This window comes from Nostoc sp. DedQUE05, assembly GCF_034530955.1.
In the GTDB taxonomy this organism is placed as follows: Bacteria; Cyanobacteriota; Cyanobacteriia; order Cyanobacteriales; family Nostocaceae; genus Nostoc.
This window is the reverse complement of sequence record NZ_JAVRCB010000043.1, coordinates 1-57,671: the sequence shown is the minus strand read 5'-3', so window position 1 is coordinate 57,671 and position 57,671 is coordinate 1. Positions and strand designations below refer to the sequence as shown.

Annotated in this window: 45 protein-coding genes (1 of these 45 running past the window's edge); 22 read left to right on the top strand and 23 right to left on the bottom strand. The window is 41.7% G+C overall.

All coding sequences use genetic code 11. The annotated features are described in order from the left end of the window. The 7 genes from RMZ42_RS26680 to RMZ42_RS26650 form a co-directional block, all read right to left on the bottom strand. A protein-coding gene (locus RMZ42_RS26680) for a hypothetical protein (protein ID WP_322674249.1) crosses the window boundary here: on the bottom strand, positions 1-174 show its 5' portion. Its footprint begins 36 nt before the window's first position; the window shows 174 of its 210 coding nt (coding positions 1-174); its start codon is at positions 172-174; the stop codon falls past the left edge of the window. 179 nt (positions 175-353) lie between these two features. Beyond that, positions 354-629 (bottom strand): TM2 domain-containing protein, encoded by a 276-nt coding sequence (locus RMZ42_RS26675; protein WP_289798872.1) that lies wholly within the window; start codon positions 627-629, stop codon positions 354-356. A 144-nt stretch (positions 630-773) separates the two neighbouring features. Then, positions 774-899, bottom strand: coding sequence for a hypothetical protein (locus RMZ42_RS26670; protein ID WP_322674248.1), 126 nt, complete (start codon positions 897-899; stop codon positions 774-776). A gap of 507 nt (positions 900-1,406) precedes the next feature. Continuing rightward, positions 1,407-2,981: a type II CAAX endopeptidase family protein gene (locus tag RMZ42_RS26665; RefSeq protein ID WP_322674247.1), complete on the bottom strand. Its 1,575-nt coding sequence runs from the start codon at positions 2,979-2,981 to the stop codon at positions 1,407-1,409. A gap of 281 nt (positions 2,982-3,262) precedes the next feature. After that, on the bottom strand, positions 3,263-3,700 hold the full coding sequence (locus RMZ42_RS26660; protein WP_322674246.1) for a DUF29 domain-containing protein: 438 nt from the start codon (positions 3,698-3,700) through the stop codon (positions 3,263-3,265). A 150-nt stretch (positions 3,701-3,850) separates the two neighbouring features. Further along, positions 3,851-4,525 carry a hypothetical protein gene (locus tag RMZ42_RS26655; protein ID WP_322674245.1) on the bottom strand — a complete coding sequence of 225 codons (675 nt, stop codon included), beginning with the start codon at positions 4,523-4,525 and terminating at the stop codon, positions 3,851-3,853. A gap of 158 nt (positions 4,526-4,683) precedes the next feature. Beyond that, complete coding sequence (locus RMZ42_RS26650) at positions 4,684-6,612, bottom strand: alpha-amylase family glycosyl hydrolase (protein ID WP_322674244.1); 1,929 nt, start codon at positions 6,610-6,612, stop codon at positions 4,684-4,686. 481 nt (positions 6,613-7,093) lie between these two features. On the opposite strand from RMZ42_RS26650, the gene RMZ42_RS26645 reads away from it, so the two are divergent. The 3 genes from RMZ42_RS26645 (at position 7,094) to RMZ42_RS26635 (ending at position 10,814) form a co-directional block, all read left to right on the top strand. Then, on the top strand, positions 7,094-8,143 hold the full coding sequence (locus tag RMZ42_RS26645) for a hypothetical protein (protein ID WP_322674243.1): 1,050 nt from the start codon (positions 7,094-7,096) through the stop codon (positions 8,141-8,143). A gap of 270 nt (positions 8,144-8,413) precedes the next feature. After that, positions 8,414-10,228 carry a protein kinase domain-containing protein gene (locus tag RMZ42_RS26640; protein ID WP_322674242.1) on the top strand — a complete coding sequence of 605 codons (1,815 nt, stop codon included), beginning with the start codon at positions 8,414-8,416 and terminating at the stop codon, positions 10,226-10,228. 367 nt (positions 10,229-10,595) lie between these two features. Further along, positions 10,596-10,814 (top strand): hypothetical protein, encoded by a 219-nt coding sequence (locus RMZ42_RS26635; protein WP_322674241.1) that lies wholly within the window; start codon positions 10,596-10,598, stop codon positions 10,812-10,814. Between the two features lie 130 nt (positions 10,815-10,944). Here the strand turns inward: RMZ42_RS26635 and ribD are convergent, their stop codons facing one another. From ribD to RMZ42_RS26615, 4 genes are all read right to left on the bottom strand, one after another. Continuing rightward, positions 10,945-12,186 (bottom strand): bifunctional diaminohydroxyphosphoribosylaminopyrimidine deaminase/5-amino-6-(5-phosphoribosylamino)uracil reductase RibD, encoded by a 1,242-nt coding sequence (gene ribD, locus RMZ42_RS26630; RefSeq protein WP_322674272.1) that lies wholly within the window; start codon positions 12,184-12,186, stop codon positions 10,945-10,947. Positions 12,187-12,536: 350 nt separating this feature from the next. Next, positions 12,537-13,154, bottom strand: coding sequence for a rod shape-determining protein MreD (gene mreD, locus RMZ42_RS26625; protein WP_322674240.1), 618 nt, complete (start codon positions 13,152-13,154; stop codon positions 12,537-12,539). A 25-nt stretch (positions 13,155-13,179) separates the two neighbouring features. Next, on the bottom strand, positions 13,180-13,974 hold the full coding sequence (gene mreC / locus RMZ42_RS26620) for a rod shape-determining protein MreC (RefSeq protein WP_322674239.1): 795 nt from the start codon (positions 13,972-13,974) through the stop codon (positions 13,180-13,182). Positions 13,975-14,075: 101 nt separating this feature from the next. Further along, complete coding sequence (locus RMZ42_RS26615) at positions 14,076-15,083, bottom strand: rod shape-determining protein (RefSeq protein ID WP_322674271.1); 1,008 nt, start codon at positions 15,081-15,083, stop codon at positions 14,076-14,078. A gap of 374 nt (positions 15,084-15,457) precedes the next feature. On the opposite strand from RMZ42_RS26615, the gene RMZ42_RS26610 reads away from it, so the two are divergent. After that, entirely contained in the window at positions 15,458-15,820 is a 363-nt protein-coding gene (locus RMZ42_RS26610; protein WP_069071395.1) for a single-stranded DNA-binding protein, read from the top strand. 137 nt (positions 15,821-15,957) lie between these two features. On the opposite strand, the gene RMZ42_RS26605 is transcribed toward RMZ42_RS26610, so the two are convergent. Then, positions 15,958-16,701 carry an SIMPL domain-containing protein gene (locus tag RMZ42_RS26605; protein WP_322674270.1) on the bottom strand — a complete coding sequence of 248 codons (744 nt, stop codon included), beginning with the start codon at positions 16,699-16,701 and terminating at the stop codon, positions 15,958-15,960. Positions 16,702-17,026: 325 nt separating this feature from the next. Here RMZ42_RS26605 and RMZ42_RS26600 point away from each other — a divergent pair, with 325 nt between their 5' ends. From RMZ42_RS26600 to sds, 5 genes are all read left to right on the top strand, one after another. Further along, positions 17,027-18,505, top strand: coding sequence for a cation:proton antiporter (locus tag RMZ42_RS26600; RefSeq protein ID WP_322674238.1), 1,479 nt, complete (start codon positions 17,027-17,029; stop codon positions 18,503-18,505). 628 nt (positions 18,506-19,133) lie between these two features. After that, a complete protein-coding gene (locus RMZ42_RS26595) occupies positions 19,134-21,008 on the top strand; it encodes an N-acetylmuramoyl-L-alanine amidase (protein ID WP_322674237.1) in 1,875 nt (624 codons plus the stop codon). Between the two features lie 501 nt (positions 21,009-21,509). Then, entirely contained in the window at positions 21,510-23,423 is a 1,914-nt protein-coding gene (locus RMZ42_RS26590; protein WP_322674236.1) for an N-acetylmuramoyl-L-alanine amidase, read from the top strand. A 129-nt stretch (positions 23,424-23,552) separates the two neighbouring features. Next, a complete protein-coding gene (murI, locus tag RMZ42_RS26585; protein ID WP_322674235.1) occupies positions 23,553-24,419 on the top strand; it encodes a glutamate racemase in 867 nt (288 codons plus the stop codon). 1,192 nt (positions 24,420-25,611) lie between these two features. Beyond that, positions 25,612-26,583 carry a solanesyl diphosphate synthase gene (sds, locus tag RMZ42_RS26580; protein ID WP_322674234.1) on the top strand — a complete coding sequence of 324 codons (972 nt, stop codon included), beginning with the start codon at positions 25,612-25,614 and terminating at the stop codon, positions 26,581-26,583. Between the two features lie 553 nt (positions 26,584-27,136). Here the strand turns inward: sds and RMZ42_RS26575 are convergent. Further along, positions 27,137-27,610 carry a hypothetical protein gene (locus RMZ42_RS26575; protein WP_322674233.1) on the bottom strand — a complete coding sequence of 158 codons (474 nt, stop codon included), beginning with the start codon at positions 27,608-27,610 and terminating at the stop codon, positions 27,137-27,139. A 205-nt stretch (positions 27,611-27,815) separates the two neighbouring features. On the opposite strand from RMZ42_RS26575, the gene hetZ reads away from it, so the two are divergent. From hetZ to RMZ42_RS26560, 3 genes are all read left to right on the top strand, one after another. After that, entirely contained in the window at positions 27,816-29,021 is a 1,206-nt protein-coding gene (hetZ, locus tag RMZ42_RS26570; RefSeq protein ID WP_322674232.1) for a heterocyst differentiation protein HetZ, read from the top strand. Then, positions 29,014-29,991: a PatU gene (locus RMZ42_RS26565; RefSeq protein ID WP_322674231.1), complete on the top strand. Its 978-nt coding sequence runs from the start codon at positions 29,014-29,016 to the stop codon at positions 29,989-29,991. Before hetZ ends, RMZ42_RS26565 begins: the two co-directional genes overlap by 8 nt. A 337-nt stretch (positions 29,992-30,328) precedes the next feature. After that, on the top strand, positions 30,329-32,650 hold the full coding sequence (locus RMZ42_RS26560) for a transglutaminase TgpA family protein (RefSeq protein ID WP_416211837.1): 2,322 nt from the start codon (positions 30,329-30,331) through the stop codon (positions 32,648-32,650). A gap of 211 nt (positions 32,651-32,861) precedes the next feature. Here RMZ42_RS26560 and RMZ42_RS26555 read toward each other — a convergent pair whose 3' ends face one another. Further along, positions 32,862-33,590 carry a hypothetical protein gene (locus RMZ42_RS26555; RefSeq protein ID WP_322674230.1) on the bottom strand — a complete coding sequence of 243 codons (729 nt, stop codon included), beginning with the start codon at positions 33,588-33,590 and terminating at the stop codon, positions 32,862-32,864. A gap of 484 nt (positions 33,591-34,074) precedes the next feature. Here RMZ42_RS26555 and RMZ42_RS26550 point away from each other — a divergent pair, with 484 nt between their 5' ends. Next, positions 34,075-35,406 (top strand): hypothetical protein, encoded by a 1,332-nt coding sequence (locus tag RMZ42_RS26550; RefSeq protein WP_322674229.1) that lies wholly within the window; start codon positions 34,075-34,077, stop codon positions 35,404-35,406. Positions 35,407-35,557: 151 nt separating this feature from the next. Here RMZ42_RS26550 and RMZ42_RS26545 read toward each other — a convergent pair whose 3' ends face one another. From RMZ42_RS26545 to RMZ42_RS26535, 3 genes are all read right to left on the bottom strand, one after another. Next, on the bottom strand, positions 35,558-35,995 hold the full coding sequence (locus tag RMZ42_RS26545) for a response regulator (RefSeq protein ID WP_322674228.1): 438 nt from the start codon (positions 35,993-35,995) through the stop codon (positions 35,558-35,560). Between the two features lie 168 nt (positions 35,996-36,163). Further along, positions 36,164-37,534 (bottom strand): DUF3370 domain-containing protein, encoded by a 1,371-nt coding sequence (locus RMZ42_RS26540; protein ID WP_322674227.1) that lies wholly within the window; start codon positions 37,532-37,534, stop codon positions 36,164-36,166. A gap of 31 nt (positions 37,535-37,565) precedes the next feature. Further along, positions 37,566-38,087 carry a peptidase C15 gene (locus RMZ42_RS26535; protein ID WP_322674226.1) on the bottom strand — a complete coding sequence of 174 codons (522 nt, stop codon included), beginning with the start codon at positions 38,085-38,087 and terminating at the stop codon, positions 37,566-37,568. Positions 38,088-38,145: 58 nt separating this feature from the next. Here RMZ42_RS26535 and hisH point away from each other — a divergent pair, with 58 nt between their 5' ends. Both hisH and rsmD read left to right on the top strand, forming a co-directional pair. Further along, positions 38,146-38,781, top strand: coding sequence for an imidazole glycerol phosphate synthase subunit HisH (gene hisH / locus RMZ42_RS26530; RefSeq protein WP_322674225.1), 636 nt, complete (start codon positions 38,146-38,148; stop codon positions 38,779-38,781). 105 nt (positions 38,782-38,886) lie between these two features. Continuing rightward, on the top strand, positions 38,887-39,477 hold the full coding sequence (rsmD, locus tag RMZ42_RS26525) for a 16S rRNA (guanine(966)-N(2))-methyltransferase RsmD (RefSeq protein WP_322674224.1): 591 nt from the start codon (positions 38,887-38,889) through the stop codon (positions 39,475-39,477). Between the two features lie 47 nt (positions 39,478-39,524). Here rsmD and petG read toward each other — a convergent pair whose 3' ends face one another. Further along, complete coding sequence (gene petG / locus RMZ42_RS26520; RefSeq protein ID WP_063721252.1) at positions 39,525-39,638, bottom strand: cytochrome b6-f complex subunit V; 114 nt, start codon at positions 39,636-39,638, stop codon at positions 39,525-39,527. A gap of 209 nt (positions 39,639-39,847) precedes the next feature. Here petG and RMZ42_RS26515 point away from each other — a divergent pair, with 209 nt between their 5' ends. Next, the gene (locus RMZ42_RS26515) at positions 39,848-40,222 is read left to right on the top strand and encodes a cytochrome c (RefSeq protein ID WP_322674223.1); all 375 of its coding nucleotides are present in this window, start codon (positions 39,848-39,850) and stop codon (positions 40,220-40,222) included. A 346-nt stretch (positions 40,223-40,568) separates the two neighbouring features. Here RMZ42_RS26515 and RMZ42_RS26510 read toward each other — a convergent pair whose 3' ends face one another. Further along, positions 40,569-45,047, bottom strand: coding sequence for a translation initiation factor IF-2 N-terminal domain-containing protein (locus RMZ42_RS26510; RefSeq protein ID WP_322674222.1), 4,479 nt, complete (start codon positions 45,045-45,047; stop codon positions 40,569-40,571). Between the two features lie 202 nt (positions 45,048-45,249). After that, positions 45,250-46,167, bottom strand: coding sequence for a histone deacetylase (locus RMZ42_RS26505; protein WP_322674221.1), 918 nt, complete (start codon positions 46,165-46,167; stop codon positions 45,250-45,252). A gap of 113 nt (positions 46,168-46,280) precedes the next feature. Between RMZ42_RS26505 and RMZ42_RS26500 the strand changes: the two genes are divergently transcribed. Further along, the gene (locus RMZ42_RS26500) at positions 46,281-47,306 is read left to right on the top strand and encodes a mechanosensitive ion channel family protein (protein ID WP_322674220.1); all 1,026 of its coding nucleotides are present in this window, start codon (positions 46,281-46,283) and stop codon (positions 47,304-47,306) included. A gap of 50 nt (positions 47,307-47,356) precedes the next feature. Here the strand turns inward: RMZ42_RS26500 and RMZ42_RS26495 are convergent, their stop codons facing one another. Together RMZ42_RS26495 and RMZ42_RS26490 are read right to left on the bottom strand one after the other, a co-directional pair. Further along, the gene (locus RMZ42_RS26495; RefSeq protein WP_322674219.1) at positions 47,357-48,136 is read right to left on the bottom strand and encodes an MBL fold metallo-hydrolase; all 780 of its coding nucleotides are present in this window, start codon (positions 48,134-48,136) and stop codon (positions 47,357-47,359) included. Positions 48,137-48,273: 137 nt separating this feature from the next. Continuing rightward, a complete protein-coding gene (locus RMZ42_RS26490; protein WP_322674218.1) occupies positions 48,274-49,020 on the bottom strand; it encodes a Uma2 family endonuclease in 747 nt (248 codons plus the stop codon). Positions 49,021-49,206: 186 nt separating this feature from the next. Between RMZ42_RS26490 and RMZ42_RS26485 the strand changes: the two genes are divergently transcribed. Beyond that, positions 49,207-50,100: an alpha/beta fold hydrolase gene (locus tag RMZ42_RS26485; protein ID WP_322674217.1), complete on the top strand. Its 894-nt coding sequence runs from the start codon at positions 49,207-49,209 to the stop codon at positions 50,098-50,100. Positions 50,101-50,228: 128 nt separating this feature from the next. After that, the gene (locus RMZ42_RS26480; protein WP_322674268.1) at positions 50,229-51,272 is read left to right on the top strand and encodes a serine/threonine-protein kinase; all 1,044 of its coding nucleotides are present in this window, start codon (positions 50,229-50,231) and stop codon (positions 51,270-51,272) included. A 106-nt stretch (positions 51,273-51,378) separates the two neighbouring features. Here the strand turns inward: RMZ42_RS26480 and RMZ42_RS26475 are convergent, their stop codons facing one another. After that, on the bottom strand, positions 51,379-51,597 hold the full coding sequence (locus RMZ42_RS26475) for a hypothetical protein (RefSeq protein ID WP_322674216.1): 219 nt from the start codon (positions 51,595-51,597) through the stop codon (positions 51,379-51,381). Positions 51,598-51,696: 99 nt separating this feature from the next. Here RMZ42_RS26475 and RMZ42_RS26470 point away from each other — a divergent pair, with 99 nt between their 5' ends. From RMZ42_RS26470 to RMZ42_RS26460, 3 genes are all read left to right on the top strand, one after another. Then, positions 51,697-53,337 (top strand): AAA-like domain-containing protein, encoded by a 1,641-nt coding sequence (locus tag RMZ42_RS26470; protein WP_322674215.1) that lies wholly within the window; start codon positions 51,697-51,699, stop codon positions 53,335-53,337. Positions 53,338-53,617: 280 nt separating this feature from the next. Then, positions 53,618-54,250, top strand: coding sequence for a type I restriction enzyme HsdR N-terminal domain-containing protein (locus tag RMZ42_RS26465; RefSeq protein WP_322674214.1), 633 nt, complete (start codon positions 53,618-53,620; stop codon positions 54,248-54,250). Between the two features lie 124 nt (positions 54,251-54,374). Then, the coding region (locus RMZ42_RS26460) for an AAA-like domain-containing protein (protein WP_322674213.1) at positions 54,375-57,671 on the top strand (3,297 nt) is incomplete at its 3' end.

Sequence of the window (57,671 nt, the reverse complement as noted above, 5' to 3'; positions counted from 1 at the left end):
ACATTTCCAACGTCGATAAGTGACATAAATAATTGCTGCCACCTGTATTGGTGCGATCGCAATCAGGTTTTTGAAGAAATAGTTGATTTCTAAATGAGATATAACGCTGAAATATCCTAAGCCTAACAAGAAGAACATTGTCCAGTTAAGCTGTTTAGGTTTGAAAATAAGCATATTATTAAAAATAAATATAGAAAGTAAAAGTGCTGTATAACTTTTGTTAAAGGTAAAAGGTGAAGCGGAAGGGAAAAAGGATGTTTCTTTGGTTGCTCTTTATCCCTGCGCTTTTGCTGCAATCCTAAACTTGGCAGGGAGGATCATTCTCTGCTTCCAGTAAGAAAGTTATTCTTGCACTAGAACCAGCCCTGCTTATTCACAAAATAGGTATTTACAAATCCTTCAGGGGATTTATTTAAGTAAATCATGCCTTCAATTAGACCTACAAGTTGCATAACTAACAAAGCAACGCCGTAGGTAAAAGAACCCCCAACTACAGAAATCACTAACATGATAAAGCCTTCCGAAGCGTATCCTAGAATAAACTTATGAACCCCGAATGCTCCCAGGATAATGCCACAGTAACCAGCTAGAAGTTGTTTGGTAGGGTGACTGGGGTTAAGATTTGCCATATAAGTGCTGCTCCTTGATAAGTGAGTATAAAAATAAAGTCTTTATTGTAATGGAAGCAAATACATTTACTTACTTAATAAATAGATTTTTAATTTTTTCAGTCTGAGTAAATCTCAAGATGAATAATTAAAATCAGCGTGCTTCTATTCCAAAGGAGACGCCAAGATGTCTTGCGGTATAGCCCGAACTGGCGCTCCTTGATGACTTTTGCTGGATTTGACGATCGCAAACCTTGGTGCAGCAGTTTTGCAGATTTTTAGCTCAGACATTTATCTTGAGCAGAATCAATCTTAAATAATCAGCAAAAGCTGCTACATACACCACTTTTTACAAGTCCATCAGTATTATTTCCGGATGTTTTTGCGTAGGCGTAGCCCGTCGTAGACATCGCACCAATGGCAAGACAACTGCGTGGCTAGTGGGAATCTAGAAGTGCAAAAGGCAGCTTCCATATCTTTATAACCGTTTTTTAGTTACCGATCCCCACTTCCATGAGCGCAAACCGGAATTGAATTCCAATTTATGACAGCTAAAAATGGTTCAAGAAGGCAATTAACATCTCGAAAAATGGCTAAAATCTACCTGAATGAGAATAAATGCTTAACTAGATAGTTTGTTGTCTATGTTAATAGCATTCTTTAATTTGCTTTTGCCATTATCGTAATTGGGTTTTCAGCTAGTATTTATGCTTGTAACCAATTATTACTAGTAAATTGTCTCTATCTAAGGAGATAAAATCAGATATTTTTGTTTTTGGCAACAGTACTGTACTTGTATTAACTACTACCTAAAACAAATAAACTTAATAGTGTACCACTATTCCAAAGGCTGTGGAGGAGCATAGGAGCGAGGAGATTGCGCGATCGCGTGTAAACTACTCCCAACACAATGCCCAATGCGGTCAGGGGGAGAATTTCCGATAAGCTGAGGTGAGCGATCGCAAACAACAAACTACTGATCAGAATTGCTCCCCACACGGGTAAGTAACGAGTAAGAGAGGGTAACAAAAAACCGCGAAAGAGGATTTCTTCAAAAAATGGAGCTGCGATCGCTGCTGTGGAGAAAAATATACCAAGTGCAATACCATCTTGGCTTTCCAGGGCTAATTGCAACAGGGGATTACTCCCACCCTGTCCTTGCCATAGCTGCTGATTAATCAAAGATACCACCACAACTACAGGTAAAGCCGTGCAATAACCTCCCAGTCCCCACAAAAACCAGTTATCTTGAAAACGGAAGCGAAACCAGAATTCCGGTAGTGGAAAAAAGCGCTTGAGAGAGAAATACAGCACTAACAGCGCACCTAATGCTACTAAAAAGTAACTAACTAACACAGAAAATGCCTGAAGTCGCACATCCACAATGGGACGCGGAATGGGTAGCAACGATATTACTAAGGGCACAAAAATTTGCCCCATAAAGAAAAAGCCAATGATAAAAACCTGCAAAACCGTTTCACCACCCCAAGGAGTTGACCAGGGGATATCAGCATTTTGAGCTAATAACGAGGCTTTTCCTTTCAACAAGCGTTGAGCAAATAATAAAATCAGCAGTATTAGACCAATTAAAGCTGCCAAGGTGGGAATAGTGCCAATAACTGCCAATTTAATTACTGCTTGAGCAGAAGATTCTTGTTGTGCGGCTTTTACTGCTGATAACGCATCTTGTCGTTGCTGGAGTTGGTATAACTTAACCAAAGCAGTAGAGCGAAACCAACCTTCTAAATTCTTTTGAATTGGTTCTTGAGCATTTGGGAGGATACGAGGAGGATTGCTCCACAGTCCAGTCAATACAGCGGCGGTTTCCCAAAACCCTGAATTAATATCTGAGCGTTGTTGTAATTCGCTCCAAGTCTTGAAGGCTGTATCCGTCTGTCCTTGCTGTGCTTGTAAGATTCCCAAGCGCAGGTCTAATTCAGCCAGTAATTTTTGTAATTGCTTAAAAGACTGCTGTAACTGTTGCTGTTCCTGTTTAGAAGTTTTAATAGTGGGAGGAGCGTCCGGTAGAGGCTTTGGAGGTGCGGGAGTTATTTCCGCTTGAGAGCGTAATTGTGCAAGTTTGTTGTTAACTTTGTCTAAATTAGCTTGAACTGATTGACGCGCCTCCTGATACTGCTTTGTAGCGCTTTCTAGAGGTTGCTCACCAAGTATTGCTTCCCGAATCGCTTGGAGTTTGTCATCACTGCTATCTTCTGATTGCCAAGCTTGAGCTTGTAAAGCAATATTTGTTTGGTATAGTTCCAAACGACTTTGAAATTGAGGTTCTTGCCAACTACCGAATAAAGCCGAAACTGCCAACAGAACTGCTATCGGCGTCATCACAAAAAATAAAACCAACCGCTTGAGTGTCATCTATCCCCCTTTAACTGACCAGTGGAGAGCGCGTCCCCCTTGGGAATTATCGCAATAAAAAGTCAGAGGTGGATAAATATCATCAATATTATAAGTTTGCAATGAATGTGCGATGCCTGCGGTAAATACTCGCCTATGCACCCACGATGTTAAATTACAGTGGTGTTCTCTTACCTTGAGGAAGCCAATAATCTTTGTTTTGAGCGATCAATCACTCACTACGAACTAGGATTTTATTTTATGTTTAATTATGCCTACTTACTGAGTCTCAGCAGTTTAACTTACAGGAATTCAGAATTAAGAACTTGTTCCATAGTAAAAGGACACTCAAGCGGAAAAGTTTCTATTGGCTTTTCAGTTTCATTTGCGGCATCTCGACGAGCGCGGCGATAATATTTCTGTATCCACTCCCTGTCTTCTAGAAGGCACTGCAAACTAGGAGTGTCTTCCAAGCAATCTTGAATTTGGTTTCGGCAGTTTGAGATTGTGTTAACCCAACTTTTAGTTTTTCGCTCTGGTTGATATTGGCATTTGAGTAAGTGCATTAAAAGCACCTGTAAATAACTTCCAAGTTCCTTTTGTTCACTCCGACCCAAAGCCTCTAGTTCCTCTACCAAATGTTCAACATCTAATTCAGCCCAGCGTCCTTTCTTCAGGCACTCAGCTTGTTGCTGCGTCCACACCAGAAAGTCCTGATTGTAGAGTGTCGTTTTACTCATCAACAGTTACCTCTTTGTTTTCAGCAACATTTTGCCTATTTTTGCTCAATGCAGTGCTTTACTAGACATTTTACAAACAAACTAGGGCGAAAGCGCTGACTACAAACTTTTAATTATTTATGCTGTCCTACTTAATCTTTCAAAAGGAATCTAGCAATTACTCCTTTTATTACTTTTTTTATCTTGTCGGTTGCATTGAGGACGGCAACTGCTGATATCTCGTTCTAAGGTAAATTTCTTTTTGCCTTGGGGTTCACCATGTAATTGGTTAGGCGTGTAACCTAAATTATTGATCCAAGTTACAAATACATCTTTGTATGGATCATTTGCTTTTGATTTGTGTCCTGGCCCTTTATGAACAATTGAAGTGAGCTGATCAGGCAAATGAACAGGCTTGTTACCGAAGTAGTAGAAGTGCTGCGACATCAAAACACTTATACCGCGTAAATCTCTTTCTTGATGACTCTTGTTATGAACACTTGGTCGCAGTAGTGGTTGTTCTCCTTTGCTGTAATCGTAGATGCAATCGCCAACATGATACTTGAATATTTTGCTGTCCCGCTTTGGAATTTTATCAGGACTATGAACTCGGCAAAACTCGTCGTATTCTTGGAATGTCATCTTTTTCGTTACCCGCATCGCATACACAACGCAATTCCTGATATCGCCAATTGGTGAGTTTTTGGAACCAAGTCCTACAACCCAATCTCCAATGCTTGCTACTCGTCGGATATCAGGCTTGCAAATTGCGAGAGTGCAAAGTTCCCAGAATGGGTTAGGAGCGGAGCCATTATCACAAGGTAGGCAGTAGGAGAAGAGTCTCATGAGTACAAAATTACTAAAGTGTATAACTACTACACTATGGCCTACACTGCGATTAAATACGCATCTTTGTGTATTTTTTGTTACTTAAAGTTCATAAATAATGAAGAGTGAAGAATCAAGATTTGAATCCTTCACTCTTCATAACTCCTTCTATATTTCTAAGATTCTCTTCCCGATGCCCAGGTATCACGCCATTTGACAGTACCTTCTTTCGCAATCACCCAGCGACGATTTACGAGATTTTCGCGCAGAGGCGATCGCCCTTCCCGCCACATGGCATATTTATAAGCAATTAGCTTACCAGCACTTTCATCAAAGGGAATTTCGGCAAACCAAGTATTGGTGTTGATGTACTCTAAAGGATAGGCTTTGCCAATATCCCAGTTACCTAACTCTGGGCAATCTCCTGTCACCACAATAATTTCACCAGGTTGGGTCTCTACGCCATTGAGTTGGACGCGGACAATTGTTTGTGCTTTTAACCGTTCGCCAACGTGGCTGAAAACAATTACTCCCCTTTCTTCTAGTACTAGGTCATAAATCTTGCCATCTTTCACCTCATACTTGTTGCGAGTCACTACGCAGGTATGTTCGCCATCGGGCAATTCTGTTTCTACTTCTGGTAAAGTAACTTCTCCTCCCCGATTTAAAGCGACAAAACACACAGAGTCACGATAACGGCGTACATAGCAGTAAACATCCGCTGTTAAGTATTTTTGCCAGTGGCTACCCATTGATACGGCTGGATTCAGTCGCCGTAAGCCAGACAGCAGTCTGATGCAACGATAAATCTCACTCTCAGTATCCCAATTTTCCATCATTGGGCGGTTGTACGGGTCGTTGCCGCCATCAGTGTCGTTATGCAGATACTGTTCTGTGCCGTAATATATGCAGGGAATGCCGCGACAGGTCATAATTAAGGCGATCGCAACCTTCAGCATCGCTGGATCGGGATTCAGCGATTGGAAACGGCACATATCATGGTTATCAATGAAGGTAACTAGCTCTGTTGCCCCGTTGTAGCGATGATCTTGGTCAAAAATATATTGAATTGTTTGGAATCCGTTTTCTGAACCTTGTCCTAGTGCGGCTCGAATTGCCACGCACAAGCCAAAGTCTAGAAGTGTCATGCCTGAGTGGTTAACAAATTCCACTGAGCGATCGTCACTGGGATTACTATAAATCCATTCACCAAAAATGAATACATCTGGTTTGTGATTGGTCATCTCGCCAGTGAATTCTTGCCAAAACCAAATCGGCATGTGCTTGACAGTATCCACCCGCAGTGCATCTACACCCCGGTCTAGCCATTGTTTAATTGCTGACTTAATATACTCCCGATATTCCGCATTATTTTCATTGAAGGTTGCTAGACCAGATAATTCACAGTTTTGTACTTGCCAATCGTCTTCCCAATTTTGGACTTCGCCATAGTGGTGATACCAATTATTGACATCATTATTGAAATCAGCAATTTTGACACCATCATCATATAATTCACCTTTACTACCGCTAGTATCAGGTGTGCTATGGTTGCAGACAATATCCAGCACTAGCTTCATATTGCGCTTGTGCATTTCTGTAATTAACCGATCGAAGGTCGTATTTTTTTCTTCTTGAGTTGCGTTTAAAGAAGGGTTATCTCCCTGCGCAATGTATCGAGGATTAAGCCGTTTAAAGTCTTTTGTCCAATAGCCATGTATTGCTGCATTACCAACAAATAACTCCTCAACCTGCTCGAACAGGGGAGTTAGCCAAAGAGCGGTAACTCCCATATTTTTGAGATAATCTAATTTATCGATGACACCTTGCAAGTCGCCACCCCAGTACTTACCCCAATCCTGTCTAGTTGGATCGTACAGTTCTGAGTTTGCACCTTCGCTGTTATCTGGATCGCCATCATAAAAGCGATCGACTACGAGAAAATAAATTGTTTCCTGACGAAATTCAATATCTCTGGTGTAAAGGAACTCTAGAGCAATCTCAATATCTAACTGCGGTTCTTGTATAAGAGCTTCTACATTTTCCTTTGCAGGATCTACTTTATATTGATCCGGTGAAAACTGGGATGGTGGGGTTTGTACCATAAAAAACTCAAAATTTCATCTAATTCACACTTGCAGAACCAACAGTACAACGTTTCGAGTATTGTGTGTCACTACAAACTTCGGTATTGTGACATCCTGCTTACGGTGTAGGTATCTATCGCTAGCTAGTTTATAATTCTATCGGTAGATATAATTCATTTGCTAGAGGATAAAAATCAAGCAACATAGCAGTTATTAACGATAATTGCTGAGTTACAAAAATTTACAATATTTAATTAAATTAACCTGTAGTAAATACTGAGTTTGTCTGGCACTTAGGTGTATATTCGAGAAAAGATTTTAGAACACCTCAACTCCTTAGATATTAGTTGTCAATAAGGTTTAGTTGTTACACCTGAGTAATACTGAGTAAACCACGTATCAGCCAACTTTTTCTCTAGAAGATTCGCTCCATTGGTAAACTGACCATTGTCACTTTCAATCTGTTATTACTATCAAGGAATTAATTTAGGTAGCAATTATGACTAAATATGACAAGGTTTTTAACTCACCAAAGACATCAGAGGAATCACTAAGTCCAGAGGAAGCGGTGGCGGCGATCGCAACTGTGACTGCGATCGCTGATTCATTTATTGAAGAAGTAGATGCAGAAAGTTTAGCGGGTATCCTCTGGGAATTCGAGGTTTTCGAGGAATACTCAGAAGATGACATTGCAGAAATAGTTGATAGACTCATCTCCATTGCCGAAGAAGAGGGAATTGGGCCTTTGTTTAATGCCGCCAAAGTATCTCTCTCAGATGAATTAGTGCTAGATGGTTTTGCCGCTGGGGTAATAGTGCTTTTAGACGATGACCTCGCCATCCCCAAATCGAAACAAATCTACCTGAAAAAGCTACAAGCAGCTTTAGAACTTGAAGATGAAGAAGCAGAGGAAATCATCAAGGAGGTAATTGCAGCCTTTAAAGAAGCAGAAGATGAAGAATATGCAGACGATGAAGATGAGACAGTAGTCATCGAAGATTTTAGCGAACAGACCTATCAATCCCCTTTAGGTAATTTTACCGTGCCGATTCCGGTCGCTCCGCAGCAAGGCGGTAGAATTCAAAGCCAGGAAGGAGTAGTTGGCTTTTCTGATGACATCGGTACTTTACTGAGAATCGATTATTATCCTTTCCCCTTAGAACAGTTAGAGGAATTGGAGTCTGTTGGACAAGAAGAATATTTACAAACAATTTTAGTAGACAAGTATGTACCCCAAGCGATTTTCGTTAATGTACCAGAAGCTTCTGTGGAATATACCGAATATCTGGAAAATACTTTGCGAGGCGCTTACTACGTGTTAATTGATATGCCCAAAGGTTCGACAATTTCTAAGCAAGAAAATAATGGAACTGCGATCAGATTAGATGCGTACCGGGGGTTGCTCACCTTTATCAGTGGTGAATTTTTGTATATAGTTAGTAGTCAGCACAGCTTTATTAACGGCGAAACTCCTGATTCTGTTGAGGAAGAGGCTGAAGACATCAAAGAAAGTATTTTAGAGTTTGTTGAGACTATAGAGTTCACTTAGTACAGTATTTCATTCATTCGTGGCGAATTAAATTTGGCAGGATTCTGCAATACCAATGCATTGGCTGGCATTAGACATAAGAATGAAGAGACGTAGCACTGCTACGTCTCTACAAGAATTCTGGATAATGCATATTTAATTTCACCAGAGTATATTCGCCTTGCCTTCGCTTATGTGATGTACATTTGGAAAGGGCGATGTCTGACGACAAGTTTGGAGAAGACAAGAAGTCTCAGGCTCCGCACTGGGTGTCTACGCTTATAATTTTTCATGACAATAACCCTGCTGAACAATCGCTATCAAGTTATCCAGGTAATCGGCGCTGGTGGGTTTGGCGAAACCTTTCTAGCAGAAGATGTCCACATGCCTTCTCGCCGCCGCTGTGTAATCAAGCAACTAAAACCGATAACCAATAATGACCCGCAAACCTACCAACTTATCCAACAACGGTTTGAACGGGAAGCCGCAACCTTGGAGTATTTGGGTGAAAGTAGTCACCAAATTCCCAAACTCTATGCCTACTTTTCTGAGAATGGACAGTTTTACCTCGTCCAAGAATGGATTCACGGTCAAACTCTGACAAAAATTGTCGAAGCCAAAGGATTTGAGAGTGAAACTGCTGTTCGGCGAATTCTCTTGAGTCTGCTTTCAGTTTTAGATTATGTTCACAGTAAAGGCATTATTCACCGGGATATCAAGCCAGATAACATTATTCTGCGTTCTGTTGATAACGAGCCAGTTTTGATTGATTTTGGTGCAGTCAAAGAAACAATCCGTTCAGTGGTGAATTCTCCAGGATACCCCACGCGATCGCTTGTCATTGGTACGCCAGGATATATGCCTAGCGAACAAGCCGTTGGTCGCCCAGTTTACGCCACTGATATCTACAGTTTAGGTTTAACGGCAATTTATCTACTGACTGGCAAACACCCGCAAGAACTAGTAACCGATCTAAAAACTGGGGAAATACTTTGGCAGCAGCACGTCCCTAACGTCTCTTCCCAATTGGCGGCGGTACTCAATCAGGCAATTAAGCCTCATGCTGGCGATCGCTACAGCACTGCTAGTAAAATGCTATACGCCCTGCAATCTGCTAGTAATATACCTACTGAGTTAACTGCAAATCCTTCTAGAGTTAGTTTTTCTCCCACCGCATCGACTCGGCAAACTCAGCCATTATATTCTCCACAAAACAATTCTGCGATTCCAGAGTCTTCCAATCCTGGAAACTGGCAAAAACCTGCTGTGATTGTTGGTAGTTTGTTGATAGGCGGCTTGATTGGTGCAGTAGCAATTCCTAGCATCATTCGTCAGCAACAACCAGAAACAACCATTGGCACAAATCCCACGCCATCGCCAGAATCTTTTCCTACTTCTGCATCTACCGAACCGCCCGTTTCCTCCCAAACGTCTCCAGTTCCAGTTATCCCTAGCTCACCACCACAACGGCGACCAACCTCTAATTCCCCAGTTGTACCCATACCACAGCTAGAAAAAGAGCCTGTCACTTTAGATACTCCAGCACCGATAGCAGTATCCACACCACAGCCAAAACCAAAGGATGAGGTAAGCGCAGTTCCCAAACCAGAAGTTCGTTCCACACCACAAAACAAGCCGCGCAGTAAATTAGCTGCCACTGCCAGCAGAGAAAGCGTTCCCGCATTCCCTACAGGTACAACAAGAAACATCGTAGAAGCTACCCTCGGCAAACCAAATCAAGATTTAAGAGGCGCATGGGGCAAAACTCGTGCTGTCGTTTACAAACTAGTGCCAAACAAAATTGACCTTGGCTACTTATTCGATCGCAATTCTAAAACGCTGCGTCAAACTGAGGTATCTTTTGCTCAATCGGTAGATCCAGAAGTAATGGAGACTACCTTGAATGGAATGTTAGCAGGGCAAGCCACTGAAGAAATTAAGCAGGGACTCAAACAGGTACAACAGCGTCAATCTGATAATTTTAGTTTTAAAAATGGCTCAGTCAAGGGTCAAATTATCCGCCAACAATGTGATTTTATTTACATCAGCATTTGGGATGCAGATTTACATGATTTTGTAAATCCATCTACAGCCAAACAGTGTTAACTTTCTGGCAAACACTGTTCTCGAAAGTTAGATTTTTGTATCCTACAAGACAGACTCAGTATTCAACATAGTGATTCAAGAACTGACTTTATTCGGCTACAATCAAGATAATTTCAGTCTTCCCAAACACAAAAACCCAATTTTTAGAATTAGTGCATTTGTTTTCTAAATTTTGCAACTAAATCCATAAAAATCTGTGTTTCCCATTCCCCATTCTTTATTTTCAATTCTTAATCTTCATAAAGTTATAAATACCATTATTAAGTTTTTAATAATACTTGTCTCAGCTTCTACATTCATGTCGTAAAGTTCGATTGGAATTGTGTAATCTGAAGACAGCAAAGCTAAATTATTCAATTGAGGTCTGATGACTCCTACAATCATACGTCAGCTTTGGTCAGTGGTTGAAACCGCTCAAGCCAAGCTCCTTTTACAACTGGATGATGCTAGCTTGGTGCAGTGGTTAGTGAAACAAACCGAAACGCAAGTGTTGTTAGATTCTAACGAAACTGATTTTCTTAGCCACTACATTCAATCTCGACTAGCCCTCATACGCGATCTTGCCCATGAACGCCAATGTTCATGATGCCTACGGCGGTCACTGAGCTTTGTCGTACCACTTCGTGGAAGCAAGCTACGCGCAGCGTCTCGCAGAGAAGTGCGGGCTACGCCAACGCAAAATCAAGATAAATAAATAGATCGATCGTCAAGTGTTATTACTGTTGACTATTAGCTTTTGGGGAAAAATAACCTTCCACTAAGCAGTCAGAGCCTACTACACGCCAACGAACACGTTCTAAAGACAACGCCTCAGTCATGGTAGTAAAACCTAAATCGCCCACTGGTGTGGGAGCAATACTGCCACCAATGATTTTTGGGGCAATAAATGCCAAAACTTTTTGCACTGCTCCTTGAGCGATCGCACTAGCAGCTAAAGTACCACCACACTCCCACAGCACGCTACAAAAACCTCGTTCATATAAGTATGCCATTGCCTTATCCGGTGTCAGTGATGCTAATTCCACCACCTCCACACCCTGGTTGAGCAACAGGTTTTGAAAATCGGGGTTAGCACCCTTCTGTGTCAACACCAAAGTTGGAGCATCCGCGGTTTGCCACAGATGGGCACTGGCCGGTAAGTTAAGATGGCGACTCATCACCACTCGTAGGGGATTATGTGCCCCCACCTGATGGCTGGTTAAGTAAGGATTATCTTGTCGGACTGTATTACCGCCGACAATTATGGCATCACAAGCCGCCCGCACTAGATGTACTTCACTGCGGGCTTCTTGACTTGTCACCCAAGCGCTATGACCAGAGGTAGTAGCAATTTTGCCATCTAAAGTCATGGCATATTTTAAAATTCCCAAAGGTCGCTTATAGAGAATGCGATGTACAAAAGCTTCATTTAGCTGACGACAGGCTTCCTCTTCTACTCCAACCAATACTTCGATTCCTGCCGCTCGTAAACGGGCGATGCCACCTCCAGCCACCAGTGGATTGGGGTCAACCATACCCACTACTACTTTTGCCACCCCTGCTTCGATCAATCCTTCCGAACAAGGGGGAGTACGTCCGTAGTGATTGCAAGGTTCGAGGCTGACATAGATTGTTGCACCACGAGCGCGATTCTCCTGAGGAGAGGCTGCGCCAACGCCTGCTGCCCTCAAGGCAAACACTTCTGCATGAGGCTCACCTGCGCGAGGATGAAATCCTTCGCCGACAATTTCGCCATCCTTGACAATCACCGCTCCCACTAACGGATTGGGCGAAGTCCGCCCTAAAGCGCGACGGGCAAGTTCTAAACACCGCAGCATCATACGAGAGTCAAAGTCAGTTCCTACGTTTTGCTTCGGTGGTGAATTCGAGCCAGCTGCTGACTCCACTATTGGTGTATTTTCCTGAGTGTAATTTGGTAAGGATGCATCTGCTTGAGCGATTACTGGGGAATTATCCATAATTTTAGGCAACACTGTAAATATTCTGCACGCGATCGCGCAGCCTCTCCACAAGAGAATCGCGCTTTGCTCCTGATAATTAAACAGTAATATCTAGGCGCTATTATTGGCTGTCTCAACTTACATGAGTCTGTAATATTCAGACTTACAGTTCACTGTAACTTGAATCCATATTGCCAGAGGTTGCTCAAATTCATAAAGATTTAGGTTACAGGGTACAAAAGATAATTTTCTTTACTGTCACCTGTAACCTATTCCCTTCCTAACTCCTAATTCTTGTACAGACGCGATTAATCCTGTCTCTACTCCTAATTCTTGTACAGACGCGATTAATCGCGTCTCTAACTTTACTATTGCTCCAATAATTTCAGCCGCTGCCACCAAAGATTCAACGGATAATAGACGACAGGCGCCCACAGACTACTCAGAATGGCAGAGGCCAGAGCGACGCGCTGATAATATGTCCAAATATCTGTCACCTTACGCTCATTGCCCAGCAAAGTTAATTGCAACCCAAAGATAGTTTCTGCCAAAACTGCCAAAACAAAGACAATTACAGCAATCGAAATAAAATCTTCTTCGATAAAACGCTGTTTCTGGAGCAGACCAGTTAAAGCCCCCACTATCCCTAAACTGATGGCATGAGTCGGGCTAGGTGATGTCATCGAATCTTGGAGTAGTCCCAGAACTATACCAGCTAATGCTCCGGCAAACACCGTGCGCTTCACACTCCAAGCTACTACCCAAATTAATAACCAGTTAGGGCCAATTCCCAACAATTCCATACCTGGGAATCGGGTTGGTAATAATAGCAAACATAACAGTACAGAACTAGCCGTCACTATCCAACCAAACAACTGACGTATACCGGGATGCCAACGAGCAAGCGGCTGAATTCGGAATTTCGATTTTCGCTCTGACGATTTTGGCTTTTTCTGCCTGCTACCACCAAATGCAGGAATCTTCATTTTTCTAGTGATTTTTTCAAAGAATTTACTTAGACTTTTGCGGCACTTGATTTGCCGACTCTTGGTTTTCTGGTTTGGGATAAACAGCTACCCAATCAAGAGAACGGATTGGCGGAAAAAGCTCAATTTTCGCCACTGATGCCGGGAGTTTCTTTAAATCCAACGACTTAATTCGTCCTACTGCCAAACCAGAGGGAAATTTCTGACTATAAGTAGATGTGGAAACTAAATCTCCTACTTTCACATTTGGAACTTTTTCATAAAACTCCAATACAGCTTCAGCAGAAGAATCTCCTCGTAAAACGCCTTTAGCTGCTGTGCGGCTAATCGATACACCCACTTGACTCTTGAGGTCACTGATTAACAACACGCGGCTAGTATTAGGAGTTACGCTCTCCACCAAACCCACCAATCCGCCTTCTGCTTTGACTATGAAGCCTTCCTGAATCCCTGCATTTGCACCGCGATTCAGCGTCACTTGTTGCCACCATTGGTCAGCACTACGTCCCACCACCCGTGCTGGAACTGGCCGTGATGCTAGTGGCTCTTTTTCCACATAGCCTAATAAATCTTGTAATTTTGTCTTTTGACTTTCCAAATCTACTATACGGGTTTGCAATTCCATTATCCGGGCATCTCTAAGACGTTCTTCTGGAGTTGGCCCTGACTGCAACATCTCTAATGGACGGGTAATTGCCTGATATGTCTCAAGCACTAGTTCTCCTTGAGTCTGTCGCAATATCCAAGCACTACCAACTACTAAAGCTAACAAGCCAATTTGCAACCCTTTACGATCCCACCAACGCCGTATTGTCACCATATATACCTACATGTACTTATATAAATTAAGTTCTACTTGGATTCTATGTATATAGAACCCAAATAGAACTCAAATAGAACTCAAGTCTGATATTTTTTTTGTTACATATTGCGAGAGCTTTCGATAACAACTCGTTCCAACTGTTTAAAGTTTTCTAACACACGACCTGTTCCCAGCACAACACAGCTCAAAGGATCGGCAGCAATGTGGGTAATAATCCCTGTTTCATGGCTAACAAGGGTATCTATGCCTTTGAGCAAAGCACCGCCACCAGCTAACATAATCCCTCTGTCAATAATGTCTGCTGCCAGTTCTGGCGGTGTGCGTTCTAGTGTCCGCTTCACAGCTTCGATAATTACTGATAGCGGTTCCATCATACTTTCACGGATTTCTGGGGCTTTGATGGTTACAGTTCGCGGTAGACCCGAAAGCAGGTGTAAGCCTCGGACTTCCATCATCGCGTCATTATCATCATTAGTCGGATAGGCAGAACCAAGCCGAATCTTGATTTCCTCGGCAGTACGTTCACCAATGACTAAATTATGAACTTTCTTAATATACTGAACGATCGCATCAGTCAGTTCATCTCCAGCAATGCGTACTGATTCGCTGATTACCGTACCTTGAAGACTCAGCACTGCAACTTCTGTTGTCCCACCACCAATATCGATGATCATGTTGCCAGTCGCTTCGGCAACAGGTAGTCCTGCACCAATGGCCGCAGCTACAGGCTCATCGATTAAATAGACTTTTCTTGCTCCTGCTTGGTGAGCTGCATCCATCACCGCTCGTCTTTCTACTCCTGTAACGCCACTGGGAATACCAATGACAATTCGGGGTAGGATTAGAGATTTACCTTCATTTACACGCTGAATAAAGCTTTTCAGCATCAGTTCGGCTATATCAAAGTCAGCGATTACACCATCCCGCAAAGGACGCAAAGCAATCACATTTCCCGGTGTGCGACCGAGCATTTTTTTGGCTTCTTCTCCTACTGCTAGTGCAACCTTTTCATTGACATCGATAGCAACTACAGAAGGTTCTTGTAGTACAATACCTTTACCAGATACATAAACCAGGGTGTTTGCAGTACCGAGGTCGATACCCATATCCCATGAAGTGCGAAAGTTTCTAAAAATACCCACGCGTCTGTAAGCCCCCTATGTGCGATACTTCTTGACTACAACGGTAAGAGTTAATCGTGCTTGATTCGATTATGTTTGTATCCTGAGTTGAGTAAACTAGACTATATTTTTATATGATTCCCAGGAATATTTAGTATGTCTCAAGCCCCGTACTTTTTAATATTCTCTGGTTAACTTAGTATATCCGTATACTTTTATGTGTTTACTCCAAATAGTGTGTATAAATTTTCAAGTCCATTATATTGTTAACTGTTTAACACATTATTTTCAAGTCTTTCACAATTCGCTATGATGAAAGTCGAAATTGCTAAGTACGTTTGTACTGAAAGGTAACGCACATGAGTATTAATATTGTCACCCTTGTTGGTCGTGTAGGTGGCGACCCTGATATAAAGTATTTTGAGTCTGGGAGTGTGAAGTGTAGATTGACACTCGCGGTAAAAAGGCGATCGCGCAACAGCGATGAACCTGACTGGTTCACGCTGGAGTTATGGGATAAGACGGCTGAAGTAGCAGGTAATTATGTGCGTAAGGGAAGCTTAATAGGCATCAAAGGTTCCTTAAAGTTTGACACATGGAGCGATCGCCAAACAGGAGCAAACCGTTCTACACCAATTATTAGAGTAGACCAACTAGATTTATTAGGCTCTAAGCGTGATGGAGAAGGCGGTACAGGTGATATGTCTTCAGAACATTTTTAATTAGGCATCCCTTCTCTGCGAGACGCTACGCGTAGCTTGCTTCCCGGAGGGGTACGGCTTTGCTCAGGCAAGTGGGAATTGATTATTAGTCCTTTGCCTTTACAAATGACAAAGGACTAATGACAAATGACAAATGACTAATAACTAATTTGCAACGTCACCGATGCTTCTACTTGCTGTTCACCACCAACAATCGGGGTGGAAGCATCAGCTGATTTCGCAGCCTCAGCCCGTAAAAACATTGGTGGTGGTGGAGGCGTATTAGCATTATTAACTTGAATGCTGACTATTTCTTTGGATTTAAAACCCAAGGCACTAAAAACGGCATCAGCTTGCTGCCGCGCGTCTTGAGTAGCTTCTTTTAATGCTTGCTTTTGAGCCGCGGCGATCGCTTCATCTTTCGCAACAAAAGTAATACCGTTAATTTGTGTTGCACCGGCTTTGACTGCATCATCCAATAATGTCCCAGCTTGCTCAACAGGAATACTAAAACTCACAGTGTTAGTGGCAGCATAGCCTGTAATTCGCTGCACATTATTGGTGTAGCTGTAAACCGGATTGAGACGAATACCGGTAGTTTGTAATTTTTCAACATTTTTGCTCTTGAGAAACGCAACCACCGCCGATGACCTCTGAGCGGCTTCTTGCTGTACCTCTTGGGCTGTTTTCCCCTGAATCTCCACTCCTAAACTAACTTGTGCCAGAGTTGTCGGAATTGTTTCGACTCCGCGACCACTGACACTAAGGGTTCGTGACAATCTATCTTTTTCTTGTGCGAATGCAGGTAGTGCAAAAGTTGCACATACAAGCATTGCTAAAGGCAGTATTTTCCACAGGTTTGCCGATGGAAAATGAGAACCGGGTAAAGCGGCTCTAGTCATCATATTTGCACTCCTCAAAGTATCCACAGATGTTTTAAATAAAGGTATATAGCAATCTTCTGCTGGTCGTTGAGAACCAACAACCACCACAAGTTTTTCATAACTTAAGTGCGATCGCTAGATACGATTCGTATGTTCTTACTTTGACACTGCGATCGTCAAAAGCTGAAATGGTTACATTTTTTGAAACTAAAAAAATTACACTAGTACTGCACAGCCTAAATGAAACGTTTACGCCGTATTCATTTTGAATTCGGATTGCTTCTCCATAGGATGTTTTTCAGAAACGCGTCAAAATCAAAGAGAAGGATTTTCAGAGAACCTAATGCATTTGTTAGAACCAATCAACTTCTCTTTTCCTCTGCTGGCTAGCGCAACACAAGCCGCAGACAGTTCAATGGTAGTCGAAGCAGTGCTACTAAGCTTAGTAGTCATTTATCTCGCCAGCAAAGTTGGTGGAGAGTTATCAAACCAAGTGGGTTTGCCGCCTGTTTTAGGCGAACTCGTTGGCGGTGTGGTAGTTGGCATCTCTGTTTTCCATCTTTTAGTGTTTCCAGAAGGCGGCACAGACAGTTCTAATTCTTTGATTGTGTCCTTCCTTCAAACCACTGCTGGTTTAACGCCTGAAGCCGCTCCAGCAGTGTTTGCAGCCCAGTCCGAGGTCATTTCCGTTCTGGCAGAATTGGGTGTGATCATTTTGCTGTTTGAAATCGGCTTGGAGTCGAATTTAAAAGATTTAATGGCAGTTGGTATTCAAGCTACTGTTGTCGCAGTAGTTGGGGTAGCAGTACCCTTTGCTGCTGGGACTGTGGGTCTAATGACTTTGTTTGGGATTAGCGCTATACCTGCAATTTTTGCAGGGGCGGCTTTGACTGCTACTAGTATTGGGATGACATCCAAAGTGCTGTCAGAATTGGGGCGGCTCAATTCTAAAGAAGGGCAGATTATTTTGGGTGCTGCGGTAATTGATGACGTACTAGGAATCATCGTTTTAGCGGTAGTTGCCAGTTTAGCTAAAGACGGCGTGGTGGATGTCAGCAAAGTGATTTATTTGATTATCAGTGCCACTGGTTTTATTTTGGGAGCAATCCTACTAGGGAATGTTTTCAATAAGTCCTTTGTAGCGATCGCCGATCAACTCAAAACACGCGGTGGACTAGTAATCCCAGCATTCGTCTTCGCTTTTGCTATGGCATACCTGGCCGCCGTCATCCAATTAGAAGCAATTTTAGGAGCTTTTGCAGCTGGTTTAGTTCTAGAAGAAACAGATAAGCGTAAAGAACTGCAAAGGCAAGTCTGTCCCATTGCCGATATGTTAGTGCCAATTTTCTTTGTGACTGTTGGGGCAAAAACCGATTTGGGAGTTTTAAACCCAGCAATTCCCGACAATCGTGAAGGTCTAATTATGGCAACTTTCCTGATTACAGTAGCCATTCTCGGTAAAGTAATCACAGGTTTAAGCGTGTTTGGTCAACCGGAAATCAACCGTTTAGCGATCGGTGTGGGGATGATTCCTAGAGGCGAGGTTGGGTTAGTGTTTGCTGGTGTCGGCGCTGCCAGTGGCGCTCTCTCGAAACCATTAGGGGCAGCAATTATCATGATGGTTATCTTGACAACCTTTTTAGCTCCTCCATTGTTACGATTTGTGTTTCCAGATCCAAAAACCGTGGACGGAAATTCAGAGCAACTAATTTTAGACGGTTCCTCTGGGACTTCGTTGGTAATTGAACCACCTCAGTCGAGGGTGCCAGCATCAAATGACAGCAGCAATTTGGGAGTAACTCCAGATTCTGGCGATCGTTAATTATTGGGAATGGGGAATGGGGAATGGGGCGTTAGGAGTAATGAGTTAGGAGTTAGGAGTTAGGAGTTAGGAGTTAGGAGTTATTCTCCTCCTGCTCCCCTGCTCCCCTGCTCCCCTGCCCCTCTGCTCCAATTGTGCAGTGGAAACTTCTATCCTCAAATCTCCGTCCCGTGTGATTGTAGAATAATCATTTGTTTATAATTTCTACCAGCATTCAGAATGTTACTTAATTTCTAGTCTCCCTGGGCTTGTGAGCCTTTATCTGAATATTTTCCAGATAATTGGGGAGTAACACCCATAATTTTGCTAGATCGTTTGACAGTAATGGGAATTATTTATTCAGTGCATCGATGGCAGCAAAGAACAAACACTTATCAGTAAACAGCTATCAATTATCAGTTTTCTAGCTTTATTGGGAGTCAGAGTTCTCCACCTGTAAAGGTGGAAGGTTTCGCATGGGGATTTAAACTTAATTTGAAACCCGATCGATGATTTAAGTGTGTCTAAATACTGGCTTAAAAATCAAACAAGGGATTCAGAAGTCAAGTTTAAGTGGTGATGGTGTGATGATTTACCAATGAGTTGAGATATTGACGGCTCCCATGAATGTGAATTAGGAGAAAGGACTGTGAAATTACATTGGTTACTAGCCAGCACTATTGGAACTATCTTCATGCTATCGTCGCCAGCAATGGCCGCGAGACTTGAATCTTGGCGCTTTGATGCCAATCAAAACAGGCTGGAAATTAATACTGTGGGAGCAGTTCAACCCCAAGCACAACTAATTTTCAACCCAACTCGGCTGGTAATTGATTTGCCGGGAACTACATTTGGTCGTCCACAGTTAACCCAACAGGTGGGTGGTGGAATTCGCTCAATTCGTGTTGGACAGTTTGATATCGATACAACACGCATAGTTGTCGAATTGACTCCTGGTTACAGTTTAGACCCGAAACGAGTGAAATTTGTTGGTACAACTGGCGATCGCTGGACGGTGCAATTACCGAAACCAGAAGTCGAAAAAGTAGCTTCATCTCCTAGAAGTGCTTACAGTGTAGTTACCCCAGACTCCGAACGTCAATCTAATATTTCAAGGGTTGCTACTACTACACGAGGGGCAACTCAAATTGAGAGCTTACAGGTAACAGGTGATGGGTTGTTCATTCGTACCAGTGGTGGTAATCCTCCGATTCAGGTAATTCGTAGCCGCGATCGCGCTACCATCTTTCTAGATATCTCTGGTGCATCTTTATCACCACGTCTGACGCAGCAGAGTAATATACCCGTTAACAAACATGGTATTAGCCGCGTCGAATTCACCTCATTGCAAAGCCAACCTCCTGGTGTCCGGCTAACTTTGCGAGTAGATAAAAATAGCCCAGATTGGCGAGCAACTAATAGTAGCGATGGTGGTTTGATTGTTTTACCTAGTCGGGTTGTCAGATTGCCTAGAAGTAATAATTCGGACAATCAGTCAGAAGCCGTTTCCTTTCCCAGTAGAGCATCTACCAATAACTCGCCAGCAACAATTGAATCTGTGCAACTTGCTGATAATGGCAAACAATTGCTAATTAGAGGCAACCAACCTTTATCTGCTACGGGAACCTGGGATAGATCCTTAGGTATTTTCCGAGTCACAATTACCAATGCCAAGTTAGCTCCCAGAGTTATAGGGCCTACTTTTGCTCCCAATAGCCCTATTCTTCGGGTACGTCTGCAACCTCAAGCATCCAATACAGTGGTTGTTTTGGTTCAACCCGCAGGAGGAGTACAAATTGGGCAACCCCAGCAAATCGGCGACCAGCTTTTGGTACCAATACAAGGTTCTCGGCGAGTTGTCACCCTTCCCGGAAGACCACCCTATGCTTTACCTGGGCTACCACCGCCGAACCGCGGGCCATTCCCAGACCCAAATAATCCAAATCCGCGACCCCTAATACAACCACAGCGCCGAGTTACCAATGGGCGAGTGGTAGTTATTATTGACCCCGGACATGGTGGTAAAGACTCAGGAGCGCTTGGCATAGGTGGGGCGCGCGAAAAAGATGTTATCTTGCCTATTGGTAAAAGACTGGCTGAGATTTTGCAGCAAAATGGCGTACAGGTTATTATGACGCGCGATTCTGACTATTTTGTTACCCTTCCAGGACGGGTGCAATTAGCAGAACGAGCTAATGCTGATGTATTTGTTAGCATCCATGCTAATTCCGCAGGTGCGAGTCGTCCCGATGTTAATGGCTTGGAAACGTATTATTACGACAGTGGTTTGGGTCTAGCTCGCATTGTCCATAGCAGTATTCTCCAAAGCCTGAATATCAAAGACAGGGGAGTGCGGCGAGCTAGATTTTATGTCCTCAGAAAAAGTTCTATGCCCTCTATTCTCGTGGAAACGGGTTATATGAGTGGTAGGCAGGATATGGCTAGGCTCAGAACTTCAGCTTACCAAAATCAAATGGCAGAAGCGATCGCTCGTGGGGTTCTTCAGTATCTAAAGAGAAGATAAGTAATTTAGTCTAAATTTCTAAATTGTTGAGTAAGTACATCTAATCTTTACCATTTTTATCCAATTTAGTAGTAAAACAATTTAAGTATTCTTGCGGCGGAATAAGAGTAGCTTCTTTGTTATTGTCATTTGATACTTTGCAATTCAACAAATTTTGGATTTTAGATTGTCCTGTGGAACGCTATGTGTAGCTTGCTTCTTTGGAAGGTACGGCTACACTCAGTCAAACTATTTTGGATTTGTATCACCTACAACAGGTGGTAGTGTAGCAAGACCCTAGTCTGGCAGAAAACTAAAATCGGGAATCTAAAATCTAAAATTGGCAGTCAAATTTATATAGGCTAGTGGCATGGCAAAATCAGAGGAGCGTGCTATATTTTACGCCATTAGCTGTGTCTTAATAACAGCGCAAAACTCAAGTGTGCGCGGTGACGGTGTGAGGATTAGCCAATATGTTGAGATGTTGACGGCTCCCATAAATGTGAATCAGGAGAAAAGACTGTGAAATTACGCTGGTTACTATCCAGTACTATTGGAACCATCTTCATGCTATCGTCGCCGGCAATGGCCGCGAGACTTGAATCTTGGCGTTTTGATGCCAATCAAAACAAGCTGGAAATTAATACTCAAGGGGATGTTCAACCCCAAGCACAATTAATATTTAACCCGACTCGTCTAGTAATTGATTTACCAGGAACCACATTTGGCCGCCCGCAGCTAACCCAACAAGTGGGTGGTGCAATTCGTTCAATCCGTGTTGGGCAGTTTGACGAACAAACAACGCGCATAGTGGTTGAACTAACTCCTGGTTATAGTTTAGACCCCAAACGAGTGCAATTTGTGGGTACAACTGGCGATCGCTGGACAGTGCAATTGCCTAGACCAGAAGCGGACAATGTACCTGCAAGAAACACTGAAGGGCAACCAGAACAAGCTATAGCCTCTGATACTTCACCCAGAACATCTACACCAACATTTCCCCCAAGGAATATTTATAATGTGGTAACAAGCGGCTCTGTAAATCCACTGAACACCAGAGCGCTGAACAACAGAATGGTTGTCGCCAAAGTTACTCAAATTGAGAACTTACAAGTCACTGGTGATGGTTTTTTTGTCCGTACCAATGGTGGTAATCCTCAGATTCAGGTAAATCGTAGCAACGATCAAAAAGCAATTAACATCGATATTGCTGGCGCAACTCTATCACCAAGTTTAGAGCAGCGAGATTTGTCAATTAATCGCTATGGTGTTAGCCGTATCCAGTTCAGCCAGCTGCAAACTAGTCCATCTGTTGTTCGCCTGACTTTACAAGTAGATGAAAATAGTCCAAATTGGCGAGCAACCACTAGCAGTGTTGGTGGTTTTGTGATTCTACCCAGTCGTGGAGTTGCCCAGTTACCTGGAAGTAACAGTCCACGTCCCATAGCACCAAGTAACACACCTGCTAGCATTCAGTCTGTACAACTGGCTAATAATGCTACACAACTGCTGATTCGAGCCGACCAAACTTTGTCTGCTACAGGAGGCTGGGATAGAACCTCTGGTCTGTTCCGCATCACTATCAACAATGCTAAGTTAGCTCCGAAAGTCACAGGCCCGACTTTTAATCCTAATAGCCCGATTTTGCGGGTACGCCTGCAACCACAAGAATCCAACACTGTCACCGTCTTGGTTCAACCAGCCGCTGGAGTACAAATTGGGGAACTCAACCAAGTTGGCGACCAGCTTTTAGCTTTAGAATTACGACGTAGTAGCAGCATCACACCACCCATTGCTTTACCTCCTCTGCCATTACCAGACCAAGGACAATTACCAAATCCCATAGATAATCCCCGTCCAATCTCCCAGCCACAGCCACGCCCCTCAGTTCCCAGAGGGAAATTGCTAGTAGTTATTGACCCAGGACATGGTGGAAAAGACTCAGGTGCCCCTGGTTTGGGAGGACTTTTAGAAAAGAATGTAATTCTGCCTATTGGGAAAAGGGTAGGAGCAATTTTAGAGCAAAATGGTGTACAAGCGGTACTAACACGAGATGCCGACTTTTTCGTAGAACTTCAGGGACGGGTAGATATTGCCAAGCGGGTTAATGCGACTTTGTTTGTCAGTATTCACGCTAATTCCGTTGATAATCGCCCTGATGTCAATGGCTTAGAAGTATATTATTTCGATAGTGGTTATGGTCTGGCTGAAGTAGTTCGTAAAACCATTCTCCAGGACATCGGTACTATTAAAGATCGGGGAACTCGCAAAGCGAGATTCTATGTTCTCAGGAAAAGCTCCATGCCTTCGATTTTGGTAGAAACAGGCTATATGACTGGTTACGAGGATAATCCCAGATTGGGAACACCAGAATATCAAAATCGGATGGCAGAAGCGATCGCTCGTGGCATTCTAAAATACTTACAGCAGAGGTAATATAGTACAAATTACTAATTAAAGAGGTGGTATTTAAACTTCTTTGACGCGCAGAATTTAGTAGTCAAATTAGAGATTGTCTGCTAAATTCTGTATTTTAAATCCCAAAACCTAAATATATATCTGCCTGTGTATTCATCTTCCATTTTTGAAGGAAATCTTGACGATTTTTCCGAGCGAGAACCCCAACGTGCCCCAATTGGCATCTTTGATAGTGGTGTGGGTGGGCTGACAGTACTGCGACAAATCTATCGACAACTCCCCAATGAATCAATTGTTTACTTTGGGGATACAGCTAGACTTCCTTACGGAATTCGTTCACAAGCAGAAATTTTACGATTTACACGTGAAATTATTACCTGGCTACAACAGCAGCAGGTAAAAATGGTAATTATGGCTTGCAATACCAGTTCTGCCTTAGCCCTAGAAACCGTGCGTCAAGAATTTAGCATACCTATTTTGGGAGTAATCCTACCAGGTGCAAAAGCTGCGGTGCAACAAGGAAAGCGGATTGGTGTAATTGCCACTCCAGCTACAGCTAAAAGTAATGCTTATAAGCACGCTATTCTCGAAATTGCTCCCGATGTCCAAGTCTGGCAAGTTGGATGTCCAGAGTTTGTGCCATTGATTGAGCAAAACCGCATTCACGATCCTTACACTGCACAAGTCGCACGAGGCTACCTAGAGCCTTTATTAGAGCAGGAAATTGACACCCTAGTTCACGGCTGTACCCATTATCCGCATCTTACACCAGTACTGCGATCGCTCCTCCCCTCTCAAGTCCAGTTGGTCGATCCAGCTGTTCATGTTGTGGCGGCTTGTGCGCAAGAACTAGACTTACTAGGCTTAAGAAATACTCATCTACCATTACCAACTCGCTTCGCCGTCAGCGGTTGTCCGCAACAGTTTTCTCAGTCAGGAGTGCAGTGGCTAGGCTATACACCAATGGTTGAAGAGGTTTCTTTCACCGATATCGCTATTTCCCAACTCCAATAAAACTAATTAGTCCCTAGTCCTTAGTCATTTATCGAAACAAATGACGAAGGACTAAGGACAAATGACAAATGACTATTGACTATTAACTGATATCTCCTGCTTATGTTTTCCTTTGGTAGATGAAGAGAAACTTGTAGGAACAGTTTTTGTACCCGTTCGCTTCGCCAGTGCTAATAACAGGTAGACTGTGAACAAATATCCAGAGGCTAAAATAAAAATCATCATAGGTATACTTCCGTAAATCATTGTTCTACTAGCACCCTTCTAAACGAATATAAAATTTCATAAAATTAGTAGAACCTCAGCCAAGCAAGTACATTCTTGATGACTGTAGTTTCCTATGGTAAAATTACCTATAGAGATAAAATCCTCTACGGACAAAGAATTTATGACCTAATGCGACTTCTTGCAAACCATAGATCCCACAGCAGTTAGCTTGCCGTTTAGCAATCTAAAACTACGATTCTCAGCGGTCTACTCGATCTGCTTTATTTTTGCTTAAACTGCTGCAATAAAGAGCAATGCTTGCGCTCTACGTGCGCTAAGTACGTGTAGCGGCTTCCCATAGGGATATCACATAGCTCCAAACCAGGAGTTTTACCCATCGTAGGAAAAATTAAAGAATTTATTCCCTTAATCTAACCGACGAATATTTATTTTAGGCTCACAGCACCAATTAAGTAAAATCAACTAGTAGCTGACTTAACTTTTGGGCTGCGAATATCTTACAAAATTTAAAATTCCTATATTTTAGCGTAACACAACGACCCTGAATTTTGAGCTTATTCGGCTGCTAAATTTCAAATTTTTTGAAGAGCTACACCTTAATCTGGAGAAATTTAGCCTTACTCTTTGCGACGAATTTAAATCACTTCATTTTTGTCAATAAGTAATATTGCTTGAATATTTTCAGAACTGTGACGAGAAAGGTGAGATGAGAAACTACTTAACACAATTTAATCTAACATTTTTTTCGTGTACTGAGAATTCTTGTTTTAAGTTAGTTTAAAGTTTGAGCAGCCACTAATTAAGTACAATTGCTTATTGACAAAAATCTTGGCAACCTTAATTATCACCCATAGACTCATAAAAACGGGATTACCTGATGAAAACTTTGCGCTGGCACAGGGTTATCTTAAAATGAGTATAGGATATGTAAACTTTCGTAACCTAAGTCAGAGTCCGCCCATCCATGACCCCAGCCACCTCCCTGTTTACCCCTGTGGAAGCAGACCTGCGACTACTAGCAGATAACCTAAAGCAGCTAGTTGGAAATCGCCACCCCATCCTGTTTATGGCAGCCGAACATCTATTCGGAGCTGGGGGAAAGCGTATCAGACCAGCAATTGTCCTGCTAATATCGCGGGCTACAATGTTAGCTCAAGAGATTACACCGCGTCATCGCCGCCTAGCTGAGATTACAGAAATGATTCACACAGCAAGCTTAGTACATGACGATGTGGTAGATGAATCAGATACGCGGCGAGGCGTTCCTACCGTTCATAGTTTGTTCGGTAATCGCATTGCCATATTAGCAGGAGATTTTCTTTTTGCTCAATCGTCCTGGTATTTAGCAAACTTGGACAATTTGGAGGTGGTAAAACTCCTCTCAGAAGTAATTATGGATTTGGCTACTGGGGAGATCCAGCAGGGATTAAATCGTTTTGATGCTGGCATTTCTATTGATACTTATCTCCAGAAGAGTTATTACAAAACAGCTTCATTAATCGCTAACAGTTCTAAAGCTGCTGGGTTACTCAGTGAAGTCTCACAAGAAACTGTTGAGCATCTGTATAACTACGGTCGTCATTTTGGTATAGCATTTCAAATTGTTGACGACATTCTAGATTTCACCAGTACAGCAGATACCTTGGGTAAACCGGTGGGGTCGGATCTTAAAAGTGGTAATTTAACTGCACCTGTTTTATTTGCTTTAGCCCAAAAACCATCCTTGGAAGTGCTGATTGAACGAAAGTTTGCTCAAGAAGGAGATTTAGAGCAAGCACTAGCATTGATTCAAGATAGTCAAGGTATACAGCAGGCGCGAGAGTTAGCTACTCATCATGCTAAGTTGGCAATTGAACATCTTGCAGTTCTGCCATTCTCAGAATCACACCAGGCATTGATTAACATCGCTGAGTACACACTGAGTCGCCTCTATTAAATCAGTTATCAAAGTTCTCAGGTAGAAAGTGGGGATTTAGATGTAAGTGTGTTGTGGCTTACATAACGTACCGAAAAGCTGAAATGTTGTGTTGTGTTAACGCTTTAATGCACTAAAGCAGTTTTATGTTTAATTCAATCCACTTATTGAACAGCTAGAAAGTGGGGTTTTTATTTGGAGGTTCTTAAGGATTTCCAAAAAATAAATTACTACTTGGGGAGTGAATAGTGTTTGACTGAGCGCTCACTCTAAAGACTTACCCGTTTTTGGTTACTGGGTACTTCACAATCAAAAATGGGATATTTTTTATGTGAAAGTTCTTAAGTATAAAACTCTGCTTCACTAGGAAACTAAAATTTGAAAAGGGAAAATGTTCACTGATAACTATTTTTTAATCAATTTTAGGTTTCATCGAAAGTTGAGTCAATCGTATGGTGTAACGGAAAGAAAAAATTTCTTTTTTCACTGATTTAAAAAACTTTTTTAAAGAAAATTGAGATTTAAAAATTTGGATGTGGGATTGTATCTAAAAAACCCCACATCCAAATTTTTTCTATGCAATATCAGGGGGGATCTGTTTAGGCGATCGCTGTTGTCGTAACTGTTTCTGCATGAGTTTTTCTAGTTCAGTTCGCCGAACTTCGACGGTATGAGTGGTCTTACCCGGCGTCTCCAAAAAAACGATACTATCTACGGGTTCTAATGCCACCAATTGGAACAAAATATGGGTGACAGGAGTAATTTTAGCTAGCATTTGAGGGTCAAGCCCATCAGGGGAAATTAGAGAGACATCCTGTATGGTAGGGAAAGCGTAAATCACACGTTTTTCCAATCCTGGGTTAGCACGATTGCTTAATGTAGTTAAAACCCAGCTTGACTCCGAATTTTGGAGAATATAGTACTGGGAGTAGCGTAATTTTTGAGCGATCGCTCTAAGGGCAGGAGCAATTGCTGCAACAAGGTGTGGTGTCACACCATCGCGGGGTGCATTGTCAATCAGCAATTGAATTTGTGCTTCTAAATCCATAATGACTTGTATACGGCTCCTGGGTAATGGCAATAACATCTATCAAGTGTGAACAATCCCATCAGAATTGGGAATAATAAAATCAGCCATATCCTCAATATAGGATTGGCCTGCGTTTAGCTTATACGTAAAACCAAACTAGCCAATACCCACAGTCCTACAGGTTGTATTTAAGTTAAGTTAGGGTCTTTTGAAAACCGAGACTATGAATTCAGCCGCAACCGCAACTATTCCATCTGCAACTATTCTGGGAGAAAATTCTACAGGCGTGGAGGCGATCTTTCAACTCCTGTCCAAGGAGTTTCAGCAGTCAACCAAAGCTTCGGAACAGAATTGTCACGACGTAGCAAGACGTATTACCACCGAAGTCTACCGGATTTGTCATGAGAGTAAACGTATCCAAGCTTCTGGATCTGTAGAAAGCTCGGCGATGACCTTGGCTCGGCATCGGCTGCAACAGTGTCTCAGGTACTATCAGTTGGGTTCAAATCGGGGCAGAGTCGAATTACACAGTACTCTGAGTGCAATTATTTATCGATATATTAATCCTCCTCAGAAGCAATTGAGCTATCAAGGGCGGCTGACGATAATTGAAGATTTTCTCCAAAGTTTTTATTTAGAAGCGTTGAACGCTTTCCGGCGAGAAAATCAGCTTGGTGCCACTTATCGCCCTCAGACACTCTTGGAATTGTCCGAGTATATGGCATTTACCGAGCGCTACGGCAAGCGACGCATTCCCTTACCAGGTCGCCAGCAACAGCTAATTATCCTCCGGGCACAAACTTTTTCCCAACAGCAACCTCCAGAAACCAGCGTAGATATAGAACAAGCCGCAGAAGGTAGCAATAATGAAGGTGACGGTTCTTGGGAAGAACCAGCAATTCACCAATTGCGCTCGACAATGGCAACGCAAGCCGAACCCGAACCCGAAGAAGACACCTTGCGCTCCGTTGTGGTTACGGAATTAATGAATTATCTCGAACAACGACAACAATCTGACTGCGCTGATTATTTTTCCCTCCGCCTCCAAGATTTATCAGCACAGGAAATTGAGTCGATTTTAGGTTTAACTCCTCGTCAGAGAGATTATTTGCAGCAGCGCTTTAAGTATCATTTGATTCGCTTCGCCCTGTTGCACCGTTGGGAATTAGTTCACGAGTGGCTGGAAGCTTCTTTACACACAAACTTGGGTTTAACTCCTCAGCAATGGCAAGTATATACAGCACAGCTGGACAATAAGCAACGGTCTTTATTAGAGTTGAAGCAACAAGGACAAGCTGATGAAAAAATAGCAAAAACTTTAGGGCTGTCAATGGCACAACTACAAAAACGATGGTTTAAGATTCTTGAGCAAGCTTGGGAAATTCGTAACTCATTAGTTTCCGGATCGGGTGCATCTACTCATGAATAGTGACTCAGAATCCTTACAACACCGGTGTCTCGATTGGTTATTGACAGATGATGTCAAAAATAACGAGCGATCGGTAGAATGTGAGGAAAATGACGGGGTAAAAAACCTCCTCAAGGAAGCCACTGCTTCAAAAAGCAGTGAGCCAAAATTAGGAGGAACGCCCCAGACCTTTCAATTGGGAGAAATTCCTACTGTGCAAGATCGTTTTCAAGCTGTCCTTAAGCATCGGCTACAAATCCAAGCCCAAGAACATCCACCGTTGTTTCCTTGGGAAACACAATTAATCGAATATCCTGATTTTGTTGATGAGCCGTCAATGACACTCGTTCCTAGCTGGGGATGGATGGTACAACAGTCAAAGTTGACCTTGCCAACCCGCTTACCGGAAAGAGTTTTCCAGCAATTGCTAGAACAATGTCAGGCTTTAGTGACATCTTCAGTGCCATTGGGGGCAAAATTAGTTCAAGTGGTGGAGAACTTTTTTCCCAATGAGTCTCAAGCACTAAATGATATAGCTGGATTGGTGCTAAGAAGCACCTATCGGTCTGCAAGTACTCTGGAGACAATGCCCGCTATTCAGAGCGATTACTCAGATTTACAACCGCGTCAACAGATGGCTTTGTCGTTGCTAGCAGCTAAACAACTGCTGGAAAATCTGACTCTACCAGTTTCAGTAACCACTCCGGTAGTAGAAAGACAGTGGCTAACCAGTGTTGGTGCTTTGAACATCAGAGTAGAATACCAGTCTCTAGGTAAACTTACGAAGTTGCTTGTTCAAGCTGAGTTACCTGTTAAAGGAACTTTGACGCTGCGGGGAAGTGGCACTTTAGCAATGACAACATCTTCGACTTCGGGATACTTAAATGTAGAGTTAGGCTGCGAGCAACTTAACCCAACTTATACCCTAGAAGTTGAATTTCCAGAAATAGACGAACAGTCGTTGTTGTTTGTGATTAATCCCACGATTTAGTTGAAATTGCCACCGCTAGCACACTATGTCAATCAACGCCGATATATATTAAGAGGATTTTCCTGGTTTTGAAGCTCATCCTATTTTTCAACAAGCGGTCATTAGGGTGTCTACGAGAAGCAGTTATTACAAAGACACAGGGACGCGAGAATATGGGGACATTGGGATATTGAGAAAGTATTTGATTATTTCTCAATTCACCGTATCACCCATTTCTCGTGTATCTCCATCTCTACCCCTATCCATAATTAATTTTTTTGACACAGTACTAGGGTAGGCAATTACGTCCCCCGCATTGTGTTTTTTGCATCTACATCATTGCTTCTACTAGACTCAAATGTTTAACTTATCCAGGATGAATCGGTTTTGGCGTATCCCTGTAGGTAGTTTCTGGCGGCAAAATCCGCAGGGGTCGCCTTTGATTGAAGGGGAAGATTCAATTTTATTGCGGGTGCTGGTGCTAGCGTTGGTTATTTTGGGAATTGTGGCGACGGATATTGCTGCTGAGACTTCATTCAGTTTTTGGGCGTTACCCCTGAGTGTTGTGGGTGCAATTTGGAGTTATTATCGTCGCCGCGATCGCAATGTTGCAATTAAATTCTGCATCGCCATTGGAATGTTAGTAGCACTGGGTGCTTTCTTTGGGCGATTAGTCGGAGAGTTGAATGATACGCGGTTGGGTTTGGCAGAGTTATTAATTCAACTCCAGGTGTTACACAGCTTTGATACACCCCGCCGGAAAAATTTGGGCTATTCGATTGTGATCGGACTGATTTTATTGGGTGTAGCAGCAACCCTAAGTCAGACTTTAGCATTTGCACCTGTGTTGCTGTTATTTTTAGCGATCGCTCTGCCAACTTTAGTACTAGATTACCGCTCGCGCTTGGGTTTGCAGCCATTAAAAACTCAAAAGGAAAAATTCAATCAGAAGAATTCCTCAAGTCTTAATTTTAAATTTTTAATTCTAACTTTTTTACTAATTGTCGGTCTGGGGCTGGCAATTTTTGCTGTTTTACCCAGATTTCCTGGTTATCAATTACGGAATTTTCCTGTAAGTTCTGCTATTCAAGTAAAAAGTAATTTCACTGGTCGTAGTATCATTAATCCCGGTTATGTCCGCCAAGGTAAAGGTGAGAATCAAGGCAGTGGTAGCGGTGGTACAGGACAAAATAAAACAGGTGAACCAGGTAAATTAGATAATAATTTTTATTACGGTTTTAATAGCCAAATGAATCAAAACCTGCGGGGCGAGATGAAACCCAAGGTTGTCATGCGGGTGCGATCGCAAGCTGAGGGTTTTTGGCGAGTATTAGGATTCGATCGCTATACAGGTAAGGGATGGGAGGTTTCTCGGAATGAAAATGTTACAACTATCAGGCGATCGCCTTGGTCTTACCAAATTTTTATTCCCCCATCTGTACTCACTGCTAAAACCCAAGAGGTCGTACAAACTTATACAGTGATATCGGATTTGCCTAACCTAATTCCAGCGATGGCTAATCCCAAGGAAGTTTATTTTCCAGCACCAGTGATCGCTCTTGATAAAGAAGACGGATTGCGATCGCCTGTAGAATTATCAGAAGGATTCACCTACACAGTAGTTTCAGAAGTACCATATCGCGATCGCACTAAATTAGGTGAAGCTTCTACTAAATATCCAGAACAAATTAAAAAGCATTATCTGCAAATTCCTCCCGAAATTGCCGAAAAAGTCCGGCAACGTACCGAAGAAATCCTCACTAACTACAATCAAGAAAAAGTCGCAAAGTCTGCTAAAAGCCTGGATTCACCCTACGAAAAAGCTCTCTACTTAGCTCAATATTTAAAGCAACGCTACTCTGTTCCCCAAAATCCTTTAGAACTACCTTATTTGAGTGAAAAAGAAGACTTGGTAGAAACTTTTTTGTTTAAGCAAAAGGGAGGCTATCCAGACCACTTCTCTACAGTTCTCACAATAATGTTGCGTTCCATTGGCATTCCAGCGCGGTTGGTAGCAGGGTTTAGTGCGGGAGAATTTAATCCATTTACAGGGCTGTATGTTGTTCGTAATACTGATGCTTATGCGATGACGGAAGTGTATTTTCCGAAATATGGTTGGTTTGCCTTTGACCCTATTCCCAATCATCCCCTGATTCCGCCATCAATTGAAGATACTCAGACTTTTAGTGTGTTACGCCAATTGTGGCATTGGGTTGCTGGCTGGCTACCTTCTCCGCTGACAGGTTTGTTGAATAATGTATTTGAGACAATATTTAAATGGGTGATTAGAGCGATCGCTTGGTTTTTAGCTTTATTCTCTCAAGGTTGGTTTGGTGTATTAACTGGCTTAATCTTGTCAACTACAGCAGCTTTCTTCGCTTGGCTAGGTTGGGGTCAGTGGCGAGAGTGGCGCAACCGCCGATGGTTAAAGAAATTGCCAGCGATGGAGAGTCTTTATCAACAAATGCTGCAATGGACAACTCAAAAAGGTTTAGGCAAACATCCAGCACAAACACCTTTAGAGTATGCCAGAGTCTCATACCAGCATCATACTCTAGCAACTGCTGAAGTCATAGATGAAATTTGTCAAGCTTATGTTGGCTGGCGTTATGGCGGTCATACACCTAACTTGCAGCGATTGCGACAAAGATGGCAAGGTTTGAAAAAAGCTACTAAATAACTCATTAATCCTAAGTCACTTAGTTGACTTAAATACCCCCCTACAAAGAAATTAAGGCAAGTAATTGATGGCTTATCTATGTATATAATTGGGTTATTTTTAATCTCTGGAGAAGTCTAGAGAGATTATTCATATTGATTACCTACAAAATAGGAAATAAGAGTAGTAGCGTGTGTTATACCATAGGCTAACACACCTTAATACTCTCTTCTTAACCATTATTTTCGTCTACTTCTAAACTCTTACTCTTGTTCCTATTCAAGTATTCTTCAAACAATTCAAAAAATTTCTGTAGTGCCTCATGCTCGTCTACAGAATAGAAAAGGATTATCTTAGACCATGACTGACCTGACTTAATCCCATATTTTTCTTGAACCCATGATTGAAAACCTTTAAATTCTCTTTCCTGCTCAGTTAGGGGTACGCCAACTTCTCTTTGAGCCAGACTATATCCCCGCAAAAGCATATCAAGCTTAGTAATTGAGCTAGTACCTAAGTACATTCCAGGTCTTTTCTTGATACTATCCAGAAGCTCATAGAGAGCGCGTACTGAAAACCTCAAATCATTCCCAGAAGAGTTAAGGCTTTTTCCATTTTCCTTATTTGGTGAACTCTTATTTCGTTTCAAAAATATTTCAAACAGTTCAAAAAAATTAGAAAAAGCACTTATTTCACTACCACCAAAAAATAGAAGTATACCAGCCCATGATTGTGAAATATTAGTTTTTTCTCTTTCTTGTATCCAATCTTGAAACCCCTCAATTCCAGACCCTTCTCTATCTAATCCCATCTCACTTCGAGTGCTTAAATATCCAACTAAAAATGAATCAAGACAAGTAATTGATGGCTTATCTAAATACATGACTGGGTTATCTTTAATATCTTGGAGAAGTCTAGATAGATTCCTCATATTGATTACTCCAATTAAATTTAGCGTCATTGTCCACCACGCTGAAAGTAAAACCAACCTGTTTTACGCAAAGATCCACGAGCTAAACCTTTTATGCCGAGTTCTGGGATGATTTACCCCATCGTCTTTGATGCCAATCACTTGCTAGGAGCTTAACTCTCAAGCAGCATAGTAGATTTAAAATAGGAGAAGTAAGCTTGTTCTTTAAAACCAACCGATAGCGATTTTGATATCACCACAGTACAGCTTGCGGTCTGAGTCTAGATCCTACAGGTGGCGATCGCTAGTAACTCAAATAAAATACCATAACTGCGATCGCTGTCCAAACACCACACTGCCGATTTCGCCAAGGATTTAATCCCAATAACCTGGCTGTGACAGATGTCAGCTGTAGTATGCCTGCACGATCAAACCTATTCTGCTAAGTGTGCATTTCCATAAATCTAACAATAGCTAGATGCTGAAATTCTCTCAAAGGCTATAATTTACATCTGTTGCACCGAGAGATTAACTTGTGGATGTCATATTAGAACGATCGCACGAATTAAAACAAGCCTTAGTTGATTTTGTCCTTGATGCTGAAGGCGAACTGGCACAAGCACTAGAAGTTTATGCAGCAGAACAGTTGCGTCGTGGAAGTGGTGATAGTACGCAGCAGGACTTAACCATCGATAGCTTTTTGACAAATGGGAAAGTCGGTGATAAGTCACCATTAGAGTTGTTTATCGAAAGCCATCCAGATTTAACAGAAAGCGATCGCAGCCTAATCAATAGTTGGCATCATAGTTTTATTGGCTTATTTGCCATCACTAATATTTTCCCTGATGGTTTTGAATTGAGGAACTGGTTGACAGATAAACAATACATTGTCAAGCCAAACAATACTCAAACATTACAGGCAATATCTCGGTTGAAGGTTGGAGAAATCTTGCTAACTCGCATTTCTCCCGTTACCGATAGCTACTGGATGTTTTCTGGCCCCTACACAATAATGGGTAAATTAGGTAAACCAAAACTTGCTGTAGCTATTGGTAATTTTAAAGAAAACTATAAAAGTAATCTTTACAGCGATGCTCCAGACTTACTAGAAGAAGCTTGGCAGTCAGTAGAAAAATATCATCAGCAGTTTGTGGACTTTTTTGGCACTGATGAACTCACGCTACCTGGATACCAGCTTAATAAAAAAATAGCGGAGCTTCAAGAAGTAATTACTGAAAAAACCTTTGCAGCCGCAGGAATTGATACTTCTAAATCTCTTGCGGAAGTAGCAGAAGCAGCTGGAATTGGCGATGAGGAAATAAAAGCAGCTGCACAAGAATTTGGTGCAGATTCCAACATAGTCTCTGAGATGTTTAACAACAAAAGCAGCAAGAGCAAAATGGTGATGCCAAAGGTTGATTTACCTGCTGAACTCAAGAAAGCAGAACAGGTAACGGCTCTTTCTCATCCCCGTTGGGGACAAATGTTTTTACCAACCTATAGTAAAGTACAAGCAATCTTATCGGCAGAGGACTGGCAAAGTGTTCAAGGGGCAGAAAAACTAATTCGCTACTACCTCGAAGATAAAAGTATTAATGCTTTTATTTGGCATCGATTGGCGCAACAGTATCCAACTCAATTAGAAAAGGTGTTGCAAACATTTTTGCAACGTCCATTTAGGCTTGAAAGTGACTTGGATACACTTTTGCAAGAATTCCACAAACCGATTGAGCCAGAGTTGCCAGACATTGCCAGTGTACCCATACATTTGCATAACTTATTTCAGGAAGCTTTAGGAGAAGTTAGCAAATCTAAGCCCAAGGGTAAGGGGCAACAAAAGCCAGCAAAGGGTTTTCAACGAAGCTAACAAATATATCCAACATTTTACCCTACTCACTTAGGGTTCTATGGTTTCCTTTCTTAAAATCGTTTTTAGGAGTGTATAGCTAGCTGTGCGCTCCCACAGAGTATTGTGTGAAATCAGTATCAAAAACGAGATTGAGGCTGGCTAGTTATATTTACAGATCGGTAGATAACAAATGAACAATCTCATCTACAATTTCTTCTGGACTCTCAAGCTTGACTAGAAATCGATTAAAACCAGCATTCAAAGCCTTATAGCTTGAGACTTCCCGTGTATAAGAAGTGATAGCGATCGCAGGTAACTGTCTTAAAAATTGGCGAGAATGCACTCGAATCTGCTCAATCAACCAATTTCCATCATGTTCGGGCAATTTCATATTGCACAGCAGAATATCGGGATGAAGCGATTCAACTAAGGCAAGAGCTTCTTCTGCATCAGTTAAAGCCATCACCTCTGCACCGGCTGCTTCCAAAATGAAGATGAGTAAGTCTGCAATATCTGGCTCATCCTCTACCAGTAAAATCAAGATTCCAACAAGCGGCTGGAGCGAATTTAATTCAGTTTCTTGATTCATTTTTTGATCTGTTGCCATGCCGTCCTTTTATTTCCTGCTAAAGTCTGCTATTTCTATTGCAGTGTATGCAGCGGAATAAGTATTCACCCTAAATATAGAAACTTGGGGTGAAAAGCTCTAGAACAGGCTTTAATTATTTTTTGGTAACAGGTAATTAGAAAAAAGTCCTTACCCATTACTCATGACTCATAACCGAGGTTCAGCCTGAGTTGAAACTGTTAATACCTGCGGTGGTGTAGCATCCGGTGGATAAAGAAAGTCTACTTCTACCAAAGAGCGATCGCCTGATTTCATCTTTAACAAAACTAATGGTTCCCCTGGTTGACCTCTCTTTTGTACTAAATGCACAAACTGAGTTTGCGGCTGATTTTGGTCATTTTTGTAACGTACTCGCACTGTTCCTCGAAAAAATACTTGAGGATCTGGTGTACTCAGAAAGCGTAACCCTGGTTTGACTAACCGATCTTCCTTTAGTGGTGTTTGTATCGACACACTAACAGTTTGAGAACTTTGAGTATTGTTGTATAGCGGCAACTTGAGATTATATTGAATTCCATAGTTGCCATGAGCGCGATATGCGGTGTCAGGATAGCGCACTAGCATAGGCGCACTTTGAATTTGACCAGTTCCTAATGTACCGCCATGCAGGGTATTCAGAGCGTAGGAAAACACTTGACCAGGCTGGGGAATAGTTAGATATCTGGCTTTAGGATTATCTACTAATAAAGCTCTCCATCGCGAACCACCAACGACTCCCGCAACTCGCCCATAAATTCTTGGCTTACCAGTTTCTTCTAAGGGAGTGGGAGTTTTATCTCGCGGCACAGCCAAATCGCCATTATCTAGTAAATTCTGCCACTCTTCTAAAGTAGGCGATCGCTCGCTGCCATCAGGATTCTCCCGTGCAAACATCGCTAGGCTAGCTGCATAGACAGTGCCATCACTTTGCAGTCGTATGAATGTAGACCGACCATTTAAAGGTGGTGTCAATCCCTGTACAGGAATTGGTAAATTGAGTAACATCCGACTTTGCTTTGGTGGAATCTCAATTTGGGCAGGAAAAATCTCTTGTCGTACTCCCCGAAGCACATCAGACATGACGCGATCGCCTGGCCCGGAAAAAACTTTACCTAAAAGATTTTGGCTAAAAGATGGTAACTGAATAAATGGTGCATCCGGTTGACTTAAATAACTCGCCGCCTGCCAAATATTTACTTTCACTGGTTCCAAACTAGGGTTATGCAAGATTATCCCTAAATAAAGAGAACGCAAATTCTCTGGTGGTTCAGCCTTCGCAACGTGATGGGCAAAAATATCAAATCGTCCCCGAAAGGGAAAATTCAGATGCGCTGTTGGTACTTTTTTCCCATCTGGTGGAAAGGTGGAAAGTAAAATCCCTTCTTTCAAAACCAATTCTGGACTATTGCTGTTAAAGGTTGGCACTGTATCCAATTGACCTGGTAAAGGACGTACTTCTTGTGGTTGGACGACTTCTTCAGGTGGTAGCTTGGCAGGAGTTGATTGGGCAATTGGAAAAATTAGTAACAATGGCAACATATACTTAGATATTTATTTCACCATACAGACATTAACAACTTGATGAAAGTGCCAGTTTGTTAATAATTAATACGAAATCGGCAAGAATCTCCATCAAATTTTCTTGATTGAGAACCGGAACGTGGACAAAGATACAACGTGCTGTGAGTTTATTTTGGCTTAAGTAGTCCAACACTGAATAGTAAAGACCTTCACAGACAAATTTTCCACAGTCATAGCTAATCTGAATTTTTGCTGCTCCCGCCACTAATTTTTCTAAATCAACTTCTGTCTGCAAAACAATTTCTCCACAGCTAGCAACTGCTTCCACACTTAATTGTGTACGGCTTGCAGCCATGCCACAACAGATGATGTAATCAGGTTGGATTGCCTTGATTTTTTCCATTACCTGAGTACTAGCAAGTTGCACATCTACGGGTAACTGGCGTAAAAAAGTTAAGTCATGTGGTATCAACTCAAGTTTGCTCACTTCAAGTAATAAATCATCAGAAGAATTTGACTGTTGATCTTTTAGCCAAATGTCAAAAGAAGTTAATAGAATTCTTTTCTTCATAACAAATATTATTTAGAATAGAAAAACCCTCCATAATAAATTTACAAGGAGCAGGTAAATGCCAGTAATTGCGGTCGTAGATTACGAGATGGGAAATTTGCACTCAGTTTGCAAAGGGTTGGAAAAAGCTGGGGCAACTCCGAATGTTACTTATTCTCCAAAGGAATTAGAGCAGGCAGATGCTATAGTCCTACCGGGAGTGGGAGCATTCGATCCAGCAGTGCAACACCTGCGATCGCGTGGTTTAGAACAACCTATTAAAGAAGCGATCGCATCTGGTAAACCTTTTTTGGGAATTTGTTTAGGATTACAAATTCTCTTTGAATCAAGTGCCGAAGGTACTCAACCAGGGCTAGGAATTATCAAAGGAAAAGTGCGGCGGTTTCGTCCAGAAGCTGACATCACTATTCCTCATATGGGATGGAATCAACTAGAAATCACTCAACCAAAAAGTATTTTGTGGGAGCATTTACCCTCCGATCCTTGGGTATATTTTGTCCATTCCTACTATGTTGACCCGATAGACCCGCTAATCCGTGCAGCAACTATCACTCACGGCACTCAAACCGTCACAGCTGCGATCGCTCATGAAAATTTGATGGCAGTACAATTTCACCCCGAAAAATCCTCTAATATCGGATTGCAAATCCTGTCTAATTTCGTTGCTCAAGTCCGCGAAAAAATTCCTGCATAATTATTTTGTCATTTGTCCTTTGTCCTTTGTGAATAAATCAAAATCACCACCGACCATTAAACATTGACTAATGACCAATGACTAATGACTAATGACTAATAACTAATGAGCCTGAGAATTTACGGTAATCGCCAGCTAAAAACTTTACCAGGGAAAGAAACTAGACCTACTAGTGCGCGGGTAAGGGAGGCAGTATTTAATATTTGGCAAGGAGAAATCGCAGGTTGTCGGTGGCTAGATTTATGCGCCGGTACTGGTTCAATGGGCGCAGAGGCTTTGTGTAGAGGAGCCAGCCTAGTAGTGGGAATTGAACAATCGAGCCGAGCCTGTGCCACCATTCAACAAAATTGGCAGCAGTTAACTAATGCCAACCAGGAATTTCGGGTATTGCGGGGAGATATTACCCAGCAGTTAAAGACTTTATCAGGTAAACAGTTTGATAGAATCTACTTCGATCCACCTTATGCCAGTGGATTATATCAGCCAGTATTAGAAGCGATCGCTCATTATCAACTTTTAGATCCTAGCGGTGAAATCGCAGTTGAACACGCCTCACAAGGTTGGACACCGCCAGAGATTCCCGCTTGGGAAATTTGCCGCCAGAAAGTTTACGGCAACACATCACTTACTTTCTACAGAATTCGGAATCAGGAATCAGGAGCAGATAAAGGAGATGAAGAAGAATATGACTCCTAACTCCTAACTCCGAACTCCTAACTCCTAACTCCTAACTCAGCACTCCCTCATCCCCCCAGCTGATTGGGGCGCTTGTATTGCTTATATGCAGCGTAAAAAAGTCCAGCGAGAGTTACGAAAACTAGACCAAGGACAATACCTGATAGCAGGGGTTCAACCACTGTAAATCTCCTCTTTGTAATTATTAAATATTCGTTGCCTGTTTTTGATTTTACCAAATTTCGTATGAATCCTGCGCCCTACAGCCCTTTGGAGTGCGACTGGTCACAAAAAAATAGTCTTCTGTGCTTGCAGACACAATCAAGAACTTTTAAGCTATGTGTAGGAAATGAAAACTTTTTAGCACACCTAGACTTTCACAGCAAACCTTTTGGATAACCAGATTAACAAACCTGAAATTTTGATTCAGCGGATCGTTTTATTGACGCTGACTATACTGCTAGGAGTCCCTTTGGGCTTTTTTGGTGTTCAGTTGGTTCAAGCCTCCGATCCATACGTCAAGAGTGTTCTATCCCTAACAGGAAACCCAGTTCAAGGACACGCGATATTTCAAATTAACTGTGCTGGTTGTCATGGCTTGGAAGCAGACGGGCGAGTGGGGCCCAGTTTGCAAGCTGTTTCAAAGCACAAGTCTCGGTATGGGCTGATTCACCAAGTGATCAGTGGCGAAACACCGCCAATGCCAAAATTCCAACCTAGTCCTCAAGAAATGGCGGATCTTTTGAACTATTTAGAGTCTTTGTAGACTTAAGAATTTTTGGTTCAGAACTTTACGCAACTGGCACAAGCAATAGTGTGCGAAGCGCACCGAGCACCCAAAAACTACATAGAAGGCAGTAATATCTGGACGTTTTAGTTGCTCAATTAAATAATTAAAAAGCAAATTGTGCTTGAGCTTGTAAATATCAAATACATTCTGGGTAATTAAATACTTATGTACTACTGGCTAGCGATCGCACTGTGCCAGTTGCGTAAGTCCTGTTTAGGAGCAAATTCCGTTAAGATACTTAGCCTAAGTTACAGTTTATGAAATTTAGGTTTTTTGTCGCGCGCAATACCTGCGGCGGGCTATGCGTAAGCACACCACAGATTTAGCTGAAGAGGCGAGAAACATCAACGAAACCTTCGTGAAGACTAACAATATTTGATACTTCAGAATACATACTTCCGACTTTACCTGATTGATGGGTAAATAAATTATGGCAACCTACAATTATTAATAGTTCTTGAGCGCGGGAAAATGCAACGTTAACCCGTTCTGGTTTCTTGGCAAATCCCACATCTCCTTTGCTATTGTTGCGAACCATACTGACAATTACAACAGGTCTTTCCATACCTTGAAATCTGTCTACTGTACCAGTACGAATTTCTAGCGAAGGAAAAAGTTCAGATTGCAGACGTTCATCGATTTTTCTTAATTGAGCGCCATAAAATGTAATTACAGCAATTTCTTTTTTTGGTTCCCCATTAGCAACTTTAGAAGCCCAAGTATTCTCAAACTGATGACACAAACGTTCAATCGCATTAATTTCTGGAATATTAAAGTAAGAAGTTCCATTTCGTTGCTCTAAAAATTGATTTTCTATAGGCGTTTTTACCCAAATAAGATGCTGAGATTCTTGGATGATTTCGCTTGCTAGATGATGTGCGCGTTTCGTGTCCGCCTCTACAATACCAGATTCTAGTTTACCGTCATAAAACTGATTGATTGCACCCATAATAAATGGATGCATTCGATACTGTGTAGTTAGCATTTGTTTGATGCTTTCATCAGCAGATTCAAACTGACTTTTAAATAATGATTCTTCTAAAAACTGTAGTTCGTCTCGTGTATTGCCAATTGTTTGAGCTACTTCTTCTAAAGTGCTAGTATCAAGCATGGGTGGTAATTGGCGATGATCGCCTACCATTACTAGCTTTTTGCCTTTCAAAGCTGGAATTAGTAACTCTGGTGGAGTACACTTACTAACCTCATCAATGATAACGACATCAAAAGATTTGAATTCTTCTGAAAAACCTCTATTTGCAGCTTGAACACAGGTGATACCGACGACATTAGCATTATCTAAATATATGCGTCTTAAATCGTCCCTGTCACCTTCAGTTGGCTCTCTTAATTTCCCTATCCAATCTCGAACAAAATTCTGATATTTATTGAGATAAGTTTCGTCTGTCTGGAGTTGTTGCTGCCAAAATTTAAACTGAGTATTGATATTGCGTAAAAACTTTATACTAAATAAGTCTGCTTGAGAAATTTCTGGTTTAAACTTATCAGGTATTGTTTGCCATTTTGTCAACCACCAGCTTCGTTCTTGTTTTAGGTTTTCTGATGGCTGTGGTTGTGATTTTTGTTCTACCTCACGTAAATTAGTTTGTAAGTTTTCTAGATGCTGTAGAGAAGTTTCAGTTTTTTCTTGTAGCTTTGATAAATGCTCATTTAGAGAATGTTTAATTATCTCTAGTACGGCAAAAGGTTCTAATAATAAGATTAAGGTTTCAAGCTGACTAATGGAAGTTTCCCAGTAATTTACTTGATTTGCAAATTCTTGGGGATGCTCCCAAATATTTGATTGTGTTGCCAGATATTTTTCAACTAAAATACGTAATTGAGAAGAGATATTTTTTTGATTCAGTTCTTGCAAAATATTAATCACTTGCCCAAGTTGGAAATTAGCATCCTGCTGTGCTTTTTCTACCTCAGCTTGAGTAATAGATATTTGCTGTTGGCTAACTTTATTTTTCTGAAGTTCATTTAATTGTCCTTGTAGATGCTGAAGTTGTTGCTCAGTTTCCGTTTTGACTTTTAAAACGCATTGACGCGCATTTGCAAGGATAATATCTAACAATTCTTGTGTAATACGGGTGAGAGTAGAGTCGATATTATTCAATTCCCATGATGTACCATAAGTCCGTTGCATTCTAATTAAGAAAACCTGGGTATTCTCAACCAGTAATTTTCGTTGTTTGAGGTTGAGTAGCTGATAATTGTTAAACTGTTGATAGGTTTCTTGCCATTGAGTGCGATCGCTTTTTGATAGCACCATTGGAATCTGACTAAAATTTTCTTGTAAAAAATAGCTAAAATTATGCTGTTTACCCCGCCTGTCAGTAAAACCTCCGTCTATTTCATAAGCGATCGCCTTTGCTAATACTTCCCATTCAGGTAGATTTATTTTATAATCTTTTGGTACTATTGGTAGTTTTAATGTATTAGCAAACATCAACAAACCTAGCGGCAAGTCAACTAAGTTTTCTGTGAATGGTAAACCTGATTGATGACATTCTTTTAAAGTTTGACAGAGATGAGAGGGTGCTGTAGATTTCCATTCTTTAACTGCTGAGATAATGTAATCTATTTCCCGTTTGCGGTTTTGCCATATCTGGATTGTTTGCTGTATATTTTGCAGTTTGGTATGATATTGCTGATAATCTGGTTGTAACTGATTCAACGAGGCGAAACTTTGTTTGACAACCTTCACTGATGCTGCAACTTCTAAGATGGCTTTACTTGCTTCTTGAGCATCAGTCAAAGAAGTTTTAAATCCAGAAATTTCTATTGCTACAGTTTCACGCAACCAAGCCGCTAAACCAAAAGCACCAAGCGCCGGACGCATAAAGCCAAGTTCATCAGTATATTTGATGGTTTGACGAACATTTGCTAAAAACTCTTCTACTAAACTGTTACCTTCTGTGTAGGGTTTAAGAAGTGGTAATAAATCTGTAACTTCTGAAGCTTCCCAGTTGATATTTGGGAAATTATTTAATATATTTTCTAATTTTGTAATTAGTGATTCAACCTCGTTCTGTTTTTCTACAGTTTCGTTGTAATATTTTTCTTGATTTTGAAAGTTTACCTCTAGCTTTACCTTATTTTTATTGAATTTAGTTTGTTGCTGATGAAATTCTTCCTCTGCTTGGAAGTAAGCGGTAAATCTTTGTGATAATGCCAGTAATTGAGTGAAAATTTTAATATTTTCCAGCCGTTGAGTCAGATTATTTTCGCAGTCAATTGCAGTATTTTCTAGCCATCTGCCAATCACTTGGTCTTCTAAAAATGGCTGTCCTTCTTCCCCAACTTTTTCGGCTTTCCCCTTGCGTACAGCGCGAATTACTGGGTTGTGAACTAATCGACTCAGGGCGTTATCTACTGCTAAATTGGCTTGAGAAGCAATTAGAGTGCGTCCCCCGCGAAGGGCAATTTGATAGCAAATCTCCGCAATTACGGTAGTTTTCCCAGTACCTGGTGGCCCTTGGATGAGAACAAGATCCTTTGCGGCAAGTACCTTCTCCACTGCTGCTTTCTGCCCAGGATTTGCAGAAGATAATAATAAATCTTGTGGTTGAAGTTCAACAGTTGTTTTGATCTGTCTAGCCTGAGAAGCATCAAATAAAAAGTTGCCTAAATAGGGATTTTGAGTATAACCATTATTCAAATCATCTAAAGCTTTTTTCTTGCGCTGAATCTGTTGAATATCACCAACTGCCTCGAAACACAAAAATCCTGTATCTGGCAACTTATAACGCTCTGTTGCCATGAATTCAGCTAAGTCACGTTCTAATCTGAGGCTGATAATACAACGGTTAGGGTCAATTTCCTCAACAGTTCCTAATTGACGACCGCTAATCCAATTTTTACCGACGGGAGCAGTTTCAAAAAGTTTTAAATCTTCGTTTTTTGTGCCTCTTGCTCGTTCCCAAAAATTATCTACTTCGAGGGAATTTTGATAAAAGCCGTCAAGGGTGGCTAAGTTTAGATCAATTTCAAAACTGATTCGTCTTTTGAAGTTATAGTTATGACTTACGTAACGCACACAAAATTGACGCGCTTTCGCGATTTTTTCTTCAATTTGCAAAAATGCTTTCCAAGCTTTTAGCTGATCTTCTGTAGGTATGTGGTCACCACAAACTGGTGCAGTAGCGATGCGCTTCAATGTCGCTGGCGGAATATCGAGATGATGCTGATGATTAGCTAGTAAACGCAAGCGACAAGGTATAGCATAGCTGTCGGCGTGTCCCCGTGAGAGTTGTAATAATTGAGCCGAAAGTATTTTTATACCGTCGCGTCCATCTTTTTGTACAGCTGCTCTAAATCCTAATGTTTTTCTGAGCTTGTCAAGTCTTGCGGGTAATGGAAAATCATCGGAGTCTGTTGCTATTGTCAAATCCCAGATTTCCTCTCTTGTTTCTTTCCCCGCACCTTTACGACGCACATAAAATAGAGAAGGCTTTTTACCGACACATTCATACATTAACTGATTGGCGCGATCGCGCCGCTCCCTAAAATCGGAATATGATTTCAAGGCAGCCTCACCTTCAAGATGGCGGATAAAGCTATCAATTGCTGAAGCTATAAACGTATAGCCCCAATCTTCAGAGGTTGTTTTAGTTCTCGAGGATTTTGCTGTTAGTTTATTTGCTACTGCACGAATACGTTCTGCATCGGATTCTGAGATTGTACTGGTATGACCTTTGACTAGTATGTTGAGCTTGTCGCAAATTAATAATAGCTTCTTGCTATCCAAATTCAATTCTTTTGCTAGTTCGTATATTCTGAGTTTGCCGTTGTTCATCCAGTACTGCCAATGCCTTCAAAATATGGTTTAAATTTAAACGCAAAGGGGTGCAGAGGTAAGCGCAGAGGAGCGCAAAGTTTATTTTAGTCCTATTCGCTACGAATTAAATTTGGCAATACTCTGCGTACCTTTGCGTTTACTTTGCGTTCCTCTGCGTTTAAAAACTTTACGATTTTGGCTAGTATTGCCCACTAAATGACTATAGTTTATAGTGACGGTAAACTTCACTAGCAGCCCGATGTAGCAGGGAATGCCGCCATACTAAAGATTTCATATCATCAGCGTAACCGCCGCCAATAACGCAGGCGACTGGATAACCGCTACTCATACAGGTACTCAGAACCTGCATTTCTCTGCGAAAAATGCCAGCATCAGTTAAGGCTAATTTGCCCAAGCGATCGCCTATATGAGGGTCAACGCCTGCATCATAAAATACTAAGTCTGGCTTGACTTTAGACAATAAATCTGATAAATAATTCGCCAAGGTTTGTAAATAAGCGTCATCTTCCATTCCTATCGGCAAAGGAACATCCAAATCGCTGTTTTGTTTCGTACCGGGGAAATTGACTTCGCAGTGCATGGAGAAAGTAAAAACGCTGTCGTCGTCTTGGAAGATAAAAGCTGTACCGTCTCCTTGATGGACATCCAAATCGACAATCAGGATTTTTTGGACGAGTCCGAATTTTTGTAAAACGCGACAAGCGATCGCTAAATCGTTGAAAATACAAAAACCAGACCCATAACTGGGAAAGGCATGGTGAGTTCCACCAGCCGTATTACAGGCTAAACCCTGACTTAGTGCCAGTTTTGCAGTCAGTATCGTACCACCTACCGCTACACAAGTACGATTTGCTAGTGCTGGACTCCAAGGTAAACCAATGCGACGTTGTGCTTTGGGGTCTAGGGTTCCTTCGCAATAAGCTTGAACGTAGCTTGGAGTATGGACTAACTCTATCAATTCTAGTAGCGGACGTTCAGGAGTGTGAAATTGTTCTTGATTCGCTACACCATCAGCTAACAGCAATTCGTAGAGTTGTCGGAACTTAGACATCGGGAAACGATGTCCTTCAGGTAGAGGAGCAATGTAATCTGGGTGGTAAATAATTGGCAAGTCCATAAGGAAAGAAAATCTCAAGCAGATAATCCGGCAAATAACAAGGTAAAATTTAGCCATAATTGCAGCAATAGTGCTGTTATCCTAAAATGTAAAACTCCAAATTTAAAATTTATATGATGGAATGGATTACGCCGATAGTGTTTATTGTATCTGGCTTTCTGGCTGGAATAATTGGTGAAAAAGTTATCTTTAAAAAACTAGAAACATTCGTTACTAATAAACGAATTGCCGGGAGTAAAATTCTATTTCACTCTCTACACCGGATGACTTTTCTTTGGTTTGTCATTGGCGGTTTTTTTTGGGCAGTTCTGAGCGCTCCCCTCAAGCCAAATGTTGCCATCGTACTGCAAAAAATTCTGACGATGGCATTTCTATATTCAATAACTTTAGTCTTGGCTAAATTGACTGCTGGTTTCCTGAATTTATATATTCGCAGAGCAGAAGGGATTCCCACATCACTAATTTCTAACCTTGCTAAGATTACTGTTTTAGTTTTAGGAACATTAATCATCTTGCAAACGGTAGGCGTTCAAATTACACCAATAGTCACAACTTTAGGTATTGGTGGTCTAGCAGTTGGTTTGGCACTTCAAGACACACTTGCAAATTTGTTTTCTGGTTTTTACTTAGTTATTTCTAAGCAAGTTAGAACCGGAGACTATGTAAAATTAGATGCTGGTCATGAGGGATATGTTATAGATATTTCTTGGCGGAATACGACAATTAAAGAAATTTCCAATAATATAGTCATTGTTCCTAATTCTAAGTTGTCTTCGGCTATTTTCACCAATTATCATTTACCTGCAAAGGAAATTACTTTAACAATGGATGTGGGTGTCAGTTATGATAGCGATTTAGAACAAGTTGAAAAAGTGACTGTAGAAGTTGCTAAAGAAGTTATGCAAGAAATTGCACCAGAATTAAAAGAAAATGAACCATATATCAGATTTCATACTTTTAATGATTTTAGTATAGATTTTACGCTTTATATGCGGGTAAGTGAATACTTCGATCAGCGGATTGGGAAACATCTATTTGTCAAAAAATTACACAAACGCTATCAGCAAGCAGGAATTCAAATTCCTTTTCCGATTAGAGAAGTATATATGCAAGATAATTCAGCTATGGAAAAAAATTAGTAGTTGCCATGTTAGTTTAATAACATGGCAAGCAGTATCTGTCCTCGAATTTAAATTGCTAATGCTCGTTTTTCTAATGGTAGTTCAAAGCGATCGCCTGGTTTTGGCTCAAATACCCGCGTCGAAAGATTGTTCTTTTCTAATAACGAACAAAATTCCTCAGCACTTCCTTTAGTTTGAATGAGTTTCATCAGCAAGCCCTCAAAGGACACATCCCCACCAGCAGCAGTAGGTATTATTACTTGAGGATGTAATGATTTGACGACTTCTAAAGCACTATTTTGTCCTTTAATAATCGGCCCAAGCAAAGGTAGCGTCATATCAATAAACGGCGTAATCACTACATCGATAGGTGCAGATTGCTGAAGTTGTGGAGAATGATACCCGTGAGGCTCGTAGTATACAGTTAAACCACTTTCCAATTCTTTGAGGAGATAACTATTTTCTACCAGAGTCGGGCCAATTGGAGAGCCGGGGAAAGCCTTGATTTCTACTTGATTATTTAAAGTGAAAGTTTCACCATGAGCCAATACTGTTACTTGGGTGTAATCTAACTGCTGTACTACCTTAGCAGCATTGGGAGAAGCTACAACCTTGATGCTGCGATCTAACAGCTTGAGCGTTGGTGGGTGAGTATGGTCTTCTAAACCCTGAGATAGCAGGATCAAATCAATATTATCTGGGATTGGACGATTTTGCGATCGCGAACCTTTAAATAACCAATCCAAATTGCTAAAAATCAACGAACCAACCAGCCAAGGGTCAATTAGTATTCGTTGTCCGCCAATTTCCAGCAGCCAAGAGTTGCTGTCTAACCAAGTTAGAAACATAAACTTATGTGAAGATAACGCCTACCTTCATTATCAATGATGTCAGCTTTATTGCAGGCATTGAAGTTACTACTGCGTTCTCACCACAGAGCGATCGTAATTTCAATTATAGTAATTTTTACCTATAGCTCTAAAGATCATCTCCCCAGATCCAACGATAAAATAAGTAACACATCTTCCACCGATAAACTAAGAGTACTGGCAATCTGTTCTATACTCAAGCCTAACTCCAATAATCTAGGTATTGCATCGTGTCGCGCTTGTTCTGCTTCTTGTCGCGCTTGTTCTGTTTCTTTATGACTTAACAATTTTCTCCCCGTTTGGGGGTTAAAAAACCGCAATTCTCCGTCAATCAATCTGAGGTCTAAACCCAATACTTCACTGTGAATAGACGAGACACCATCGGGTAAAAAGTTGGATGTAATCGGTTGATATTTGCCCTCCAATAAATAAGAACCCTTTAGTCGTGGGTTGAGGTAATCTCCGGTTGGGTCATACTGAAAATACTCTTGCACACCTAAAAGTGAATATTTCTTGGGTTTATCCTCTTCATCGTTTTCTTGGGTGCTTGCAGAAGTGATTTCCAAAATAAAATTAGGGACTTTACCCCCTTCTTCCCAAACCTTGTAGCTGACGCGCTTTTTCTTGTCTACCTCAAATACCACAAAGACATCAGGAGCAATCACAGCGCTAGGAATGCCCTTTTTGTAGTAAACAAATAGATTCCCCGATACGTAAACATCATTTCGGTCTTGGAAATAAATGTCTAAGGCTTCTACAGCATAAATTAAATAATCCCGTGCTGGATCGCTCTCTGCCATTGGTTTACCATCAGAACTGGGGTAGATAATTTCGGCCTTGAGTTGGTTAGCAGAAAGGGTCATGGTCGCTTCTCTCCGAGACGCTATGCGTAGCAAGATCCCCAAAGGGGTACGCTCCAATTCAAAATAGGTTATAGGGCAAAGACTTTAACTCAACTGGAACTGATTTTAAAATAGCATTTTGTTGAAACTTCATTTTAGGTCAGAGAAAATTACTATATTTGAAGAAAGACTTTATTAATCTTAATAATGACTGTAACTACACAACAGCTTCCAACTCAAGACGCCTTTGAAAAATTCATTTGGAATTGGCAGGGTTACAAAATTCAGTACACTGTCATGGGTACAGGACGCCCTTTGGTTCTGGTTCACGGCTTTGGCGCTTCCATTGGACACTGGCGCAAAAATATCCCGGTTTTAGCTGATGCTGGCTACCAGGTATTTGCCATAGACCTTTTGGGTTTTGGTGGTTCCGATAAAGCGCCCATTGATTACAGTGTGGAAGTTTGGGTGGAACTGCTGAAAGATTTCTGCACAGCACACATACACGAACCTGCTGTATTTATTGGCAACTCCATCGGCGCACTTTTGAGCTTGATTGTACTGGTAGAACATCCAGAAATTGCTGCTGGTGGTATTTTAATTAACTCTGCGGGTGGTTTGAGCCATCGTCCTCACGAATTGAACCCACCGCTACGGATGGTGATGGCAGCTTTTAATCGGTTTGTGCGATCGCCAATTACAGGTAAATTGGTCTATAATCGCATCCGCCAAAAAGCCCAAATTCGCCGCACTCTGTACCAAGTTTACCGGAACCGTGAAGCTGTCACCGATGAATTAGTTGATTTACTTTATACTCCCTCTTGCGATCCAGGAGCGCAACAAGTCTTCGCATCTATACTCACAGCCCCTCCTGGCCCTAGCCCAGAGGAACTTTTGCCCAAAGTAGAACGTCCTTTATTAGTAATTTGGGGTGCTGACGATCCCTGGACACCAATTACCGGGGCCAAGATTTACGAAAAGGCGCGGGAGAATGGCAAAGATATCAAAATTGTTCCCATTCCCAATGCCGGTCATTGTCCTCACGATGAGGTTCCAGAGGTTGTCAATGCCCAGATTGTCCATTGGCTAACGCAAAGGTGATAATTTCGCCTTTCTGCCGATATGTATTAGCCCAAGCAGGGTAAAAATGGGGCTAACAATCTGGGTGAGTGGATCTTAATCTTTTAATTGCGCCTTGACATAATCAAACTCGTATGGTGTGTGAAGAAATGGAGCTTGATGTGCGTAATGGAGATAAAGGGGTAATTCCCTTAAATCACCATCCAGATTTTTCAGAACTTGGCTATCAAGTCATCAGCGAACTAGGACGCAACCGAGAAGGGGGACGGATTACTTATCTAGCTAATGTTTTCAAATCTAATCAACAGGTGGTGATTAAAGAGTTTTGTTTTGCTCGTGCAGGTGCTGATTTATCAGGTGTGAAAGCATATCAGCGCGAAATAGAAATCTTGCAACAACTCAATCATTCCCGCATTCCCCGCTATATAGATTCCTTTGAAATGCCAGGGGCTTTTTATCTGGTACAGGAATATAAAAATGCCCCATCATTAGGATTAAAACGTAGCTTTCATCCTGAAGAAATTAAGCAAATTGCTCTGTCAATCTTAGAAATTTTGGTTTATCTGCAAAAGCAAGTTCCCCCAATTATTCATCGGGATATTAAGCCAGAGAATATTTTGGTTGACGGAGAACTAAATGCTTACCTGGTTGATTTTGGGTTGGCTAGAAGACAGGGTGCGAAAGTAGCTCTGAGCAGCTTTATAGCCGGAACTCCAGGTTTTATGCCACCAGAGGAACAGTTTGGTCATTCTCTGACAGAGGCATCAGATTTATATAGTTTAGGAGCAACACTAATTTGCTTACTTACTAATACCCGTTCTGTTGAAATTGGTAAATTAATTGATGATAACTATCGCTTTTATTTCCAGCAATTAGTTCCTCAAATTAGTCCACGTTTCCGATGGTGGTTGATGAAAATGGTGGAACGTAACCGAAAACGCCGCTATGCTAATGCAGCTATTGCTTTAAAAGCACTTGGGACAATTGAGGTTGTTGGTAGTGCGGCTGGGTTAGATAATTTCATCAGTACAATCAAACTTAGAAAACGAGCCACTTTGTTGGGACTAACTACTTTTGTTACACTGACTGCGGTTGCAGGAACTTTGATAAGTTATCAGCCTGGTAATACAGTTAGGCAATTGTCGGAAGCTAGAGAATGTCAAAGTTTTGATTTAAGCTCAGGTTGCCAATAAAAAATCGAAAATTAAGATTAATTAGGTTGCATCTGGCTAAGGATTACAGTGGTTTTCAATTGAATAGACTACACGCTAAGGGGCACAATATATTGTGCCCCTAAAATTATGTATATTCCACGCTTGTGAAAATTGCTGGAATTTGCATGAGTATCAAATACTCGTCAACGGAGATAAAAGGTGGATTCATCCAGTTCAAATACTCGTCAACGGAGATAAAAGGTGGATTCATCCAGTTCCAATACTCGTCAACGGAGATAAAAGGTGGATTCATCCAGTTCAAATACTCGTCAACGGAGATAAAAGGTGGATTAATCCAGTTCAAATACTCGTTAACGGTAATGCACTATCAGTAATTGTGTAGTTATCTGCTGTAGTAAACTACATCTAAGCCAGAAGCCTGCATTTAATAGTTGATAGCGCTGTGAAAAAAATCCTGATTGTGTCAGCTAATCCCACAACGACAGACAAACTCCGCTTGGACGAGGAAGTAAGGGAAATTCAGGAAGGGTTGCAACGCTCTCGCAGCCGAGATAAGTTTGAACTGATTACTAAATGGGCGGTGCGGCCTGACGATTTGCGGCGTGCGCTTTTAGATCATAATCCTCATATCATCCATTTTTCTGGACATGGTGGAGGAAATCAAGGTTTAGCCTTGGAAAATAATACAGGGCAAATGCAGCTGGTGAGTACAGAATCACTGGCAAGGCTATTTAAGTTATTTAAAGACAAAATTGAGTGTATCTTATTAAATGCCTGCTATAGCGAGGTGCAAGCTGAGGCTATTTACCAACACATTAACTGCGTAGTTGGGATGAATCGGGCAATTGGGGACAAGGCAGCAATTAAATTCGCGGTAGGCTTTTATGATGCACTAGGTGCTAATAGGTCTTATGAGGATGCTTATGAATTTGGCTGTAGCGCTATTGACTTAGAAAGTATTCCAGAGTCTTCCACCCCAGTGCTGAAAAGTCGTAACAATCCCCAAGGTGCTATCTCTGCTAACGAAACGATTCCAGATATCGAGATAAAAACAGCAATCTCCTTAGAAAATCCAGAAGGGCAGGTATCTCTCAACTCTGCTTTCTATGTCGAGCGATCGCCTATTGAGGTAGACTGTTATGAAGCAATTCTTCAACCAGGGGCCTTAATTCGCATTAAAGCTCCCCGGCAGATGGGCAAAACTTCGCTCATGTCGCGGGTTCTCCATCATGCTAGTCAACATGGCTATCAGATAGCACCTGTAAATTTCCAGTCAGCCGATGCAGAATTTCTCGGTAATTTAGATCGGTTTTTGCAGTGGTTCTGCGCCAGCATTACCTACGAATTGAATCTACCAGAGAAGCTAGACGAGTATTGGAAGGGTGTTTTAGGTAGCAAGAATAAATGTACAAATTACTTTCAACGGTATTTATTACCCGCCATTAATAGCCCCGTAGCTTTAGGTTTGGATGAAGTCGATGAAGTCTTCAAGCATCCCATAATTGCGGCTGATTTTTTTGGATTGCTACGAGCTTGGCATGAGCGCTCAAAGAATGAAACAGTTTGGAAAAATCTTCGGTTAGTGATTGTGCATTCTAAGGAAGTTTATATTCCGCTCAATATTAACCAGTCGCCTTTTAATGTCGGCTTACCCATTGAGTTGCCAGACTTAAATCAAATACAAGTACAAAACTTGGTACAGCGTCACGGACTCAATTGGCCTGACTCACAAATTGAAGAATTAATGACACTCGTGGGTGGTCATCCTTATTTAGTGCGGGTAGCGCTTTATGAAATTGCCCGTGGTAGGATGACGCTGGAAAATCTGCAAAAAATCGCGGCAACCGAGGAAGGCCCTTACAGTGACCATTTACGCCGCCATTGGCTGAATTTGCAAGAGGATGCAGAATTGCTAGCGGCGGTGAAACAAGTGATGATGGCAAATCGCCCCGTAGATGTAGGCACAACTGAAGCGTTTAAACTCCGCAGTATGGGGTTAGTTAAGTTTCAAGGTAATCAAGTAGTGCCACTGTGTAAATTGTATAGTCAATATTTTTGCGATCGCTTGGGGTTGAAAAATTAAAAAAGTACATTAGGAGTGCAATAAGACTTTTATTTGCAATTACCATTTAATACCAATTTGAAAAAAGAATGCGACACATAGACAAAACCCTCCGCTTATCCAGGTATCCCCCGTTAATCTCCCCAACGGTGTACACACAAGTCGAATTACCCCCCTTAATCCCCCCTTGGAAAGGGGGGAAACAAGAGAATCTAGTTCCCTCCCCTTTCCAAGGGGAGGGTTAGGGTGGGGTAATCTATCGCAAACATTTTTTGAATCGCTATAACAAAAAGGTTCAACAATGGTTCAACTTATTCAAGGAAAAGATAAAGATATCACCTTAGCCCAACTCATCGATGAATTTGGTTTACACCTTGCAGACGACGAACAGTTTTTTTCAGAGTGGCAGCAAGATTTACCTGATTTGAGTGACTTAGAAAAGCAATCTCTCAACGAAGTTAAGGCAGAATATTTGCATTTATCCCGCTACCAAATTTTAGAACCTGTAGTCAAAATGGTGGTGCTATCTCCACTATTGCGTCTAGCAGGTTTTTATCAACCGCCTTTTTACATTGCGTCGGAAGAAGAGGTAAAAATTTCTTCTGAAGACGAAGGCACAATTATTAGAGGACGTATTGATATCTTGGTGTTTCATCCTCCATTTTGGGTTCTTGTTATTGAGGCGAAACGAGCAGATTACTCCTTAGTGCCAGCAATTCCACAAGCATTGGCTTATATGTTGGCAGATGCAACTTCGGCTAAACCTGTTTTTGGGTTTATCACCAATGGTAGTGAATTTCAATTTATTAAGTTGACTAAACAGAGTATACCGAGATATGCCTTATCTTATACACTGTCGCTTAATCGTGGGGATGACTTATATACTGTCGTAAAAGTGTTAAAACATCTAGCTCGTTTAATTAGTAATTTGTAATTATGACCTCTCCCTGGTTTTACTACGCAAAACCGTCCCTCTCCGATTCGGAGAGGGACAGACTTGAACTTTAGTTCAAGGCAGGGAGAGGTTTGTTTAACTCGCGCTGAATTTTTAATTGTTTATGACTCAATACCAGTATCAAGTCGGTGGTAGTCTGCCTAAAAATGCCCTAACTTATGTTAGACGGCAAGCTGACCGTGACCTCTATGAAGGCTTGAAGGCTGGGGATTTTTGTTATGTACTCAATTCCCGGCAGATGGGGAAATCTAGCTTGCGGGTGCAGGTAATGCAGCAGTTGCAAACAGAGGGATTTGCTTGTGCTGTTGTTGATATTACAGCTATTGGGACGGCAGATATTACCCCAGAACAGTGGTATGCCGGGGTGATTGATACTCTGGTGGGAAGTTTGAATATTTATCCAACTTTTGATTTAGATACTTGGTGGACTGATAACGGGTTGCTTTCACCAGTACAGCGCTTGAGCAAGTTTATTGAAACAATATTACTAAAAACAATTACTGAAAAGATTGTTATTTTTATTGATGAAATTGACAGCATTCTAAGTCTTTCATTTAACTTGGATGACTTTTTTGCAGTTATCCGCGATTGCTACAACCGACGAGCAGACCATCCTGAATATAATCGCCTCACCTTTGCTTTGATTGGCGTATCTACGCCTTCAGATTTGATTCAAGACAAACGCCGGACACCTTTTAATATTGGACAGGCAATTGATTTAACTGGCTTTCAACTCGAAGAGGCGCAACCCTTGGCGCAGGGATTGGCAGAAGTGGGCGATTCTCAAGAGTTGATGCAGGTGGTGCTGGATTGGACAGGAGGACAGCCGTTTTTGACGCAAAAAGTTTGTAAGTTGCTGGTACAGGGGGGACTGGAGACGAAGAATTGGGGACTAGAGGATAAAGACTGGGTGGAAGAGTTGATACGTGAGGGAATTATTGAGAATTGGGAGACGCAGGATGAGCCGGAGCATTTGAAGACGATTCGAGACAGAATTTTGCAGAGTGGGGAACAGAGGACTGGGCGATTGTTGGGGTTGTATCAGCAGATTTTGCAGCAGGGAGAGATACCAACTGATGATAGTGCTGAACAAACGGAACTGCGTTTGACGGGATTGGTAGTGAAGCGGGAGGGGAAACTGCGAATTTATAACCGGATTTATGCAGAGGTGTTTAAGCAAGAGTGGTGCGAAAAGATTTTAGCAAACTTGCGTCCCTACTCCGATACATTTAATGCCTGGGTTGAGTCGGAACGTCAAGATGAGTCGCGCTTGTTGCGGGGACAGACTTTGCAAGATGCTCAAGAATGGGCAGTCGGTAAAAGTTTGAGTGATTTGGACTATCAGTTTTTAGCTGCTAGCCAAGAGTTGGAAAAGCGCGATGTGCAGAAAAGGCTGGAGGCAGAGGAACAAGCAAAGCAAGTATTAGCAGAGGCGAACCACAAAGCTAATCAACGGATTCGCATTGGTTCTGTGGTGTTAGGACTGACTGTGCTGGGGGCATTTGGGTCATTAATATTTGCTCAATATCAATTGGGAGAAGCAGGAATAGCAAAGGCAGAAAGAGATAATGCCCAAACCGAATTAAATCAGGCGAACAGAGAAACTAAAGCAACCAAGAAAGATAATCAGCGGATATCGACAGACAATGCCAAAATATCACGTGTCAATCAAAAGATATCAGAACAGGCGGCACAGGCAAAACGGAATCTTACTAACGCAACTTCAAATCTGAATGTTGCAAATAACAAAGTGAATCAGGCACAGCAAAACCTGAAACTAGCCCAAAACAAAGTGGCGGCAGCTAGCGCAAATGCTAGTCAAGCTGAAGTACGGGCAAACCAAGCAATTCAACAACGGCGAGAGGCAGTCAATGCCCGTAAAACTTCTGTGGAGGAACTAAAAAAGGCAGAAGCAGCTCGAAAAATTGCTTTAATAGCTACGCGATTGGAACAAGAGGGAGCAAATGCGTTGCAACTATTTGATTCAAGCGAAATAGATGGTCTGCTATTAGCAATGCAGACGGCAGGAACATTGAAAACTTTGATTAAGGATAAACAATCTTTAGCAGGCTATCCAGTCTACAGCCCTTTATTTAGTTTACAGAGAATTTTATCTAATATTCGTGAACAAAATCGTCTTGAAGGGCATAGTGATTCGGTCAACAGCGTCGTCTTTAGTCCAGATGGCAAAACTTTAGCTTCCGCCAGTACTGACAACACCATCAAATTGTGGAATCTCGACACTGGCAAAAAAATTATCACCCTGAGTGGGCATAGCAATTGGGTCAACAGCGTTGTCTTTAGCCCGGATGGTAAAACTTTAGCTTCCGCAAGTTTTGACAACACCATTAAATTGTGGAATCTGGATACTGGTAGAGAAATTACCACTCTGAGTGGACATAGCAATTCGGTTCACAGCGTAGTCTTCAGCCCGGATGGCAAAACTTTAGCTTCCGCAAGTTTTGACAACACCATTAAATTGTGGAATCTGGATACTGGTAGAGAAATTACCACTCTGAGTGGACATAGCAATTCGGTTTACAGCGTAGTCTTCAGCCCGAATGGTAAAACTTTAGCTTCCGCAAGTTTTGACAAGACGATCAAATTGTGGAGTCTCAACACACGCAAAGAAATTACCACTCTGAGTGGGCATAGCGATTCGGTCTACAGCGTCGTCTTTAGCCCGGATGGTAAAACTTTAGCTTCTGCCAGTGGTGACAAGACGATCAAATTGTGGAGTCTCGACACAGGCAAAGAAATTACCACTCTGAGTGGGCATAGCGATTCGGTCTACAGCGTCGTCTTCAGCCCGGATGGCAAAAGTTTAGCTTCTGCAAGTTTTGACAACACCATCAAATTGTGGAATCTCGACACGCGCAAAGAAATTACCACTCTAAGTGGGCATAACGATTCGGTCAAGAGCGTCGTCTTCAGCCCGAATGGCAAAACTTTAGCTTCCGCAAGTCGTGACAAGACAATCAAATTGTGGAGTCTCGACACGCGCAAAGAAATTACCACTCTAAGTGGGCATAACGATTCGGTCAAGAGCGTCGTCTTCAGCCCGAATGGCAAAACTTTAGCTTCTGCAAGTCGTGACAAGACAATCAAATTGTGGAATCTCGACACTGGCAAAGAAATTACCATTCTGAGTGGACATAGCAATTGGGTCAACAGTGTCATCTTCAGCCCGGATAGCAAAACTTTAGCTTCCGCCAGTGCTTACAACACCATCACATTGTGGAATCTCGACACGCGCAAAGAAATTACTACTCTGAGTGGGCATAAGGATTCAGTCAACAGTGTTGTCTTCAGTCCGGATGGCAAAACTTTAGCTTCTGCAAGTTTTGACAACACCATCAAATTGTGGAATCTCGACACAGGCAAAGAAATTACCACTCTG

Bases quoted from the DNA above. Each gene is read 5' to 3' on its own strand.
- RMZ42_RS26675 (WP_289798872.1), bottom strand. From the start codon at position 629: ATGGCAAATCTTAACCCCAGTCACCCTACCAAACAACTTCTAGCTGGT.
- RMZ42_RS26670 (WP_322674248.1), bottom strand. From the start codon at position 899: ATGTCTGAGCTAAAAATCTGCAAAACTGCTGCACCAAGGTTTGCGATC.
- RMZ42_RS26665 (WP_322674247.1), bottom strand. From the start codon at position 2,981: ATGACACTCAAGCGGTTGGTTTTATTTTTTGTGATGACGCCGATAGCA.
- RMZ42_RS26660 (WP_322674246.1), bottom strand. From the start codon at position 3,700: ATGAGTAAAACGACACTCTACAATCAGGACTTTCTGGTGTGGACGCAG.
- RMZ42_RS26655 (WP_322674245.1), bottom strand. From the start codon at position 4,525: ATGAGACTCTTCTCCTACTGCCTACCTTGTGATAATGGCTCCGCTCCT.
- RMZ42_RS26650 (WP_322674244.1), bottom strand. From the start codon at position 6,612: ATGGTACAAACCCCACCATCCCAGTTTTCACCGGATCAATATAAAGTA.
- RMZ42_RS26645 (WP_322674243.1), top strand. From the start codon at position 7,094: ATGACTAAATATGACAAGGTTTTTAACTCACCAAAGACATCAGAGGAA.
- RMZ42_RS26640 (WP_322674242.1), top strand. From the start codon at position 8,414: ATGACAATAACCCTGCTGAACAATCGCTATCAAGTTATCCAGGTAATC.
- RMZ42_RS26635 (WP_322674241.1), top strand. From the start codon at position 10,596: ATGACTCCTACAATCATACGTCAGCTTTGGTCAGTGGTTGAAACCGCT.
- ribD (WP_322674272.1), bottom strand. From the start codon at position 12,186: ATGGATAATTCCCCAGTAATCGCTCAAGCAGATGCATCCTTACCAAAT.
- mreD (WP_322674240.1), bottom strand. From the start codon at position 13,154: ATGAAGATTCCTGCATTTGGTGGTAGCAGGCAGAAAAAGCCAAAATCG.
- mreC (WP_322674239.1), bottom strand. From the start codon at position 13,974: ATGGTGACAATACGGCGTTGGTGGGATCGTAAAGGGTTGCAAATTGGC.
- RMZ42_RS26615 (WP_322674271.1), bottom strand. From the start codon at position 15,083: ATGGGTATCGACCTCGGTACTGCAAACACCCTGGTTTATGTATCTGGT.
- RMZ42_RS26610 (WP_069071395.1), top strand. From the start codon at position 15,458: ATGAGTATTAATATTGTCACCCTTGTTGGTCGTGTAGGTGGCGACCCT.
- RMZ42_RS26605 (WP_322674270.1), bottom strand. From the start codon at position 16,701: ATGACTAGAGCCGCTTTACCCGGTTCTCATTTTCCATCGGCAAACCTG.
- RMZ42_RS26600 (WP_322674238.1), top strand. From the start codon at position 17,027: ATGCATTTGTTAGAACCAATCAACTTCTCTTTTCCTCTGCTGGCTAGC.
- sds (WP_322674234.1), top strand. From the start codon at position 25,612: ATGACCCCAGCCACCTCCCTGTTTACCCCTGTGGAAGCAGACCTGCGA.
- RMZ42_RS26575 (WP_322674233.1), bottom strand. From the start codon at position 27,610: ATGGATTTAGAAGCACAAATTCAATTGCTGATTGACAATGCACCCCGC.
- hetZ (WP_322674232.1), top strand. From the start codon at position 27,816: ATGAATTCAGCCGCAACCGCAACTATTCCATCTGCAACTATTCTGGGA.
- RMZ42_RS26565 (WP_322674231.1), top strand. From the start codon at position 29,014: ATGAATAGTGACTCAGAATCCTTACAACACCGGTGTCTCGATTGGTTA.
- RMZ42_RS26560 (WP_416211837.1), top strand. From the start codon at position 30,329: ATGTTTAACTTATCCAGGATGAATCGGTTTTGGCGTATCCCTGTAGGT.
- RMZ42_RS26555 (WP_322674230.1), bottom strand. From the start codon at position 33,590: ATGACGCTAAATTTAATTGGAGTAATCAATATGAGGAATCTATCTAGA.
- RMZ42_RS26545 (WP_322674228.1), bottom strand. From the start codon at position 35,995: ATGGCAACAGATCAAAAAATGAATCAAGAAACTGAATTAAATTCGCTC.
- RMZ42_RS26540 (WP_322674227.1), bottom strand. From the start codon at position 37,534: ATGTTGCCATTGTTACTAATTTTTCCAATTGCCCAATCAACTCCTGCC.
- RMZ42_RS26535 (WP_322674226.1), bottom strand. From the start codon at position 38,087: ATGAAGAAAAGAATTCTATTAACTTCTTTTGACATTTGGCTAAAAGAT.
- hisH (WP_322674225.1), top strand. From the start codon at position 38,146: ATGCCAGTAATTGCGGTCGTAGATTACGAGATGGGAAATTTGCACTCA.
- rsmD (WP_322674224.1), top strand. From the start codon at position 38,887: ATGAGCCTGAGAATTTACGGTAATCGCCAGCTAAAAACTTTACCAGGG.
- RMZ42_RS26510 (WP_322674222.1), bottom strand. From the start codon at position 45,047: ATGAACAACGGCAAACTCAGAATATACGAACTAGCAAAAGAATTGAAT.
- RMZ42_RS26505 (WP_322674221.1), bottom strand. From the start codon at position 46,167: ATGGACTTGCCAATTATTTACCACCCAGATTACATTGCTCCTCTACCT.
- RMZ42_RS26500 (WP_322674220.1), top strand. From the start codon at position 46,281: ATGATGGAATGGATTACGCCGATAGTGTTTATTGTATCTGGCTTTCTG.
- RMZ42_RS26495 (WP_322674219.1), bottom strand. From the start codon at position 48,136: ATGTTTCTAACTTGGTTAGACAGCAACTCTTGGCTGCTGGAAATTGGC.
- RMZ42_RS26490 (WP_322674218.1), bottom strand. From the start codon at position 49,020: ATGACCCTTTCTGCTAACCAACTCAAGGCCGAAATTATCTACCCCAGT.
- RMZ42_RS26485 (WP_322674217.1), top strand. From the start codon at position 49,207: ATGACTGTAACTACACAACAGCTTCCAACTCAAGACGCCTTTGAAAAA.
- RMZ42_RS26480 (WP_322674268.1), top strand. From the start codon at position 50,229: ATGGAGCTTGATGTGCGTAATGGAGATAAAGGGGTAATTCCCTTAAAT.
- RMZ42_RS26465 (WP_322674214.1), top strand. From the start codon at position 53,618: ATGGTTCAACTTATTCAAGGAAAAGATAAAGATATCACCTTAGCCCAA.